The sequence below is a fragment of the Pseudomonas sp. AIG genome (assembly GCF_977020205.1).
The window spans coordinates 173,015-230,685 of record NZ_CDROCK010000003.1 but is presented as its reverse complement, the minus strand read 5'-3'; the positions used below and the strand labels follow the sequence as shown (position 1 = coordinate 230,685).

Annotated in this window: 47 protein-coding genes and 1 riboswitch (2 of these 48 running past the window's edge); of the genes, 13 read left to right on the top strand and 34 right to left on the bottom strand. The window is 59.6% G+C overall.

Annotation, left to right across the window (positions count from 1 at the left end; all coding sequences use genetic code 11):
- From hflC to ACWR1S_RS03720, 9 genes are all read right to left on the bottom strand, one after another.
- Positions 1–710, bottom strand: the 5' portion of a protein-coding gene (gene hflC / locus ACWR1S_RS03760; RefSeq protein WP_007950723.1) for a protease modulator HflC. Its footprint begins 160 nt before the window's first position; the window shows 710 of its 870 coding nt (coding positions 1–710); the start codon lies at positions 708–710; the stop codon falls past the left edge of the window.
- Complete coding sequence (gene hflK, locus ACWR1S_RS03755) at positions 710–1,885, bottom strand: FtsH protease activity modulator HflK (protein ID WP_016984785.1); 1,176 nt, start codon at positions 1,883–1,885, stop codon at positions 710–712. The genes hflC and hflK overlap by 1 nt, the downstream gene beginning before the upstream one ends.
- A gap of 96 nt (positions 1,886–1,981) precedes the next feature.
- The gene (gene hflX / locus ACWR1S_RS03750; protein ID WP_095056368.1) at positions 1,982–3,283 is read right to left on the bottom strand and encodes a ribosome rescue GTPase HflX; all 1,302 of its coding nucleotides are present in this window, start codon (positions 3,281–3,283) and stop codon (positions 1,982–1,984) included.
- A gap of 12 nt (positions 3,284–3,295) precedes the next feature.
- Positions 3,296–3,556, bottom strand: a complete 261-nt coding sequence (gene hfq, locus ACWR1S_RS03745; protein ID WP_007902656.1) for an RNA chaperone Hfq — start codon at positions 3,554–3,556, stop codon at positions 3,296–3,298.
- Positions 3,557–3,651: 95 nt separating this feature from the next.
- Positions 3,652–4,623: a tRNA (adenosine(37)-N6)-dimethylallyltransferase MiaA gene (miaA, locus tag ACWR1S_RS03740; RefSeq protein ID WP_454562468.1), complete on the bottom strand. Its 972-nt coding sequence runs from the start codon at positions 4,621–4,623 to the stop codon at positions 3,652–3,654.
- The gene (gene mutL, locus ACWR1S_RS03735; RefSeq protein ID WP_414916703.1) at positions 4,623–6,524 is read right to left on the bottom strand and encodes a DNA mismatch repair endonuclease MutL; all 1,902 of its coding nucleotides are present in this window, start codon (positions 6,522–6,524) and stop codon (positions 4,623–4,625) included. Before mutL ends, miaA begins: the two co-directional genes overlap by 1 nt.
- 8 nt (positions 6,525–6,532) lie before the next feature.
- Positions 6,533–7,906: an N-acetylmuramoyl-L-alanine amidase gene (locus tag ACWR1S_RS03730; RefSeq protein WP_371748301.1), complete on the bottom strand. Its 1,374-nt coding sequence runs from the start codon at positions 7,904–7,906 to the stop codon at positions 6,533–6,535.
- 57 nt (positions 7,907–7,963) lie between these two features.
- Positions 7,964–8,434 carry a tRNA (adenosine(37)-N6)-threonylcarbamoyltransferase complex ATPase subunit type 1 TsaE gene (gene tsaE / locus ACWR1S_RS03725; RefSeq protein WP_454562467.1) on the bottom strand — a complete coding sequence of 157 codons (471 nt, stop codon included), beginning with the start codon at positions 8,432–8,434 and terminating at the stop codon, positions 7,964–7,966.
- The gene (locus ACWR1S_RS03720) at positions 8,422–9,921 is read right to left on the bottom strand and encodes an NAD(P)H-hydrate dehydratase (protein WP_454562466.1); all 1,500 of its coding nucleotides are present in this window, start codon (positions 9,919–9,921) and stop codon (positions 8,422–8,424) included. Before ACWR1S_RS03720 ends, tsaE begins: the two co-directional genes overlap by 13 nt.
- A gap of 63 nt (positions 9,922–9,984) precedes the next feature.
- Between ACWR1S_RS03720 and queG the strand changes: the two genes are divergently transcribed.
- Complete coding sequence (gene queG / locus ACWR1S_RS03715) at positions 9,985–11,058, top strand: tRNA epoxyqueuosine(34) reductase QueG (protein ID WP_454562465.1); 1,074 nt, start codon at positions 9,985–9,987, stop codon at positions 11,056–11,058.
- A gap of 16 nt (positions 11,059–11,074) precedes the next feature.
- Here the strand turns inward: queG and ACWR1S_RS03710 are convergent, their stop codons facing one another.
- The 6 genes from ACWR1S_RS03710 to orn form a co-directional block, all read right to left on the bottom strand.
- Positions 11,075–15,850, bottom strand: a complete 4,776-nt coding sequence (locus tag ACWR1S_RS03710) for an RHS repeat domain-containing protein (RefSeq protein WP_454562464.1) — start codon at positions 15,848–15,850, stop codon at positions 11,075–11,077.
- A gap of 79 nt (positions 15,851–15,929) precedes the next feature.
- Positions 15,930–16,916, bottom strand: coding sequence for a hypothetical protein (locus ACWR1S_RS03705; RefSeq protein WP_454562463.1), 987 nt, complete (start codon positions 16,914–16,916; stop codon positions 15,930–15,932).
- A gap of 331 nt (positions 16,917–17,247) precedes the next feature.
- A complete protein-coding gene (locus ACWR1S_RS03700) occupies positions 17,248–19,677 on the bottom strand; it encodes a hypothetical protein (protein WP_454562462.1) in 2,430 nt (809 codons plus the stop codon).
- A gap of 180 nt (positions 19,678–19,857) precedes the next feature.
- Positions 19,858–20,895, bottom strand: coding sequence for a hypothetical protein (locus ACWR1S_RS03695; protein WP_454562461.1), 1,038 nt, complete (start codon positions 20,893–20,895; stop codon positions 19,858–19,860).
- A 174-nt stretch (positions 20,896–21,069) separates the two neighbouring features.
- Positions 21,070–21,681 carry a trimeric intracellular cation channel family protein gene (locus ACWR1S_RS03690; RefSeq protein WP_137217697.1) on the bottom strand — a complete coding sequence of 204 codons (612 nt, stop codon included), beginning with the start codon at positions 21,679–21,681 and terminating at the stop codon, positions 21,070–21,072.
- A gap of 92 nt (positions 21,682–21,773) precedes the next feature.
- Entirely contained in the window at positions 21,774–22,316 is a 543-nt protein-coding gene (gene orn / locus ACWR1S_RS03685; protein ID WP_454562460.1) for an oligoribonuclease, read from the bottom strand.
- Positions 22,317–22,423: 107 nt separating this feature from the next.
- On the opposite strand from orn, the gene rsgA reads away from it, so the two are divergent.
- Positions 22,424–23,455, top strand: coding sequence for a small ribosomal subunit biogenesis GTPase RsgA (rsgA, locus tag ACWR1S_RS03680; protein ID WP_038360332.1), 1,032 nt, complete (start codon positions 22,424–22,426; stop codon positions 23,453–23,455).
- A 48-nt stretch (positions 23,456–23,503) separates the two neighbouring features.
- Here the strand turns inward: rsgA and ACWR1S_RS03675 are convergent, their stop codons facing one another.
- From ACWR1S_RS03675 to motA, 3 genes are all read right to left on the bottom strand, one after another.
- Entirely contained in the window at positions 23,504–24,667 is a 1,164-nt protein-coding gene (locus ACWR1S_RS03675; RefSeq protein ID WP_454562459.1) for a sterol desaturase family protein, read from the bottom strand.
- A gap of 91 nt (positions 24,668–24,758) precedes the next feature.
- On the bottom strand, positions 24,759–25,832 hold the full coding sequence (gene motB, locus ACWR1S_RS03670) for a flagellar motor protein MotB (RefSeq protein WP_454562458.1): 1,074 nt from the start codon (positions 25,830–25,832) through the stop codon (positions 24,759–24,761).
- Positions 25,833–25,835: 3 nt separating this feature from the next.
- Entirely contained in the window at positions 25,836–26,687 is an 852-nt protein-coding gene (gene motA, locus ACWR1S_RS03665; RefSeq protein WP_007952169.1) for a flagellar motor stator protein MotA, read from the bottom strand.
- 166 nt (positions 26,688–26,853) lie between these two features.
- Between motA and ACWR1S_RS03660 the strand changes: the two genes are divergently transcribed.
- From ACWR1S_RS03660 to asd, 3 genes are read left to right on the top strand one after another with little or no spacing between them, the layout of a single operon-like run.
- Positions 26,854–28,392: an HDOD domain-containing protein gene (locus ACWR1S_RS03660; protein ID WP_454562457.1), complete on the top strand. Its 1,539-nt coding sequence runs from the start codon at positions 26,854–26,856 to the stop codon at positions 28,390–28,392.
- 42 nt (positions 28,393–28,434) lie between these two features.
- The gene (gene rhdA / locus ACWR1S_RS03655; protein ID WP_454562456.1) at positions 28,435–29,250 is read left to right on the top strand and encodes a thiosulfate sulfurtransferase; all 816 of its coding nucleotides are present in this window, start codon (positions 28,435–28,437) and stop codon (positions 29,248–29,250) included.
- 18 nt (positions 29,251–29,268) lie between these two features.
- Positions 29,269–30,129: an archaetidylserine decarboxylase gene (gene asd, locus ACWR1S_RS03650; protein ID WP_053116755.1), complete on the top strand. Its 861-nt coding sequence runs from the start codon at positions 29,269–29,271 to the stop codon at positions 30,127–30,129.
- A gap of 67 nt (positions 30,130–30,196) precedes the next feature.
- On the opposite strand, the gene ACWR1S_RS03645 is transcribed toward asd, so the two are convergent.
- Entirely contained in the window at positions 30,197–30,598 is a 402-nt protein-coding gene (locus ACWR1S_RS03645) for a lectin OAA family protein (RefSeq protein WP_454562455.1), read from the bottom strand.
- 219 nt (positions 30,599–30,817) lie between these two features.
- Between ACWR1S_RS03645 and ACWR1S_RS03640 the strand changes: the two genes are divergently transcribed.
- A complete protein-coding gene (locus ACWR1S_RS03640; protein WP_454562454.1) occupies positions 30,818–32,569 on the top strand; it encodes a molecular chaperone in 1,752 nt (583 codons plus the stop codon).
- 119 nt (positions 32,570–32,688) lie between these two features.
- Here the strand turns inward: ACWR1S_RS03640 and serB are convergent, their stop codons facing one another.
- Positions 32,689–33,903 (bottom strand): phosphoserine phosphatase SerB, encoded by a 1,215-nt coding sequence (serB, locus tag ACWR1S_RS03635; RefSeq protein ID WP_129388249.1) that lies wholly within the window; start codon positions 33,901–33,903, stop codon positions 32,689–32,691.
- 134 nt (positions 33,904–34,037) lie between these two features.
- Between serB and ACWR1S_RS03630 the strand changes: the two genes are divergently transcribed.
- On the top strand, positions 34,038–35,543 hold the full coding sequence (locus tag ACWR1S_RS03630; RefSeq protein ID WP_454562453.1) for an AhpA/YtjB family protein: 1,506 nt from the start codon (positions 34,038–34,040) through the stop codon (positions 35,541–35,543).
- 465 nt (positions 35,544–36,008) lie between these two features.
- Here ACWR1S_RS03630 and ACWR1S_RS03625 read toward each other — a convergent pair whose 3' ends face one another.
- From ACWR1S_RS03625 to ACWR1S_RS03585, 9 genes are all read right to left on the bottom strand, one after another.
- On the bottom strand, positions 36,009–36,719 hold the full coding sequence (locus tag ACWR1S_RS03625; protein ID WP_454562452.1) for a PqiC family protein: 711 nt from the start codon (positions 36,717–36,719) through the stop codon (positions 36,009–36,011).
- Between the two features lie 177 nt (positions 36,720–36,896).
- The gene (parC, locus tag ACWR1S_RS03620) at positions 36,897–39,161 is read right to left on the bottom strand and encodes a DNA topoisomerase IV subunit A (protein WP_454562451.1); all 2,265 of its coding nucleotides are present in this window, start codon (positions 39,159–39,161) and stop codon (positions 36,897–36,899) included.
- Between the two features lie 7 nt (positions 39,162–39,168).
- Positions 39,169–39,693: a retropepsin-like aspartic protease family protein gene (locus ACWR1S_RS03615; RefSeq protein ID WP_034151665.1), complete on the bottom strand. Its 525-nt coding sequence runs from the start codon at positions 39,691–39,693 to the stop codon at positions 39,169–39,171.
- Complete coding sequence (locus tag ACWR1S_RS03610) at positions 39,690–40,679, bottom strand: esterase-like activity of phytase family protein (protein WP_454562450.1); 990 nt, start codon at positions 40,677–40,679, stop codon at positions 39,690–39,692. Before ACWR1S_RS03610 ends, ACWR1S_RS03615 begins: the two co-directional genes overlap by 4 nt.
- Complete coding sequence (gene parE / locus ACWR1S_RS03605) at positions 40,679–42,586, bottom strand: DNA topoisomerase IV subunit B (protein WP_454562449.1); 1,908 nt, start codon at positions 42,584–42,586, stop codon at positions 40,679–40,681. Before parE ends, ACWR1S_RS03610 begins: the two co-directional genes overlap by 1 nt.
- 50 nt (positions 42,587–42,636) lie before the next feature.
- Positions 42,637–43,245: a YqiA/YcfP family alpha/beta fold hydrolase gene (locus ACWR1S_RS03600; protein WP_454562448.1), complete on the bottom strand. Its 609-nt coding sequence runs from the start codon at positions 43,243–43,245 to the stop codon at positions 42,637–42,639.
- 241 nt (positions 43,246–43,486) lie between these two features.
- Complete coding sequence (gene cpdA, locus ACWR1S_RS03595) at positions 43,487–44,302, bottom strand: 3',5'-cyclic-AMP phosphodiesterase (protein WP_454562447.1); 816 nt, start codon at positions 44,300–44,302, stop codon at positions 43,487–43,489.
- 99 nt (positions 44,303–44,401) lie between these two features.
- The gene (locus ACWR1S_RS03590) at positions 44,402–44,854 is read right to left on the bottom strand and encodes a DUF1249 domain-containing protein (RefSeq protein ID WP_016985685.1); all 453 of its coding nucleotides are present in this window, start codon (positions 44,852–44,854) and stop codon (positions 44,402–44,404) included.
- Entirely contained in the window at positions 44,845–45,462 is a 618-nt protein-coding gene (locus tag ACWR1S_RS03585) for an NUDIX domain-containing protein (RefSeq protein WP_454562446.1), read from the bottom strand. Before ACWR1S_RS03585 ends, ACWR1S_RS03590 begins: the two co-directional genes overlap by 10 nt.
- 228 nt (positions 45,463–45,690) lie before the next feature.
- Between ACWR1S_RS03585 and ACWR1S_RS03580 the strand changes: the two genes are divergently transcribed.
- Complete coding sequence (locus tag ACWR1S_RS03580) at positions 45,691–46,437, top strand: RsiV family protein (protein WP_454562445.1); 747 nt, start codon at positions 45,691–45,693, stop codon at positions 46,435–46,437.
- On the opposite strand, the gene cytX is transcribed toward ACWR1S_RS03580, so the two are convergent.
- Together cytX and thiC are read right to left on the bottom strand one after the other, a co-directional pair.
- Complete coding sequence (cytX, locus tag ACWR1S_RS03575) at positions 46,406–47,698, bottom strand: putative hydroxymethylpyrimidine transporter CytX (RefSeq protein ID WP_454562444.1); 1,293 nt, start codon at positions 47,696–47,698, stop codon at positions 46,406–46,408. The two genes, ACWR1S_RS03580 and cytX, sit on opposite strands and share 32 nt — an antisense overlap.
- Before the next feature lie 145 nt (positions 47,699–47,843).
- Entirely contained in the window at positions 47,844–49,733 is a 1,890-nt protein-coding gene (thiC, locus tag ACWR1S_RS03570; RefSeq protein WP_454562443.1) for a phosphomethylpyrimidine synthase ThiC, read from the bottom strand.
- 146 nt (positions 49,734–49,879) lie between these two features.
- A riboswitch (TPP riboswitch) is annotated at positions 49,880–49,985 on the bottom strand.
- Positions 49,986–50,191: 206 nt separating this feature from the next.
- Between thiC and ACWR1S_RS03565 the strand changes: the two genes are divergently transcribed.
- On the top strand, positions 50,192–51,625 hold the full coding sequence (locus tag ACWR1S_RS03565; RefSeq protein ID WP_454562442.1) for a TolC family outer membrane protein: 1,434 nt from the start codon (positions 50,192–50,194) through the stop codon (positions 51,623–51,625).
- 91 nt (positions 51,626–51,716) lie between these two features.
- Here ACWR1S_RS03565 and waaA read toward each other — a convergent pair whose 3' ends face one another.
- Both waaA and ACWR1S_RS03555 read right to left on the bottom strand, forming a co-directional pair.
- Entirely contained in the window at positions 51,717–52,991 is a 1,275-nt protein-coding gene (gene waaA, locus ACWR1S_RS03560) for a lipid IV(A) 3-deoxy-D-manno-octulosonic acid transferase (RefSeq protein WP_454562441.1), read from the bottom strand.
- An 11-nt stretch (positions 52,992–53,002) separates the two neighbouring features.
- Positions 53,003–53,905, bottom strand: coding sequence for a LysR family transcriptional regulator (locus ACWR1S_RS03555; RefSeq protein WP_454562474.1), 903 nt, complete (start codon positions 53,903–53,905; stop codon positions 53,003–53,005).
- Positions 53,906–54,009: 104 nt separating this feature from the next.
- Here ACWR1S_RS03555 and ACWR1S_RS03550 point away from each other — a divergent pair, with 104 nt between their 5' ends.
- The 4 genes from ACWR1S_RS03550 (at position 54,010) to ACWR1S_RS03535 (ending at position 57,518) form a co-directional block, all read left to right on the top strand.
- Complete coding sequence (locus ACWR1S_RS03550) at positions 54,010–54,342, top strand: DMT family transporter (protein ID WP_007915730.1); 333 nt, start codon at positions 54,010–54,012, stop codon at positions 54,340–54,342.
- A 197-nt stretch (positions 54,343–54,539) separates the two neighbouring features.
- Positions 54,540–55,715 carry an NAD(P)/FAD-dependent oxidoreductase gene (locus ACWR1S_RS03545; RefSeq protein ID WP_454562440.1) on the top strand — a complete coding sequence of 392 codons (1,176 nt, stop codon included), beginning with the start codon at positions 54,540–54,542 and terminating at the stop codon, positions 55,713–55,715.
- On the top strand, positions 55,712–56,524 hold the full coding sequence (locus tag ACWR1S_RS03540) for an aldo/keto reductase (protein ID WP_454562439.1): 813 nt from the start codon (positions 55,712–55,714) through the stop codon (positions 56,522–56,524). Before ACWR1S_RS03545 ends, ACWR1S_RS03540 begins: the two co-directional genes overlap by 4 nt.
- Before the next feature lie 31 nt (positions 56,525–56,555).
- The gene (locus ACWR1S_RS03535; RefSeq protein ID WP_454562438.1) at positions 56,556–57,518 is read left to right on the top strand and encodes a metal ABC transporter ATPase; all 963 of its coding nucleotides are present in this window, start codon (positions 56,556–56,558) and stop codon (positions 57,516–57,518) included.
- A gap of 4 nt (positions 57,519–57,522) precedes the next feature.
- Here ACWR1S_RS03535 and ACWR1S_RS03530 read toward each other — a convergent pair whose 3' ends face one another.
- A protein-coding gene (locus ACWR1S_RS03530; protein WP_454562437.1) for a hypothetical protein crosses the window boundary here: on the bottom strand, positions 57,523–57,671 show its end. Its footprint extends 652 nt past the window's final position; 149 of the gene's 801 nt are visible here — the last part of the coding sequence; its start codon lies beyond the right edge, outside the window — the gene reads right to left on this strand; the stop codon is at positions 57,523–57,525.

Genomic DNA, 57,671 nt, shown 5'->3' with positions numbered 1-57,671 from the left:
GCCTGGGCGTCGCCGTCACCGCGAATCTCTTCGGATTCACGATAGGCTTCAGCCAGCAGCACGCGGCGCTGACGATCGGCGTCGGCACGAATGCCTTCTGCCAGTTCGTTACCCTTGGCGCGGTGCTCGCGAGCTTCACGCTCACGCTCGGTGCTCATACGTTCGAACACGCTGCGGTTTACTTCTTTCGGCAGATCGATGGCCTTGACCCGGACATCGACAACTTCGATACCCAGCTCTTTTTCCGCCATCTTGTTCAGCGACGCAGTGATATCAGCCATCAGCGCATCACGCTCGCCCGACACTACTTCGTGCAGGGTGCGCTTGCCGAACTGGTCACGCAGACCGGATTCCAGACGACGGGACAGACGCTCGTCGGCGATTTGCTTGAGGCCGGACGTCGCGGTGTAGAAGCGCTCGGCATCTTTCACGCGCCACTTGGCGTAGGCATCGACCATCACGGCTTTCTTTTCCAGGGTCAGGAAGCGCTGTGTCGGTGCATCCAGCGTCATCAGACGCGCGTCGAATTTACGCACCTGGTTAACGTAAGGCACTTTCACATGCAGGCCTGGCTGAACATCGGCCTGAACCACGCGACCGAATTGCAGCAGCACCGCACGCTCGGTCTGAGCCACGATGTAGAAGCAGTTCCAGCCCACCAGTACCACAACAACGCCAACGATCAGGGCGATCAGCGATTTATTGCTCATCAGCGGGTCTCCCTTGTGCGCGACTGCGGCAGGTCAGTGACATGCGGCGTGACGTCCGTGTTGTTGCTGGCGGCAGCCGAACCGGTGACCGGTGCATTGCTGCCCGAACTGTTCTGAATCATTTTGTCCAACGGCAGGTAAAGCAAGTTGCTCTGGCCGTTCTTGTTGCCGGTCACGAGTACCTTGCTGGTATTGCTGAAGACTTCCTGCATGGTGTCCAGGTACAGACGCTGGCGGGTAACCTCAGGTGCCTTGCGGTACTCGGCGACCAGCTTGGTAAAGCGATCAGCTTCACCCTTGGCGCGCGAGACCGTTTCGTCACGGTAACCGTTGGCATCCTCAAGGATACGCTGGGCCTGTCCACGCGCTTCCGGCACGACGCCGTTGGCGTAGGTTTCAGCCTGGTTGCGCGAACGCTGCTCGTCTTCACGGGCGCGGATCACGTCGTCAAAGGCTTCCTGCACTTCACGCGGTGCCGCTGCGCTCTGTACGTTGACCTGGGTGACGGTGATACCGGTGCGATAAGTGTCGAGGAAGCGTTGCAGACGCTCCTTGATTTCGCTGGCCATCAACTCACGACCTTCGGTCAGCACCTGGTCCATGGCGGTCGAACCCACCACGTGGCGCAGAGCACTGTCGGTCGCGTGCTGCAGGCTGATTTCCGGCTGATCAACGTTCAGCACGAAATCCTGCAGATTGCTGATCTTGTACTGCACGGTCAGCGGCACTTCGACGATGTTCTCGTCTTCGGTCAGCATCTGGCCCTGCTTGGTGTACGCACGCTCACGCGTGACGTTTTCCATGTACTTTTTATCGATCGGCGGGAAGTAGATGTTCAGGCCCGGGCCGACCGTCTCGTAGTACTTGCCGAAGCGCAGCACCACGGCTTGCTCCTGCTCGTCGACCACGTAGACCGCGCTGTACAGCCAGACAGCCGCGAGCACGACGAGGCCGATGCCGAGCAGACCGCCGAAGCCGCCACCACTCCTGCCCGAACCACCGCCGTCGTCACCACCGCGTTTCTTACCACCACCGAACAACCCGTTCAGGCTTTCCTGCAGCTTTCGGAAGGCCTCGTCGAGATCCGGTGGTCCCTTGCGGTCGCCGTTATTGCGGCGCTTGCCACCCCAAGGATCCTGATTATTCGAGTTGCCACCCGGCTCATTCCAAGCCATAGCGCTCTCCATCTGATAAAGCAAAGACGCACCCACGGCGCGCCGACCAATGCTACAGAATGCCTGCCGTTGCGGCACAACCGCTTTGTCAGGCTTTTATTGCAAAGTGTGTTGCTCGATGAATTCCATCGGCTGCAATCCTTCGCGGCTTACCAGTCGATTCAGCTCGACCCGGGGCAAACGAACGGCCAGCAAACTGATGCCTTCTTCGTCGTGCTCTTCTTTCTGCACCGCACCGAGTTCGAAAAACTGCGCACGCAGTCGCGCGAATCGTTGCGGCAAGCGCAAGGTACCGATAAACAAATCACTGCCAAGTAACTCGGCAATGGCTTGCTCAAGCAATTCCAGACCACTGCCATCTCGCGCCGACAGCCAGACCCGCTGGGGCTTGCCGTTTTCGTCGCGCTGGATTTGTGGCTCAACGCCTTCAAGCAAATCGAGTTTGTTATAGACCTCGAGGATCGGCAAGTCCTGGGCACCAATCTCGCCCAGCACCACCATCACCTGCTCGATCTGCAACATGCGATCCGGTTCGGCCGCATCGATCACGTGCAACAGCAGATCGGAATTGCTCGACTCTTCGAGGGTAGACCGAAATGCCTCGACCAGCTTGTGCGGCAAGTGTCGAATGAAGCCCACCGTGTCCGCCAGAACAATCGGCCCCAGATCGTCCAGTTCCAGACGGCGCAGGGTCGGGTCCAGCGTGGCGAACAATTGGTCGGCCGCGTAGACGTCGGATTTCGTCACGTTGTTGAATAGCGTGGATTTACCGGCGTTGGTATATCCCACCAGAGACACGGTCGGAATATCCGCACGGGAACGGCCGCGTCGCGATTGCTCGCGCTGGCTGCGCACTTTCTCCAGCCGGCCCTTGATCTGGCGCAGGCGAACCCGCAGCAAACGGCGGTCGGTTTCCAGCTGGGTTTCACCCGGACCGCGCATGCCGATACCGCCACCCTGACGCTCAAGGTGAGTCCAGCCGCGAACCAGCCGCGTACTCATGTGATCAAGCTGAGCCAGTTCAACCTGGAGCTTGCCTTCATGGGTGCGGGCGCGCTGGGCAAAAATATCGAGAATCAGACCCGTACGGTCGATCACGCGACACTCGAAAACACGTTCGAGGTTACGTTCCTGACTGGGCGTGAGGATGTGATTGAAAATCACCAGATCGGCTTCTTCAGCCTTGACCAGGTCGCGCAGCTCCTCGACCTTGCCGCTGCCGATCAGAAATTTGGCGGTTGGCCGATGACGCGGTACGTTAAAAAACGCAACGGTCTCGGCGCCGGCCGAATTAGCCAATTCCTGAAACTCCTGCGGATCTTCGCGCGCCTCAGGGTCCTGTCCATCCAAGTGAACGAGGATCACTCGTTCACCACCACCGTGGCGCTCAAAGAACAAAGGAGACTCCTATCAGGCGTTACCTGGCTCAGCGTCACCTGCTTCGGATTCGGTTGCGCTAGGCAGACGAATTGGACGAACCGGCACTACTGTCGAGATAGCGTGTTTGTAAACCATTTGGCTCACGGTGTTTTTCAGCAGGATCACGAACTGGTCGAACGACTCGATCGTGCCTTGCAGTTTGATACCGTTGACCAGATAGATGGAAACCCCAACTTTCTCTTTACGTAAAGTATTCAAGTAAGGGTCTTGTAGCGAATGCCCTTTTGACATGTGCCGCACTCCTTTAAGGATTCAATAATAAAAAATAGGTAATTCAGATGGCTTTGGCCGTCACACCCCCAAGGATAGACGGCAATTGCAAGGACTCAGCTCAATATGGAGATGGTCCCAAGGTATTTCAAGGCGCGTGGCAGATTGTCGCAATCAAGACTGTCCAGCCAGTGTATATCTTCCCAGCTGCGCAGCCAGGTGAACTGGCGTTTGGCCAATTGGCGCGTGGCGATGATGCCGCGCTCCTGCATTTCGGCCAACGTCAGCTTGCCATCCAGGTAGTCCCAGACTTGGCGGTAGCCTACCGCACGTATAGACGGCAACCCCGAATGCAGGTCACTTCTTTTACGCAGGGCTACGACCTCGTCGATGAACCCCTGTTCCAACATAATTGTGAATCTTTGTTTAATGCGCTCGTGCAGTACCTGACGATTCGCCGGGGCAATGGCCAAGTTCGCGACAGTATAGGGCAATTGTTGCAGTCCCGAAGCGGCTGCTTCAGTACTTTGCGCAGATTGTTGCTGACGCAGCTCGGTCATGCTTTGACCGCTGACCCGATAAACTTCCAGCGCACGACTCAGGCGCTGCGGATCGTTCGGATGAATCCGCGCCGCAGATACCGGATCGATGATCGCCAATTGATCGTGCAAGGCTTGCCAGCCAAGGCGTGCAGCCTCTTCTTCGATCTGCGCGCGGACTTCGGGATCGGCGGCGGGCATGTCTGCCAGCCCTTCGACCAAAGCCTTGTAATAGAGCATTGTGCCGCCGACCAGCAGCGGAATTTTTCCGCGTGCGGTTATTTCTGCCATCGCTTGCAAGGCGTCACGACGAAAATCCGCAGCCGAATAGGCTTCAGCCGGATCAAGAATATCGATCAAACGGTGCGGATATTCGGCCAGCAGTTCTTTCGAAGGCTTGGCGGTGCCAATGTCCATGCCGCGATAGACCAGTGCCGAATCGACACTGATCAACTCGCACGGCAGCACCTTGGTCAGCTCGATGGCCAGATCGGTCTTGCCCGCAGCGGTCGGGCCCATCAGGAAAATCGCTGGAGGGAGCTGGCTCATCAACGACCGCGCAAGAAAAGTTTGTCGAGATCGTCCAGGCCCAGTTGGGTCCAGGTCGGTCGGCCATGGTTGCATTGACCGCTACGCTCGGTGTTTTCCATGTCGCGCAGCAGACCGTTCATTTCCGGCAGGGCCAGGCGCCGGTTGGCGCGGATCGCGCCGTGGCAGGCCATGGTGCCGAGCAATTCGTTGAGGTGTGCCTGAATCCGGTCACTGGTGCCGTACTCCATCAGATCCGAGAGCACGTCGCCGACCAAACGGTTGGCCTCAGCCTGTTTCAGTAAGGCTGGAATCTGACGAATCGCCAGGGTTTCCGGGCCCAGACGCTGCAACTCGAAGCCCAGACGCTGGAACCACGCCGCGTGTTCTTCAGCGCAATCGGCCTCGCGCTGGCTAACCGCCAGGGATTCCGGCACCAATAACGGCTGACCGCTCAGCCCCTCGCTGGCCATGGCAATTTTCAGGCGTTCGTACATGATCCGCTCGTGAGCAGCGTGCATGTCCACCAGCACCAGCCCTTGCGCGTTTTCGGAAAGAATGTAGATACCTTTCAACTGCGCCAGCGCATAACCGAGCGGCGGAATGTCTTCCTGGCCGGCCGGCAATGCGTTGGCATTAGCCTCAGGCAACGGCGCAAAAAACTCGCGATACGCAGCCTGAGCCTCGGCAGCCGGCGGCACCGCCGATTGCGGGCGCGGCGTGTATTGATACTGATAGGCGCCGCCAGCGCTGGCACCTGACGACGTATTGAACGCCGGCTGCGCCTGCGGTTGCTCCAGCAGCGCATTGGCCGCCAGACGCATTTCACCCTGTGGGCCGAATTCACCGGCATCCAGCCCGGTTGGGCGGACGATGGCAGTGGTGACTGACCCGGCAAGCTGATCTTCCGGACGCACATCACCCAACGCGCGGTGCAACGTGCCATAAAGGAAGTCATGCACCATGCGCCCGTCACGGAAGCGCACTTCGTGTTTGGTCGGGTGCACATTGACGTCTACCGCTGCCGGATCGACTTCGAAAAACAGCGCAAAGGTCGGGTGGCGACCATTGAACAACACATCGCGATACGCCTGACGTACCGCGTGCGCGACCAGTTTGTCACGCACTGCCCGACCGTTCACAAAGAAATACTGCAAATCCGCCTGGCTACGGTTGAAGGTCGGCAACCCGACCCAGCCCCACAGGTGCAAACCGTTGCGCTCGATCTCGATCGGCAGCGCCTGCTCAAGGAAACCCGAGCCGCAAATCGCCGCCACACGCCGGGCGCGGGCCGCATCATCGTGGGCCTCGTGCAGGCTGAGGATGGTCTTGCCGTTGTGGCGCAAATGAAACGCCACATCGAAGCGCGCCAGCGCCAAACGCTTGATCACTTCTTGCAGGTGATCGAATTCGGTCTTTTCGGTCTTGAGGAATTTACGTCGCGCCGGGGTGTTGAAAAAAAGGTCGCGAACTTCCACCGAGGTGCCAACCGGGTGCGCTGCCGGTTGCACCCGCGGCGCCATGTCGCGGCCTTCGGTTTCCACCTGCCAGGCCTGATCGGCATCGCGAGTACGCGAGGTCAGGGTCAGGCGCGCCACGGAGCTGATCGACGCCAGTGCTTCACCACGGAAACCCAGGCTCATCACCTGTTCAAGGTCTTCGAGGTTGCGGATCTTGCTGGTGGCGTGACGGGCCAGCGCCAGCGGCAAGTCATCGGCGGAAATCCCGCTGCCGTCGTCGCGAACCCGCAGCAGTTTGACGCCGCCCTGCTCGACATCGACATCAATACGCTTGGCGCCGGAATCGAGGCTGTTTTCCAGCAGTTCCTTGATCACCGAGGCCGGGCGTTCAACCACCTCACCGGCGGCAATCTGGTTCGCCAGCCGTGGGCTGAGCAGTTCGATGCGGGCAGCCGCGTTCAGCACTTCGTTCATTCTTTGGACGCCAGTTCGGTGCCTGGAATGGTCAAGTGCTGACCGACTTTGAGCTCATCACTTTTCAGGTTGTTGGCCGCGCGCAACGTGGCCGGCGACACCTGATAGCGCACGCCGATCATCGCCAGGGTTTCGCCCGGGCCGACGCGGTGGTCGCGCGGGCCTTGGGCGATCTTGCCGGAATCACGCAGCCAGGCGATGTAGGTGCCCGGTGGCGGGTTCTGCTGGAAGAATTGACGCACGCCGCTGCTGATCGAACGGGCCAGCGCTTGCTGGTGGCTCGAGGCCGAGAGCTTGTTCGCTTCGTTAGCGTTGGAGATGAAGCCGGTTTCGACCAGGATCGACGGGATGTCAGGCGACTTCAGCACCATGAACCCGGCCTGTTCCACACGCTGTTTGTGCAGCGGCGTGACGCGGCCGATGTTGGTCAGGACTTTCTGGCCGACGTTGAGGCTGGAGGTCAGCGAGGCAGTCATCGACAAATCGAGCAATACGCCCGCGAGCATGCGGTCCTTGTCGTCGAGGCTGACGTTGCCGGCACCACCGATCAAGTCAGAACGGTTTTCGCTGTCGGCCAGCCAACGCGCGGTCTCGGAAGTAGCGCCGCGATCAGACAGGGCAAACACCGACGCACCGAAGGCTGCGGCGGATGGCGCGGCGTCGGCGTGAATCGAGACGAACAGGTCGGCGCCCTTCTTGCGGGCGATTTCGGTACGGCCGCGCAACGGGATGAAGTAGTCGCCGGTACGGGTCAGTTCGGCGCGGAAGCCTTTCATGCCGTTGACCTGACGCTGCAGTTCACGGGCGATCTGCAGTACCACGTCTTTCTCACGCTGGCCGCGCGAGCCGGATGCACCCGGGTCTTCGCCACCGTGGCCGGCGTCGATCACGACAATGATGTCGCGTTTGCCGGCCGGGGCTGGCGGCAGCTTGATTGCCGGTTCGGTCGGGGTTACCGGCACTGCCGGCACGGTCGCGACCTGCGGCGTTGGCGCAGGCGGCGGTGCGGCGTCGGCCGGGTTATCGAACAGGTCGACCACCAAGCGGTTGCCGTACTGTGCGTTGGGCGCCAGCGAGAAGCTTTTCGGGGTGACGGCTTTCTTCAGATCGATGACCACCCGCAGGTCGGTCGGCGTGCGCTGGGCCGAACGCATTGCGGTGATCGGCGTGTTCGCAGTCTGCACATTCAGCGGCGCACCGAGGGTGGCGCCGTTGATGTCGATGACCAGTCGATCCGGAGCGGTCAGGGTAAACACGCTGTGCTGCACCGGGCCGCTCAGGTCGAAGACCAGTCGCGTGTTGTCCGGCGCCCGCCACAAGCGCACGCTGTTGACCTTCGAATCGGCCACAGCGTTGACGGTTACTGCCATCAACAACAGTCCAGCGGCAGCCACCAACGCGCGAAAGCGCATACCTAACCCCATCATTTAATTGGATTCCAATGCCAAAGCGGCACACCAGGCCTCGCCACGCGAGCCCCGGGATAAAATTTTCAGCGAACGCCCGCTGTCTTGCGGGCTAATGGTAATGGTCAGGTCAGGCTTTGGCAAAAAGCCTGCACCTTTATCGGGCCACTCGATCAGACACATTGCATCGTCTTCGAAGTAGTCGCGGATGCCGAGAAACTCCAGTTCTTCCGGATCGACCAGGCGATACAGGTCAAAGTGGAAGACGCGGATGTCACCGATCTCGTAGGGTTCGACCAATGTGAAGGTCGGACTTTTTACCGCACCGACATGGCCCAAGCCACGAATGATGCCCCGCGACAGGGTGGTTTTACCCATGCCCAGGTTGCCTTCGAGAAAAATCAGCCCGTGGCCCTGGGTCACGCGGGCGATCCGTGCGCCAAAGTCGCTCATGGCCTGTTCATCGGCCAGGTACAGGGTTACTTCAGACACGGTGCTTGCTCCTCCAACAACTGACGAATGGCTGGAATCAGATCACTGGCCGCCAGCCCACGGCCGAATTTACCTTGTTGCAGACCGGCATTGGCGTGCAGCCAGACGGCCAGGCAGGCAGCATCGAAGCCGTCCATGCCTTGCGCCAGCAGCGCACCGGTCAAACCGGCCAGCACGTCGCCGAGGCCGGCGATGGCCATGGCCGGATGGCCCTGGTGACACACCGCCAGACGGCCATCGGGATGCGCGATCAGGCTGCCGGCGCCTTTCAAAACGACAACCGCTGTATATTTTTTGCTCAATGCCAGCGCCGCCGCCGGACGATTCGCTTGCACTTCTGCGGTACTGATTCCCAGCAAACGCGCGGCTTCGCCCGGATGCGGGGTGATCACGCAATCCTTGGGCAACTCAACGAAACCGCTCGCCAGCAGGTTCAGTGCGTCGGCGTCCCACACTTGCGGACATGCTGCGTTGGCGGCCGCCGACAACAGCGCACGCCCCCAGCTGGCTTGCCCGAGTCCCGGGCCGACGACCAGCGTCGAAACCTTCTCCAGCAAACCCATCAATTGATTGGCCGACGAAGTGCCGAGCGCCATGGCTTCCGGCACTCGTGTCAACGCCGCCGGGACATGCTCAGGACGGGTCGCCAGCGAAACCATGCCCGCGCCGCTGCGCAAGGCCGTTTCGGTGCTGAGCAAAATTGCCCCGCCAAAACCGTGATCGCCACCGATCAGCAGCACATGCCCGAATCGGCCCTTGTGCGAAGACGGTGCACGCGCCGCCAACCTCGGAAGATTAGCCGCGTTGAGCCGTCGGGCGATGACTGGAATGTCACGATAGGTGTCGGCGCTGGCCTGCAAATCGTTAAATACCAATTGGCCGATGTGATCCGCCGCGTTGCCGGTGAACAGGCCAAGCTTCAGCCCGATAAAGGTCACCGTCAGCTCGGCCTGCACGGCGACACCCAGTACGTGACCGGTGTCGGCACACAATCCAGAAGGGATATCGACGGCTGTCACCGGCAGACCGCTGACATTGATTGCTTGGATCGCCGAGAGGTAAGGCTCGCGAACCTCACCGCTCAAGCCAGTACCGAGCAAGGCATCGAGAATGACCCCGCGCAATTCGCTTTCAGCCTGCCAGCCCTGCACCGCAACACCCTCGACCAACGCCTCGGCGTGGGCCTGCGCGGCATCGCCCTGCAAACGCTGAGGTTCGCCGACCGCCAACACCCGCACCTGCCACCCGGCTCGCTGCGCCATCGCTGCGACCAGATAACCGTCACCGGCATTGTTGCCATGCCCGGCGAGTACCGTCAGTTCAGTCGCCGACGGCCATTGCCGCACCAGCGCTCGCCACGTCGCATGGGCCGCACGCTGCATCAGTTCGAGGCCCGGCGTACCGGCGGCAATCAGCCGTGCATCGAGTTCGCGCACCTGTGCGGCGCCATACAGCGCGTCGGGTAATTGATCTTTCGTGTGCGGCATGCGTCTTCGGGCTCCGATGTCTGGCAGAATTATACGCACCTCAGCTCCGGTTTCTCTCGCCTCATGTCCGCCATCACCACAGACCTGCCCGCTCTCGCCCAATCGATCAAGGACTGGGGCCGCGAGCTGGGCTTTCAGCAAGTCGGCATCAGCGGTCTGGATCTGGCCGAACATGAGCAGCATCTGCAGCGCTGGCTTGCGGCCGGCTACCACGGCGAAATGGATTACATGGGCGCCCATGGCAGTAAACGCTCGCACCCGGAAGAACTGGTGCCGGGCACATTGCGCGTGGTTTCTCTGCGCATGGATTACCTCCCGGGCGACACCGAAATGGCCAAACGCCTGGCGCAACCGGAAAAAGCTTACGTGTCGCGTTATGCCTTGGGCCGCGATTACCACAAATTGATCCGTAAACGTGTTCAACAATTGGCCGACAAGATTCAATCGCAGATCGGCCCGTTCGGTTTTCGCGCCTTTGTCGACAGCGCCCCGGTACTGGAAAAGGCCATCGCCGAGCAGGCCGGGCTGGGCTGGATCGGCAAAAACACCCTGGTGCTGAACCGCAAGGCCGGCAGCTATTTCTTCCTGAGCGAATTGTTTGTCGATCTACCGTTGCCGGTAGATGAGCCGCACAGCACAGAACATTGCGGCCGCTGCACCGCGTGCCTCGACATCTGTCCGACCAACGCCTTTGTCGGCCCGTATGTGCTGGACGCGCGCCGCTGCATTTCCTACCTGACCATCGAACTGAAAAGCGCCATCCCCGAAGACTTGCGACCGCTGATCGGCAATCGCGTGTTCGGCTGTGATGACTGTCAGATTTGCTGCCCGTGGAACCGCTTCGCCAAACCTTCCGGGGAAAGCGATTTCAAACCACGGCACAACCTCGATAACGCCGAGTTGGCCGAGTTGTTTTTGTGGGACGAAGAGAATTTCTTGAGCAGCACTGAAGGTTCGCCGTTGCGGCGGGCGGGGTACGAGCGTTGGTTGCGGAATCTGGCGGTGGGGCTGGGCAACGCGCCTTCAACGATTCCGGTGCTGGAGGCGTTGAAGGCGCGACGGGATTATCCGTCAGAGTTGGTCAGGGAACATGTGGAGTGGGCACTGGAACAGCACGCCAGACGTTCAAATCCATAAAGGGCAGGCAAAGTACTCAGGCCGCGGGCATGCGCGTTGTATCAATGCTTTTAGCCGTTTTCATCATGGTGTTGGTCTGCCCGTCGGACAAATGGCCGCCCGCCTGCAAAACTTTGCAAACCCTCTGTTTACTGTCCTCTAGAAGGTAAATACGCTCCCCACGTCCTTTCGTCTTCGCAAAAAAAACATGCGTTACTTTTCTTCCAGCGCCGACTGGTCCGAACTCCTCGTACAGCATCTCGGACTCCGCGGCTGCCTGGCGGGCGGACTTATTGCTTTCCACGAGTGTGTAGAAACCATGAGCCCTCTCCTCATTAATTTCAGACACGAAATTGTCCTTTTTGGCCCTATGCAATTGCCAAGGTTCGTCCGCCACTGTCTCCACGGGCGCATTGGCTTTTTTGGCCGCAGCCTTGGCGCCTTTTCCACCCTTCTTTAACTGTTGCCCCGCTTTGCCTGCCCCTTTACCACTGAGCCCTTGGCTAAAGGCTGAAGCCACTTTCCGGCCAGCATTCACAGCAGCTTTTGCACCCGCCGCCAAACCTGCACCGAGCGAAGCCAGCCCAAGACCGAAACTGATCCAGCCCAATATCTCGCCGGCTTGAGAACCCGGTACAAGCCCATCGACCACGTCGCTGGCAATACCCGCCAGACCTGAAGTCACCGCCAGCCCCAATGCCGCCGTGGCCCATGGCGTCGCCGCGCCCATCGTCAACACGCTGGCAACAACCCCGAGAACACCGAGCCCGATGCCCAGGATCGATTGCCAGGAGATATGCCCGGTAGGGTCGACACGATTGACAGGGTCGCCCAGGCAATAACTGTAGGCATTCAACCCGCCCGCACCGAAAGGACTCATGCTGTCGGGGGCGAGGAATCGCATCAATGTCGGGCTATAGGCTCTGTAACCGTTGCCCAACAGATACAGCCCGGTCACCGGATCCAGCTGCTCGCCGTTGAACCCAGCGAGGCTGAACAAGCCACCTTCGGCAGGACGGTGCCCGTAAGGGCTGTAAGCGCAATCGGTGAGCTGTTCCTTGCCCAGCGTTGCCAGCACGCTTTGCTGCTGATCGGTGCCAAACAGCTGCGCGTCGGCGTTCAAACCGAACTGCTGTTGCCCCACCAGCGCTCCACCGTGACGCACAACACTGGATGAATTATCACCACTCACCTCATTGGCGACCCGGCCTGCGTAGTAGTAACGCTGCGCAGTCACCTTCCCGGGTTGCGACAGTTCAACCAGATCGTCGAATCCGTCGTAATGGTAGCCACGAATGACGGATCCGCCTGCGCCGGACAATTGCTCAAGACGTCCGAATGCGTCATAGGCCAGGGTTCGCGCCTGATCGTCCTTGATCATCCTGCCGTTGGCGTCGTATTCCAGCGTCACTGCCGGTGGATAGTCGACATGGGAATGCTTGACGGCGCTGAGCTGCGCAGGATCGGGATTGTCATAACTGAACGTGGTCAGATTCACGCCCAGCGGGAACTTGGTCTGCACGGTAAGCATGTTATCCAGCGCATCGAAGGTGAACGTCTGCTGGACAATTTCCTTGCCGTACGGATCACGGGGCTTTTGGGTGCCGGTACAGTCGTACTGGGTCAGACGCCCGCGCACATCGTAGGTGAACTGCTCATCGCGCAATAGTTGCGTGCCACGCCTGGAGACTTTCTGCGCCAGTTTGCCAGCAAGCGTGTAAGTCGATTCCAGCGTCTGGTCAGGCTGGCCCTGAACCTCGAAAGTACGTCGGGTTTCACGACCGATATCGTCATAGGCAAACCGGGTGATCATCTGACGCTTGATCGATGTGTCTTCGGTTTTCGTCCAATCCGGCAAACCTGTCTGGACGTTGTAGTGGAATTCGGTTTTCAGCGCCCCCTGCATGGTCGATAGCAGGCGGCCGTGCTCATCGTATTCGCATCTGCTTTCGGAGCCGAGTACATCGACATGGGTGATCGGTCGCCCCTGCAGGGACCAGGTACTGGTCGTTGCTTTCGTGATCGCGCCGAAGATCGTCGTTTCGGATTTGCGGCGCCCGGAAGGGTAATAGGTAAAACTGCGTTCCCTGCCATTTTCGGTACAGGTCAAGGGATTGCCACTGACGGGGTCATAACTCAGAGTGGTGACCAACTCTCCTGCCTTGCGCTCAGTCAGTAAACCGCCCAAATCGCGCAAATAGGTGAATTCGGTTTTTTTGCCATCAGCACTCTTGTACCACTGTGGCTGAGTGAAGCCCGCTTCATAACCCGCCTCGGACTTTCGCCCGCCCACGGTACTTTGTGTCAAACGACTCAAACCGTCATACGTTTGCTGCCCCAACACTTTTTCACCGACCTTGATGCCGGTTGGCAACCCTTCATCGCTGTGCTCGGCGTAGTCGGTCACGACCGCACTGGCGTCAGGCAAGACAGTGCGAATTATCCGGTCAAAAACGTCGTACTCATATCGAGTGGTATTGCCGACAGGATCTGTCTCGCTGGTTGTGCGCCCGTACCCGTCATAGGTGTAAACGGTTTTGCCCAGACTCTTGCTCTTCAGATTGAAGCGCTCGACGCTGAGCGGTTTACCGAAGTCATTGACGAGGGTGAGTGTCTTGCCCATCCCCTGGAGCCAATGGGTTTGCTGGCGAAGGACCGGATTCGCCTCGCTGTGTTCGATACGCCCATCGGCATGCAGCGTCTTGCTGACCTGGCCCCAGGAATCGAATTCGTAGCGGGTGCTGACCGGATAAGGCTTGCCATCACGCCAATCGGTCAGCGTCACTTTCACCGTGTGACCAACCGAATCATGCAGGGCAGAATAAAGCGTGCGCGTCTGAATGAGACCGTCCTTGTCGGGATGGTCGCAGTCCTTTTCCTGAACGGTGATCACCCGCTCCAGACCGTCATAGTTCACTCGTTGCTCACCGCCGACGGGATCGGTGGTCACCATTGTGGCCGGCTGCTGTTTACTGGCGGCCAGATAGGCCCACCTGGTCGAGGCGGCGTAGGAAGTCCCGGAAGCCACCGTTTTACGCACTGCCCGGCCGATGGCATCGTATTCATGTTCGATGCGCTCGCCATCGACACCGACCTCTGACATCTGTAATCCGGTCAGCGTCGAAAGCACTTTCTCACGGGTCTGCAGCGCATCGTCAAACCCGCGCGTGCTGGATTTGACCCGCAACCTGTCGCCCTCAAGCTCATAGGAAAATTCGATAGCGGTTTTTTTATCATTCAGAATGATGCTTTGCTCCTTCGTGGCCCCGTGCTTGAGTGGGTCCTTTGGCAAGTTCAGATAACTGCGTTCGGTTTTCGAACGTAAGACCTCAACAGCTTCCACCACTTCGAAAAAACGTTCCCCAACCGGTAACACGCAGGCCAGTTCCGCTCCTTCCAGCGCGGGATGCAGGGCATAGTCGTAGTACGTGACAGTCGAAGCCCCACCCGACGCGGCAGCGGTAACCGTTCTTTTTTTCGGGAACCTGGAGAAACCCAGCGGATCCTCTGGGCAATTGTCTCCACCACCTACCGGATAAAATTCCGTCGAAGTCGTTACCCCACTTGGCTCAATGTGCTTGAGCAAATTGCCTTCGCCATCGAACTCGGTGACGGTGGTTTCTACACGCTGCTGTTGGGTGCGCCGATCGAGGTGAGTCACCGTATGGACTTTCGGCATGCGGAACTGAGCCAGCTGCTCATTGAAAGGCTTGGTGACGGAGCAGTGATACTCGGTCGCGGTGGCGATCTGGGCGTCGCCACAGGTTGTAACCTCAGCCACCAACAGATGGAATTTGTTGTAGGTGCGTTTAATACGCGTATGGACTTTGCCGCTGAGTAACAACTGCTCGTCCGAGGTGTAGACATAGTGGCCGGGCGCCAGATAAAGGGGATCCAGGTCATTATCCTTGGCCGGGAGCAGGCCCTGTCCAAGGAAGTTATGGTCGGAGTAGGTGTAGGTCTTGCAGAGTCTGGGTTGGCCGCGCCCAGGATAGATATCGTGAGCGATAACAAACGGCAATGTCTGTTCCGCGCCATTTACGAAACTATGACCTTGGCGTTTGTAGCGAATGATTTCTACGCCACGCAATGGATTGACGACGCGGTGCAAATAGCTGGCGTCATCGATGACCTCATACTCCAGCTCCCAACCTTTACCGACCGGAAGCTCGATTGCCGTTACCCGAGCGTTCTTCAAGATCAACTTGTAGGCGGAACTGGAGGAGGTATCGGGATGCCGGGTCAATGTGACCTGACCTGCATTGCGTGTGATTTTCAACAGGCATCGTTTGGCGTCACGGACCTCGCTCAATCTGGGAAACTGGTTGAACAACTCGTGCTTCAACGCGATGCTCACACCGTTCGCCGCGATTATTTTTTCCGCTACGGCGACTTGAGTGCCCGCCAGGACTTTGAGCAGCTCACGCCGACCATCCTTGTATCGAACTTCATAGCGCCCTGCTCCAGTGACCGACACCTTTGCCGTTTGCAGTTTCATTTCCTTGAACTTCAGACCGGTAGACGTCTCGACAGCCTTGTAACGCTCACCGTTGGACAATGTCATGACTTTGCTGCGCAGGTCGTAATTTGTCAGGGTCAAAGACCAGCCAATGCCAAAACCGGAGTCCGCCTGGTTGAGCGGATTGAAGCCCATTGAAAGTGCAAGTTCAGGACCATTGAGATCCGCCGAGTGCAACGGTCCCAACGAAAAGGAGCATGTATACATGCCCGTGCGCGGATCAACGCCTCCGGAAACAAACTCACCGAAGTTGAAAGCGTTTGAATGAACAGCGGAAGATGAATGACTTTCCATTGAAAAGCGTCCTTATTTCCAGATAGATATTGGCAGGTCAAGTGGGACAGCAAAAAACCCCGCTGACCACATCATGAAATCAGACCAGCTGTTTCATTGACCGCCTGGACGCTCCCAGTATAAATACGCGATGTTCTTTATCACCGTCGATACAAAGCCTGTGTTCCGAACCAAACTCATCGATTACTGCAAACTCAAATGAACCTTCGCTTTCCCGCCCTACTTGCAGGTCGGCGGAAGTATATTGAATAAACGTCAACTGTCCGGGCACGTTATTGATCGGCACGATCATAATACCGAGAGGGCTGCGAAAGGATGCTTTCAGCCCGTAGATGGGTGCCATGTAGCCGTAAAAGTTTCTGCGCCCGTCCTGGGTACCAGGAATGTTTCCGGAGGCATAGACCTGCACGGCATCCTCGGAATCATAAGGGTCAAGTTTCACTTCACTGCTGTACCAGTCGAGCAGGTGAATCTGCCTGCCCTCCGCGTGCAGCCCGAGGTGATGACGTTGAACCCAGTCATATTGCAGCCTCTGCTGTTTCGTACCATATTCGTTGAACGTAAAGTCCTTCAGCGAATATTTTTTTGGCGGAACGGCCTCGAGCGTAACGCTGCTGTCGAAGCCGATTCCGTTACTTCGCAATAACACCCCATCCATGAGAACTTCGGCGGCCACTTCCATGATCCCGGGCCGGGTGGCCGAAACCCAAAACTGAAAAATCTGCACCGGATCAGAGTCATCACTTATCCGGTTGTGCGTGGCACGTGGAACTTCGGCAACCCGCGGTGCACCACCCGACATTTCATGAGCGTAACGATTTTCCTGCAGCGATACACTCCAGTCACCCTCCAGAGGCCGCGCGCCGTTATAGGCAATCAACCGCAGTGATTGCAAGGCGGGATGCCCATACAGCGATGCGCCGTCGCCATTGTTATCGATCCCGTGCAGCAGCACCAACACACGCACCTGCATGCGCCCGTTGGCATAAAGCAGTTTGTGCTGGCCAGACCTTGTGGCGTCGAGTTTTACCTCGATACGGGAAATACCAACTTGATCATCTAACATTTAAGAATACCTTGCTGATTAATGGATTTCGCCCTTAAGGACTCAGCAAAGTATTGAGGCTCGATTTAAATAAAAACAGCTGCGACATTCGACAAATTATGAGGTGGTCATATTTTAACACCCCCGTGAACACCCCACATAAATACTAATATTTTCAAAAAACCTAGACTTTATAATGCCGACTGTTCTTCCTAGCCCTTTGGTTCCAGCGCTCAATGAGCGCTCCCCTTCCCGCCTAAACTTGACATCATCAGAAGGGGGAGCCTTCAAGCAGTTTATTTCTTGTCTGGTTATGTTAGTCAAACAAAGGAGTCGTTACTTTCACCAACATTCAGTCACTGTCTGAACGTGTCGAAAATCCGCTCTCTGAGGACTCACTGTCGGAGTCAGACTCTGAAACCATATCCTCCGTCTGGATGTCCACCTTTCGATCCATACTGGCGCTTTCAAGATACTGGCTAATCCGTTGCCTTGATGCATCACTCAGCGGATTATTCACTAAGCCAACGAACAGATCCTGTGTATCCGGAATCTCGAACACGTCATATCCCACGTCAGAAATATTATTATCATGCAATGCCACGACAGCCAGTTTCCTGAGCGTATCCATGCCTGAAGGAACGCTGGAAAGATTTGCGTTGTTCAGCATCAATCCGGTTAAACCTGCCATGTAGCCTACATGCGGAGCAACTGTCAGAGGGTTGTTTGCCAGATTCAACCGGGTAAGCGTTTCTATTCTGGACAATCCTTCAACTGTGACCTCGGATAGTTTCAGCGAGCACCCGTCCAGCGTGAGTTCGCTTAACTGGCGCATTTGAAATATTCCTGACGGGAACTCCTCCACTTTTATGCCAAAGACCCCCAGATATTGAATATTGGGAAAGCTGTCAAGAAACGCACCTAGCCGTGCGCCCGGCTGATTGGCGGTCAATATCAACTCTGTTACATGCTCAAATCGGGTGGACAACCTTGGTAACTCACCCGAAAAATCGACATAGTGAGAAAAATGATCGGCTCCCTCGCCCCATTTCGAAACCGACTTGCGCTGCCATATATCTTGCAACTTCGCGCTGAACTGCTCGCGAGCCTGGCGTTGTTCGGCGGGTGTCGACGCGCTCTCCGGTCCCGACAACTGCGAATGAGCTGAGAGCCCGTCAGCACTCCATAAGGCCAATTCATCACACAGCGTCGCAAATTCTTTTTCCAGGCGATTCAAGATGCCGGACGGATCACTTTTCAAACGTTCATTGATAACCCTCATCACCTCCTCATCCGAAAGGTCCGGATAAAGGTCACGTACACGGTCTACGACGGACTTTGTCAATTCCGGGCCACTGTCGCCACCACCCCGCAACTGCCCTGCTTGCCTGTATTGCGCGCGGGCAGGATCGACAGTAGCCGGCAGCGGTGCGAACCCCACCAATGCGCTAACGGTTTGGCGTGGCGGCAATGGCTGTGCACGGATCAACTGTTGCAGCGCCGCACCGCCGCCGTCTGTCACACCGAGCAATTGTCGATGCCCGGGCAGTAACAAGCACCAGACTGTCGAATACAGATTCATCGATTCCTGAGGTGATGAGACCTCGCTGCTTTGGATGACATAGCCATCATCCTGACGAATCAGTACGTGGCGAACCGGCGATCGAACATCGCCTACAGCGCTCAGAACATTCCCGGCTACGGTCCTCTGGCGAATCTCGATAGGCATCTGCCGCGGCCAATTCGCAAGATTACCCATCATGTGCAGCGCTAATCGATCACTGTCCGGATTGGAAAGCGCCTCTAGATAAATACCTTCACACGCCCTGGCAAGACGAATTTCTCGCAGCGCCAGCACTGCCTCTTTCGCCACTCGCGGTGGCATACCCGGTTGGTTATGCATATGCAAACGCTCGGTAGCGCTGGTATTGCGCCATATTGCTTGCGCGGCCGTTTTCGGCAGATTCGGAAACACCCGGCGCATCCGCAGAGTGTTTTGATCACAGTCGGTTTCGAACGCGTCTTCAAGGTCTTTGAACCGCGTGAAGCGCTCATGCGGTAGCCAGCGCTCCTCTGCCTGAATCTTCTGATCAAGCTCAAATCGCCTGATGGTGTCCTCCAGCAAAAAAGGTACAGGACGATCATTGACGAGCACATTGTGCAGAAGTAACTCATCAACTCCGCTCACCGCCAGCATGCGTGCAACCGTGGCGTCGGCGAATTGCGCCACGGAGCGACCCATCCGACGAAAAATCTGTGCAGTTTGTACTGACATTGAATCAGGGAAGGTGACGACATCGCTGTTCAGAGGGTGCCAGAACCGGCCTTGGTCATTCTTTCCCAGCAAAGGGCCGGAGGGTTTGAGCTCTCGGGAATGTGTAGCCCTGAACAGGCCGCTTTCAGGATCGGTGACCACCTGAACAAATTGACCATCGGCAACAGCGACATATTCGCGCCGCTTGAATATCCACACACCCCGAGAGTCGGCTTTCATTGGACTTGCCGGCGCCGGGGTCTGGAAACCTGCGAGCGCCTCTCCGGCAGCGGCCTGGGTGACTTCATCGACAATGGAGTTCATCGGATTGATGCTGATCGCCTGCTCCGGATTAACCGAATCCACAAGCGCAGGGGCTGGCCTGATCGTTGGAGGCCGGGTCTCGGCAAAGTGCGGTTGCGGTGACTGGGTGATTTTGTTGTTCAGTGCCCGTCCCGAGCCGTCAGCGTCGAGATCCGGCTTTTTCAAAGGGCCGGTCACAGGTTTGCGGGGTGGTTTGCCAACCATTGATACTCATCCTTGAGTGGTGGGGTGCTGGCTCCGCAGCACTACGGAGCCAGCAGCCGTTTGTCTGTTAAGTAAACTGCAATCAATCAACATCATTGAAGTCACAGTTTACAGACCCACACCACCTGAAACGGCATATATATTTACCGCTTCCAACAACTTATTCTTGCAGCGCTGAACTTATCCACGCTCCAAGGAAAAGTCGCGCATTTCAAAGTTGGTACGAATGGCCAGCTTATGCTCGGTGCCATATTGATCGATCGCCTGGAAATGAAACATTTCGCCATCCTTGCTCTCCGGCTCAATCGTCGAGTACTCGGACAGAGACTGCACTGCGGTCAACTCACCATCTCTGTCATTGACCTTTACAGAATAACCTTTCTTCTTCGTTGACAAGTACAACCAGCCATTGATACCGAAACTGAGGACATCGGAGAGCGCTTGACCGTCGTATGGCAACCACACTTCCTGCGTTGTTTGTTCGGGAAGAACAAACATACCTTGAAGGTGATTGGTTTTATGCTTTCGCAGCTTATTGCCTTTGGCAAACAGGCGACTGCCGCGACCACCTTCCGAAACCCAGTCCACCAGTTTGATTTGCTGTCCGCCTTGCGGATACAGCCCAAGATAATAGTTTCGGATTCGATTCCCTGGCTCTTCATTCCCACGCCGGACCGACTGCCATCTGAAACTGTCAATGGAGTAAGCGATGGGTTCCTTTGCACTCAAGGTCACACTGCTGTCGTGGACACTGGAAAGGGTTGTGCCATTGCTGCGAATGACTTGGTGGTTCACTGTCAGACGAGCGGCAATCCGGGTGTCTCCCGCACCGGACGACGATACCCAGAAGGTGCGCACTTGTGGATGAACGGAATCGTCGTCATCGGCATCGAGCACGGTATTGACGGCGGAGTGCGACTCCAGCGTGAACCGGCCTTGCTCGCTGCTGGCGTGCCAGCCATTGCTCAGGGTCTGGCCGCTGATGTAGTGAATCAACTTGATACTGTCCATCACTTCGGACGGCACATGAACCGCATTGCCGTTGGCGTCGGCTCCGGCGACCAGGACCTGAACCTTGACTTGCATACGGCCATTACCGAACAGTTCTTTGCTTCGTGTACTTTCAGCAGCGTCAAATTTCACGTTGAACACGGTAAGGCTTTCAAAAACGCCAACAGGCCCCGGGTGAACGTGTGTTTCTTCCGTGATATCACTCATGACGCACTTCCTTTTGTCGTTATGTTACTTCAGAGAGTCGACATCCAACTTGATGCCGTCAAAATAAATAACATGCAGGGCAAAGAAAGCAAAAAGCAAAAATGTAAGAAACATGCACGCACGCCTGCAGACGTGGAGCCACGACACTAATTCATGCCAAGCCACACCTGAATATCAATGCTCGTCGTTATAAACAAACTTGGGCATTTCCCAATGAAAACGAATCGCCAGCAGACGCAACAGAAATCCGCCAAACAGAGTGATCAAAATGGCTTGCTCACCGGGTACATTCAGATAAAGACACAGCATGTAGCACCACGCCGCAGCAAACGAGACACTCGCATAAAGTTCGCGCCGAAAGATCAACGGAATATCGTTGCAGAAGATATCGCGCAGAATACCGCCGAATACCCCGGTGATCACGCCGCTGACCGACGCCACCAGCATGCCGTGGCCCATTTCCAGCGCGGTCATGCAACCGATCAGGGTGAATGCCACCAGACCGACGGCGTCGAGCACCAGGAACAGCGAACGCAGGTGGCGCATCCAGCGCGCGGTGAACACGGTGAACATTGCCGCAACCGAAGTCAGCACCAGGTATTCCGGGTGCTTGACCCACGTCAGCGGGTAGTGCCCGAGCAGTACATCACGGACCGAACCGCCACCCAACGCCGTGACGCAGGCAATCAGCACCACGCCAAACCAGTCCATGCCGCGACGGCCGGCAGACAACGCGCCTGTCATGGCTTCAGCGGTGATGGCAATCAGATAGAGCATCAGCAACATGGTGGCGATCCAGGCAGGAAGGCGCGCAGTCTAGCCATTTCAGTGCGGCACCAAAAGGGGGCAATTGCAATGCACGCCCCCATCGCCAGGCATTAGAACTTGATGAAATGCTTACGGTAGTGCTGCAGCTCGGCGATCGACTCCCGGATGTCATCCAGCGCCAGGTGCGTGCTGCCCTTCTTGAAGCTGTCGCGCACGTCCGGCGCCCAGCGCGCGGCCAGCTCCTTGAGCGTGGAGACGTCGAGGTTGCGGTAGTGGAAGTAGCTTTCCAGCGACTTCATATGCGTATAAAGGAAGCGACGATCCTGGCAAATGCTGTTGCCGCAGATCGGCGATTTGCCCTTCGGCACCCACTTTTCCAGGAAGGCGATGGTTTCCGCTTCTGCCTCGACCATGCTGATGCGGCTGTCGCGCACGCGCTGGGTCAGGCCGGAATTGCCGTGTGTGCGGGTGTTCCACTCGTCCATACGCGCAAGCACTTCGTCGCTGTGGTGGATGGCGATCACCGGACCTTCGGCCAACGTGTTCAGATCACTGTCGGTGACGATGGTGGCCATCTCGATGATGACGTCGTTTTCCGGATCCAGACCGGTCATTTCCAGGTCGATCCAGATCAGGTTCTGCGGGTTTTGCATATTTCGGCTCCTAGGCAATGCTGCGCAGTTTAGCCTAGGCCGGTGGCCGGGCGTGCTAAACTCGCGGCCGTTTTACCTAATCGCTGCATTCTTCAGACGGAACACCCATGGCCAAACGCCAACTCAATCGTCGTCAAAACTGGCGCATCGAAAAGATTCAGGGCGAACGCGCTGCACGCGCCGCCAAACGCGAGTCCTCGGCTGTCGAAGCCCTTGAGGGCGGCGACCTGGGCCCGGAACAAACCGGCCTGGTGATCGCCCACTTCGGTGTACAGGTCGAGGTCGAAGCTGTTGACGGTGATCAGGCCGGCCAGGTCTTCCGTTGCCACTTACGCGCCAACCTGCCCGCGCTGGTCACCGGCGACACCGTCGTCTGGCGTGCCGGCAACCAGGGCATCGGTGTGATTGTCGCGCAACTGCCGCGCACCACCGAACTGTGCCGCCCGGACAGCCGTGGTCAGCTCAAACCGGTCGCGGCCAACGTCGACATGATCGTCATCGTTTTTGCCCCCCTGCCCGAGCCGCATGCCAACCTGATCGACCGCTACCTTGTAGCCGCCGAACACGCCGGCATCCGTCCGTTGCTGCTGCTGAACAAGTTCGACCTGATCGACGAGCAAAACGCCCCGGCGCTCAATGCGCTGCTGGCGGTGTATCGCACGCTGGGTTACCCGGTGCTGGAAGTCTCGGCGCACCACGGCAATGGCATGGAGCAACTGCAACAGCAGCTCGACGGGCGCATCAGCGTGTTCGTCGGCCAGTCCGGTGTCGGCAAGTCGTCGCTGGTCAACAGCTTGCTGCCTGAAGTCGAAACCCGCGTCGGGCCGTTGTCCGAGCTGTCCGGCCAGGGCACGCACACGACGACCACCGCGCGCCTGTTCCACTTCCCCGGCGGCGGCGAACTGATCGACTCCCCGGGTATCCGTGAATTCGGCCTCGGCCACGTCAGCCGTGCCGATGTCGAAGCCGGCTTCATCGAGTTCGATGACTTGCTCGGCACTTGCCGCTTCCGCGACTGCAAGCATGATCGCGAACCGGGCTGTGCGTTGCTCAAGGCACTCGAAGACGGGCGCATCCAGCAGCAGCGGATGAACAGCTATCGCTCGATCATCGCCAGTTTGCCGGAGAACGGCTACTGAGTAGCCAGACACAAAAAAGCCGCGATCATCTCGCGGCTTTTTTTTGCCTCAAACGCTGGCGGGCGGTTTTGGCACAACCATTTTCGGCTCAGGTTTCTGAAACGCATACAGGTGCTGACGCACAATTCCGCCCGGCAGCTCCTTGCCAAACACGCCATAACGCACCGGCCATTCCTTCGGCGGCAGCTTGAACGTACCGAACAGCATGTCCACCAGCGGCGTGTGGATCGCGTAGTTCTTGTAGATGTAATCCTTGTGCCGGGCGTGGTGCCAATGGTGGTAGCGCGGCAGCACGATCAGGTAGTTCAGCCAGCCGCCGTTGATCCGCACGTTGGCGTGGGCCAGTACTGCCTGGACGCCGACCAGAATCACATAGGCATTCAACGCTTGCGGCGCGAAGCCCAATAACATCAACGGCACCAGCACACCGGTGCGGGTCAGCAGGATTTCGATGAAGTGCACGCGGGAACCCGCGAGCCAGTCCATGTGCGTGCTGGAGTGATGCACCGCGTGGATACGCCACAGAAATGGCACCACGTGATAGAGCCGGTGCAGCCAGTACTGGCCGAGATCGGCCACCAGCACCGCGAGGAGGAACTGCACCAGCAACGGCAGGCTTTGCACGCTGGTCTGCAAGCTCGGCGACATCGCCCAACCGGCAATGTAACTCGAAGAGGCGGTGATGAAGATCAGGATGAATTGCACCAGCATGTGGCTGACGAAGAAGTAGGTCAGGTCGGTGCGCCAGTGCGGGCGCAGGATGTTTTGCTCGGGGTCCTTGGAGTAGAGCTTCTCCAGAGGAATGAACACGATGGCCGACACCAGCAGTGCCAGCACAAACCAGTCCAGGCCGAGCGAGTAAGGTGTCTGTCCGATCGAGCTGACCTGGACATTGGTGCCACCGAGGAACACTGCCAACCCCGATGCAACCAGACCGGTAATTCCCAGGCGTTTACGTTTGTTGAGCAGGATATTCAGGGTGCCGAGGCTGAATGACAGCACCAGACCGAGCAACAGCGTGGTGCGCGCGAACTGCTCGTCATAGACCTTGCGCAGCTCGGCCGTGGTCAGCCACTCGGGAAACAGAAAGCAGAACACTGCCAGCAGGCTCAACAGGCCGAGGGTGGCGGAAATATAGCCACTGACCCGCCCCTCGCCAAATTTGAAGGGTGCGTTGCCATGCCGTTGAAAATAGGCTTTGAGTCTTTCCATTAACTGATCTTCCGTGATTGCGAAAACTGCGACTGGTCATTGCGACGCAGGCAGATACAAAAAAGCCACGGTGACCGTGGCTTTTTCTGCGTCACTGCTTCGGCGCGGGCGCCGGGGCAGTGGCTGGGGGAGCAGGCGCTGGCGCCGCACTCCCCGGCTCGGCCGGTTTCGGCGCAGCGTCGTCGAACAGGTTCAGGCGCTCGCGCAGTTCGTGCGCCGGTACCGGTTGCTGGTCCGCCGGCAGTGCATTCGGGTCAACCGGCGTCGCCGGAGCGGCGCCGTTCTGACCTTGATCCGCCGGTTTCGCCGGATCGGCACCTTGCGAACCTTCGATGGCCGCCTGGGCTTTTTTGGTCAACACCACAATGTCGATGCGGCGGTTGACCGGGTTGAACGGGTTTTCCTTGTCGAACAGCGCCGACGAGGCATAACCGACGACCCGCGCCACTTGCGCATCCGGATAGCTACCGGCAACCAGGGCACGACGGGCAGCGTTGGCACGGTTGGCCGACAACTCCCAGTTACCGTAATCACCGGTACCGATATAAGGCTTGGCATCGGTGTGGCCGCTGATGCTGATCTTGTTCGGCACCGCTTTGATGGTGTCGGCCATGGCCAGCAGGATGTCTTCGAAATACGGCTTCAGGCGTGCAGAACCGGAGTCGAACATCGGCCGGTTCTCGGCGTCCATGATCTGGATACGCAAGCCGTTCGGGGTGATCTCGAAGAGGATCTGGTCCTTGAACTTCTGCAGTTGCGGGTTCTCGTCGACCTTGTTCTGCAGTTCTTGCAGGAGCAGTTCCAGACGCTCCTTCTCGACCTGCTCGGCCATGCCTTCAACCTGCTCGGTGTCGACCGTGACCTTGTCGGGCTGCGGCTGAGACTTCACTTCCGGGTTGAGGGTGTTTTCCGGCGCAAGGGTCGGCGTACCGCCCAGGTCGATGATGTACGGCGTACCGCTTTCGGAGAAGCCGACCGGGTCTTTGAAGTAACCGGCGATAGCGATCTTCTGCTCCGGCGTTGCCGTGGACAACAGCCACAACACCAGGAAGAACGCCATCATCGCCGTGGCGAAGTCGGCGAAGGCGATTTTCCACGCCCCGCCGTGATGCCCGCCGGCTATGCGCTTGACGCGCTTGATGATAATCGGCTGATTATTTTCCATGACTTAGCGACCGCGAACCGCTTGTTCCAGCTCGGCGAAGCTTGGACGGTGGGCCGGGTACAGCACCTTGCGACCGAACTCGACCGCCAGCGAAGGCGGCATGCCGGAAGCCGAAGCCACCAGCGAGGCCTTGATGGCTTCGTAGACGTTCAGCTCTTCCTTGGCGTCATGAGCCAGGGAATGCGCCAATGGGCCGAAGAAACCGTACGCCGCGAGAATACCGAAGAAGGTACCGACCAGTGCCGCACCCACGTGCAGACCGATGGACTTCTGATCGCCTTCACCCAGCGAGGCCATGGTCACCACGATACCGAGTACCGCCGCGACGATACCGAAACCGGGCATGGCATCAGCGATGCCGTTCACCGCATGAGATGGATGCTCAAGGTCTTCTTTCAGGCTGTACAGTTCCATGTCGAACAAGCCTTCCAGCTCGTGCGGCGCCATGTTGCCGGACGACATGATGCGCAGGTAATCGCAGATGAACGCGGTCATGCGCTCGTCTTTGAGCACGGCCGGGTACTTGGCGAAGATCGGGCTCGCGGCGGCATCTTCAATGTCGCCTTCGATGGCCATCATGCCTTCACGGCGGCTCTTGTTGAGGATCTCGTAGATCAGCCCGAGCACTTCCAGATAGAACGTGTGGCTGAAGCGCGAACTGAACATGCTCAGGGATTTCTTGAGCACGTGCATCGTCATATAGCCAGGGTTGGCCTGCAGGAATGCACCGAGTGCCGCACCACCGATGATCATCACCTCGAAAGGCTGGATCAGGGCGGCAATCTTGCCGTGGGAGAGCACGTATCCGCCGAGCACGCTCGCGAATACGACGATGATGCCGATAATTTTAGCCATAGGTAGAAAGTACTTACTTAAGTCGGGTTCAAGGTCATATTCGGAAGTTAAAAAATCTCTTCTTCTACTTATCGGCAAAACTGCGCCAGACTATAGCCAGTTCAGGCGAAAAGCCAATTTAGCCCATGCCGGGCACGTCTACAGTCAGTGAAGATCCCGTCCAGACATGGCTAATGAAACGAACGTCCCACACGCAAAACCGACCACGCTCGACGGCTGGGTCAAGCTGCTCGACAGCGTCCGGCTGCCCGTGCCGCAAGAGGCTCACGACAAAGTCTGTCGGGCGATCCGCGACAATCGCAGCTCGCTGCGAGACATCGCCGACCTGATGCAGGACAGCCCGGCGCTGGCCTTGAGCATCATCCGTGAGGCGAATCGTCACACCCACGGCACCATGGCCACGCCAGCGGAAAACCTTGAGGTGGCAATCAATCGCCTCGGCCTCGCCCGCACCGAAGAATTGCTCGCGCGGCTGCCCGCCGAACCGCAGATGCAAATCCCCAAGGCCCTGCGCCAGTTGCAAATGATCAGTCAGCACGCGACGCAACAGGCCAACGGTTTTTTCGCCAGTCGCCTGGCGCGGCTGTGGCAGGACATTCATTGGGGGAGTCTGTTGTTTCTGTCGCCGCTGTGGCCACTGGCGCTGACCTATCCACAGTTGCTCGAAGAGTGGGAATTGCGAGTTATCCACAAAGGCGAATCGGCGCGAGTGGTCGAAAAGCAATTGTTCGGCGTGCGCCTGCTGAAAATCGCTGAAGCGATGGTGCAAACCTGGCATCTGCCGATCTGGGTGCAACAGGGCTATAAACTGCTACTCAGTGAACAGCGCGAGCTGGTCAAAGTGCTGCGCATCGCCCGTGACAGCGAACACCCGCTGCGCCAGCAAAACCGCCTCGACGATGATCCGACCCTGCGCCGCTGGCTCAACCAGCCGGCCAACACCGTGCTGCTGGCCAACGGGCTGGCGTTGTCGGCGCAACAGGCCTGGGACAGTCCGCACAGCGAACGCTGGCAGTACCTGACCAGCCTTTATCTGCAAATCTCGATGGACGAGGTGCAGCAACAACTGCACCAGCAAGCCGCCAACAGTGCCCGCCATCACGCGATGCCGGATCTGTGGCACCCAGCCGTTTCGCTGCTGTGGCCGTGGGGCACCCGTCGTTTGCCGGCCGGCCTGTTGCCTGCCGCCGCGCCCACCGCTGAAGACCTCGGCCAGTGGCGCAAGCAGTGCGCCGAACTGCTCGCCGAACCGAGCCGCTTCACCAACGCGATGAGCCTGACCGTCGCCGCTCGCGATGCGCTGGTCGCCAGCGGCATGCGTCGAGTGATGATCCTGATGGCCGATCGCACGCAGTCCAATCTGCGCGTGAATCAAACTGCCGGCCTGCCAAAAGAAGCGGCGGCGCTGAATTTTGTCGTCAGCCAGAGCAGCGTTCTGCAACGGCTGCTGGCACAACAGGCGCAGGTGCGCATTACCCCGGACAACAACGCGCAGTTCTCCGCGCTGCTGCCAGCCAGCCTGCGCACGCTGTTTCGTGGCGAACACCTGTTTCTGCGTTCACTGGTCAACAATGGCCGGGTGATCATGATTGTGGTTGCCGATCAGGGCGGCGGGCCGTTCGCCGACATCACCGTGCAAGCCTTTGGCAAAACCGCGCAGTGCATCGAAAAAGCCCTGCACAGCTTTAGCAGCCGTGGTCGATGAGGCTGCGCTACAATCCTCCCCTTTGTGCTCTGGAGACCTCACATGTCTGACTTCTCTGGCTTGCCGCTCGTCATCGAGCCGAGCGACCTGCTGCCTCGGCTTGAGTCTAAAGAGCTGATTCTGGTGGATCTGACCAGCGCTGCCCGCTACACCGAGGGTCATCTCCCCGGCGCACGCTTTGTCGACCCGAAACGCACCCAGCTCGGCCAGCCGCCAGCGCCGGGCCTGCTGCCGGCGAAAGCCGATCTGGAAGCGTTGTTCGGTGAACTGGGCCATCGCAAAGACGCGGTCTACGTTGTTTACGATGATGAGGGCGGCGGCTGGGCCGGGCGTTTCATCTGGCTGCTCGACGTGATTGGTCACGACAAGTACCACTATATTGACGGTGGTCTGCCAGCATGGCTGGCAGATGGCATGCCAATGTCGATCCAAGTGCCAGCAGCCGTCGGTGGCCCACTGCCGTTGACTTTGCACGACGAGCCGACTGCCACACGCGAATACCTGCAAAGCCGTCTCGGTGCTGCCGATCTGGCAATCTGGGATGCGCGCGGGCCGCTGGAGTATTCCGGCGAGAAAGTCCTGGCTGCCAAGGCCGGGCACATCCCCGGCGCGGTCAATTTCGAATGGACCGCCGGCATGGACAAGGCCCGTCAGCTGCGTATTCGCACAGACATGCCGCAGATCCTCGACGACCTCGGGATCACCAAGGACAAAGAAATCATTACCCACTGCCAGACCCATCACCGGTCGGGCTTCACTTATCTGGTGGCCAAGTCCCTCGGTTATCCGCGGGTCAAGGGCTACGCCGGTTCCTGGGGCGAATGGGGCAACCACCCTGACACGCCAGTCGAGATTTAAGGTTTTTAAGGACAACTAATGAAAGAGCGTCTGTTTATCCTCAGCCAGTACCTGCTGCCACATCACCTGCTGTCGCGCCTGGCTGGCTGCGTTGCCGAGTGTCGCGTGCGCTGGTTCAAGAATGCCTTCACCCAATGGTTCGCCAAGCGCTACCAGGTCGATATGTCGCAAGCGCTGGTCGAAGACCTGACCGCTTACGAGCACTTCAACGCGTTCTTCACCCGTGCTCTGAAAGACGGCGCGCGTCCACTGGACGAAACCCCGGGCGCGATCCTCAGCCCGGCCGACGGCGCAGTCAGCCAACTCGGCCCGATCGAACACGGTCGCGTATTCCAGGCCAAGGGTCACAGCTTCAGCGTGCTGGAGCTGCTCGGCGGTGATGCGGCCAACGCGGCGCCGTTCATGGGCGGCGACTTCGCCACCATCTACCTGTCGCCGAAGGACTACCACCGCGTGCACATGCCGCTGGCCGGCACCCTGCGCGAAATGGTCTACATCCCGGGCCGTATTTTCTCCGTGAATCAGACCACCGCTGAAAACGTGCCGGAACTGTTCGCCCGCAACGAGCGTGTGGCGTGCATCTTCGACACTGAGCGCGGGCCAATGGCGGTGGTGCTGGTGGGCGCAATGATCGTCGCTTCGATCGAAACCGTGTGGGCCGGTCTGGTCACGCCGCCGAAGCGCGAGCTGAAAACCTTCCGCTACGACGAAGCCGCCCGTGCGCCGATCCATCTGGAAAAAGGCGCTGAACTGGGTCGCTTCAAGCTGGGTTCGACCGCGATCGTGCTGTTCGGGCCGGATCAGGTGAAATGGGCTGAAGAACTGGTGGCGGGTTCGCCAGTACAGATGGGCCAAGGCCTGGCACTGCCAAACGCCTGAATGCTGTGTGCCACTGATCCGCCCGTTCGCACGTCTGCGAAAGGGCGGATACGACTCGGTGGTGCCGTTACTCTATCTGCCCACGGAAGCCGATCGGGCCTTCGTTGACATAGGTATTGGTGCCACTGAGGTTTTTTCCTCCATCACTGGACGTGACGCTCAGCTCGACAACGTTCTGATTGTCCCGGCCGCCAATCACCCACTTGCCGCCCGGATGCCAGGGAGCATCGTTGCCACCCCACTGATTCTCGACGTTGTACTGGTTCTGACCGGTGCGTTGCGCCTTGAAGCCAATGGGACCTTCCCCGGCGTAGGTCATGGTGCCGGTGAACGTTTTGCCGTCATCGCGCGACTTGATGTCGATTGCCACGACGTTCTGGTTGTCCCGCCCACCCAGCACCCAGTCTCCGCCCGGATGCCAAGGTGCCGAACTACCGCCCCACTGATTTGCCACTACGTATTTAGACATGAACCTCATCTCCTTGAAGTTACAAGAGACCTGCACGACGTTTGCGGCAGGCCGTACGACCGTGCGTATCCGATCGCACGACTGAGAGCCTAGTAGCGGCTGCGGCATGGCAACGAGCCAGCAGACAAACGGTAAAAAACCTCACAGAACCCGGCGAAACAGGCCACAGCTGCTAGAGTTTCGGGCATTGCCCAATTCGCCGCCGGAGCTTGTCACGGCATGAGTGAGCCTCGATTCCAGCCACACCTGCACGCCCCGAATCCCACACAACCGCGTCTGTCGTTTTGTGAAGCTACGCCGCGTGATCTCAAGCGCTGGATCGCCGGCCTGCCGAAAGCCAGCATCGGCGAAACCGCCCGCCTGCTTTATCAAGCCATGGGCGAAGTCAACCTGTTGCTCACGCCCAGCGACAACCGCCTCAATCTGCTTGAGCTGCTGCGCCCCGAAGTGTATTTCGTCTGCCAGCACTTGGAGCGCCACTTCTTGCATCAGGCGATCATGCTCGACGAGCGTTCGCGCAAAATCAGCAATCTGTGCCAAGCGCTGCAAAGTCATCTGGCCATCGGCTACAAACAGATCGTGCTGCGGATTGCGCCGAAGTTCAGCAAGGACCGCGCGGGATTGGTCAGCACGGCCCTGCAACGGGCCGCCCATGCTCTCAAAGGTCAGCTGCTGCGTGCCACGCAGCTGTATAGCTCGCCGCCGGAGCATCTATGGCTCGAACTGCATCAGCTGTATCGCAGCGCCGCTGAATTACAACTGCAACACCGCCGTGTGCACGACGATCTGGCCAGCCTGACCACCGAATTGAGCCTGGAACAGACTTATATCGCCGCCCTGCTGCTGGGCAGCGCTCGCTGCAATCAACTGCGGCAGAACCAGATCGCCCGCCTCGCGGAAGTGCTCGAGCCATGGAGCGCCCTGCTCAAGCTGCATCCCGCTCGCCCGGACGATGGTCTGCTTGCGGTCAGCGCACAAATCGACGCCGGGCCGCGTTACCGCAACATGTTTCGCAGGGAGCAACAGGCCGGATTGCTTGGCTTCGATCCACAACCGTTGGTGAATGCCATCGAAGCGCATTTGCTGCACCAGGACACGTCGACACCCTTGTCGGTCCCGACCGGACTCAGCTTCGACACTTTGCAACACTTGCATGCCGCATGGGGCCAGGCCGCCGAACGCAGTTTTCAGCGCACCGTGGGCCAGGGCAATCTGACCGTGTGCGTCGGCATGAGCGCCCTGCACTTCTACCTCGGCGGCGAGCGCAGTTTCAGCGACATGCTGAAACATCCCGGCGCCCGCGCAGCGAATTTCAGCAACGCCGTGGCCAAGGGTGAAAAGGACAGCTGGAGCCAGGCTTTCGACGCAGCACCGCAAAACAATGAGCAGTTTTTGCCTTACGAAGAAATCCAGTACGACCACCTCGTCGAAGACGAAAGCAGCGCCGATGCTTCGCCGCACTATCCGACCTATGCCTTGCCGGTGATCAATCACAGCCCCGGCGGTTATTGCCTGGCGTGGCCAAACGAAGTGCCCGCCGAATTGCAGGCCGGCGAAATGCTCGGGGTTCAGGACAGTGTCAGTCTGGGCTGGAGCATTGCGGTGATTCGCTGGATACGTCAGGTGTGCGGCGGCGGCACGCAAATGGGCATTGAACTGGTGGCACCGCACGCTCAGCCGTGCGGCCTGCAACTGGTGCGTTCGCGGGACGATCACAGCCAGTATTTGCGCGGGTTGCTACTGCCGGAGATCAGTGCGATCGATGTGCCGGCAACCTTGCTGGCGCCGCGCTTGCCGTTTCAAGAAGGCAATAAAGTGCTGATCAACACTCAGGGCGAAGAACACCGCGCCGGGCTGGATCGGCGAGTGGCAAGTACGCACAGCTTCAATCAGTTTGCTTACCGCTCGCTGGAGGCCGCGCAAAATGGCGCGAGCGAGGAGGACTTTGATTCGTTGTGGAAATCGCTTTAAGTGCCCGCCGATGGATCGGCGGCGCTACCTTCGCGAGCAGGCTCGCTCCCACATTGGAATGCATTTCAACTGTGGGAGCGAGCCTGCTCGCGAAGAGGCCAAGTCAGGCGATAAAGATCTCAGAGCTGCCCGTCACGATCGCGGAAGCCCAGCAGATACAACACGCCATCCAGACCCAACGTCGAGATCGCCTGCTTCGCCGATTGCTTGACCAGCGGCTTGGCGCGGAACGCCACGCCCAACCCGGCAATCGCCAGCATCGGCAGGTCATTCGCGCCGTCGCCGACCGCGATGGTCTGCTCCAGACGCAAACCTTCCTTGTGTGCCAGCTCTTTCAACAGATCAGCCTTGCGCTGCGCATCGACAATCGGCTCGATCGCCACGCCGGTGCACTTGCCGTCGACCACTTCCAGTTCGTTGGCGAACACATAGTCGATGCCGAGTTTGGCCTGCAATTGCTTGGCGAAATAGGTGAAGCCGCCGGAGAGGATCGCGGTCTTGTAGCCCAGACGCTTGAGCTCGGCGAACAGCGTTTCGGCGCCCTCGGTCAGGCGCAGTGAAGCACCGATCGAATCCAGCACACTGACATCCAGACCTTTGAGCAAGGCCAGACGCTCTTTGAAACTGGCACGGAAATCCAGTTCACCGGCCATGGCCCGTTCAGTGATCTCGGAAACCTGATCACCCACGCCGGCAGCCTTGGCCAGTTCGTCGATAACTTCGGCCTCGATCAGCGTCGAGTCCATGTCGAACACCGCCAGACGACGGTTACGACGGAACAGCGAATCTTCCTGGAAGGCGATGTCAACGTTCAGTTCCTGAGCGACGCTGAGGAATTCGGCACGCAGCGCCTGCGGATCGGCCGCTTCGCCACGCACGGAGAACTCGATGCAGCCCTTGCCTTTGTCGGCCGGTGTATCCAGCGGCATGCGACCCGACAGACGGTCGATGTGATCGATGTTCAAGCCGTATTTGGCAGTAATCGAACTGACCGCCTGCAATTGGCCGGCGGTCACTTTGCGGGTCAGCAGGGTAACGATGTGGCGCTTCTTGCCCTGATTGCCCACCCACTGCTGGTAATCCTCTTCGGACACCGGGGTGAACCGCACCTGCTGGTCGAGCTCGTAGCCCTTGAACAGGATGTCCTTGAGCACGGACTTGCCTTGCTCGGAATCGGGAATTTCAACCAGGATGCCGAACGACAGGGTGTCGTGGATCACCGCCTGACCGATGTCGAGAATGTTCACACCACCTTGTGCCAGAACGCCGGTAATGGCCGCAGTCAGACCCGGACGGTCGACTCCCGTGATGTTAATCAGGACGATTTCGCGCAACGCGCACCCCCGCAACTGGAAAAAAACCGCATTCTACCCACTTTCAGTGACCATCGGGCACCGCGAGCGCTTTGCCGGTCTAGGGCCTGTCGCTATACTGCGCGTCAACTTCACGGACAAAAGAGCCGAGCTCAGTGAACCGGCCCACGCCAGTTAAAACCGATAACTTCTTCCTGCTGATCTTCCGTGCACTGCGCCACCGCCGTGTACCGATTGCATTGCGCATTGCCAGCCATAACGTGATCCTGGTCGCTCTGGCCCTGGTGATCTATGCCGGCGTGATGGGTTTGCAATTCAAGCAGGCCATGCACCAGCAGGCCGATGCGCTGGGCGAAAGCCTGACCACGCAGACCGCGACCTCTGCCACTGAGCTGTTAGTGTCCAACGACATTCTCAGCCTCAACGTGCTGCTCAACAACCTGACCAAGAACAAACTGGTGGCCCACGCGGCGATCTACAGCGTGGATAACCGCATCCTCGCCGAGTCGGGTCAGCGGCCCAAGCACAGCCTGCTGGGCGAAGCCGAAGGCATGTACGAGAGCAAGATCACTTTCCAGGACGTGACTGCCGGGCAACTGCGCATCAGCCTCGACATGGATCAGTTCCAGCAGCCGATGACCATCAGCCTGCAAAGCATGGGCATTCTCAGCGGGATCCTGTTGGCGCTGTCACTGGCCCTGAGCCTGCGCATGGGTCGCTACCTGTCAACGCCGCTGCTGCAATTGCGCGTCTGGTTACGCCGCATCGACGAGCACACGCCGGGCATCGATCGTCAGGATGAAATCGGCGATCTGGCACGTCAGCTGCACGCCAACTACGCACCGGAGCCTGCACCAGAACCGGAGCCTGAGTTCGAGGACGAAGAAGACGAGCCGGAATTCGAGGTGCGCAACTTGCGTGATCCGAGTTTCGACGAAACCCGTCCGATGGCCGCACAGAAGCCTGCACCGCGGCATCTGGTCAGTACCGTCGAAGACGATGATGACGATGACGCATTCGCCGACCTGCGCGACGAGTCGCTCAATGTCGTGCCGCAACCCGTCGTTCGCCAGCCGTCTCCAAGCGTGCCGCAGCACACCGCCGTGCTGGCCGTGCAACTGGGTTCACAGGAGCAACTGCGCCGCTTGCCACGGACACGTCTGGAAGAGTTGCAGGAGCGTTATCGTGACTGCCTCGATCAGGCTGCTTCGTTGTATCAGGGCGAAATCGAAACCCTGAACGACGGCAGCACACTGATGCTGTTCCACACCGAAGACAGCGGCGATGACTACCTGACCAACGCGATCTGCTGCGGCGAGTTGCTGCGAGCGCTGGGTCATCAGTTGCAGATTGAGGTCGCGGACAGCGGCATTACTCTGCAATTGCAATTGGGCCTGACATTGGGCGATGAGTTGTTCGGTCTGAGCCAGATTGATCTGTTGCTGACCGACTCGGCGCAGGATGCCCTGGCCTTGTCGCAGCACAGCCGCAACCTGCTGCTGGTTGAGCGCAAGATCAGTGACGATGCGCTGATCCGTCAGCGTGCACGGATCCGTCCGATCGCCAGCCCTGAGGGTGCTTGCTGTGTGGAGCGGTTGATGGAGCCTTATCCGTCGATGCTTGAGCGGCAACTGGCGCGGATGCATGAGCGCCGGGCTTAAGCCTTAAGCCAGAAACACAAAAGCCCGCAAACGAGTGATTGTCTGCGGGCTTTTTTGTGGATGACTGAAAAGCCCCTCACCCTAGCCCTCTCCCAGAGGGAGAGGGAACCGATTGGGGGATATTCTGGAGCTACACCGACTTGAGCGCCCTGCTGTGAATCCAGAATCGCCAAGCTCTTTCAGGTCGACGCATGACGCAGGCACCTCGGTCGCTCCTGCGCTACCGAATCCATAATCGCCAGGATCTTTCAGGTCGATGTATAGCGCCAGACCCCTCGGTCAGTCCCTGCTCTACCGAATCCATAATCGCCAATCTCTTTCAGGTCGATGTATAACTCCAGACACCACGGTCGGCTCCCTCTCCCTCTGGGAGAGGGCTGGGGTGAGGGGCTTTTGATCTTCCCCACAAACCCCAGACACAACAAAGCCCGCACAAGGCGGGCTCTGTTCTGACTCGGTCCAGACTTAGAAGCGGAACACTTCCATGTCAGTCCGAATCGGCGATGCCATTGGAATCTTCGGCTGCTTCTCGGCTTCCGCCGCCGGCGCTGCTGGCTTCGGTGCCGACTTACGCGGTGCCTCGGCCACCGGAGGCTGATTGGCCAACGGCTTGAGCGCTACCGACAACTGCTCGGCCAGACGCTGCAGCAAAATGCCCTGGGCCTGAACCTGCGAAGCCGTACTGCCGGCATGCAGCTCCTGCAGATGAACGATGCGGTTATCGCGCACCTGACCACGACGGTCGATCAGACGCCACTGCGCATCAAGAATCGCCGGTTGTTTCTCACCGGAATCCAGACGCGTAATAGTCAATAACACCTGCACATCCGGGGTGAACCCGCTGGTGGCCGGTGCCAGCACCACACGCTGGCTGTCCAGATGGCCCGCGACCTGGCGCATCAACAACTGATCGATATCCGACGAAAGGCTACCCGCCCAACGACCGTCGGTCGCCGCTTGCAGACTGCCATCCGGTTGACGTTGCAGCAAAGTCTCACGTTGCAGGTAATCGGCTACGACTACCGGGCCCAACAAAACGGCCATGCCCGCGCTTTGCGCAGGCTGAACCGGACTTCCGCTGTCCAGTTGATACAGCGACACCGGCTGGTGAACGCTGCAACCCGCCAGGCCCAAAACGCCGGCGAGCAGGAAAATAAGGGGGCGCAGAGCAGTCATCATCCCGTCCAGGTGGCCGCCACAAGGCTGACCACAGTGAAAATACTCAATAAATATGAAGAACGCTCGGCCACGCCGGCGCTTGGAAAGGCCATATCATCCGTGAATATGCGTTCCGACTCCAGCGCCAAAGCGTCGATCTACGCGTTAAATCGTAGATCGAGCGCTCTAGGACGCTTAATTGAGGTTTTCGACGAGCAGCGCATCGACCCGCTGGAAGCCCCTCGGCAGCTTATTGCCACGACGTCCACGCTCACCTTTGTAGTGTTCGAGGTCATCGGCCTTCAGCGACAGGGTCCGTTTTCCGGCCTGCAGCACCAACGTGGCGCCTTCCGGAAGCACGGCGATGTCCGTGACATATTCTTCGCGACTGGCCACACGTTCACCGGAAATACCGATGATCTTGTTGCCTTTGCCCTTCCCTAATTGTGGCAGATCGCTGATTTTGAAGATCAGCAGGCGACCTTCGGTCGTCACCGAGGCCAGCCAGTTCTGCTCACGATCGGCCACCGGACGCGGCGCGATCACTTTGGCGTTGTTCGGCAGGCTCAACAGGGCTTTACCGGCCTTGTTCTTGGCTTGCAGGTCTTCGCCTTTGACCACGAAACCGTAACCGGCGTCGGAGGCAATCACATACAACGCATCATCTTCCGGCATCAGCACGCATTCGAAGGTCGCGCCCGGTGGCGGTGTCAGACGGCCGGTCAACGGTTCGCCCTGACCACGGGCCGACGGCAAGGTATGCGCGGCAACCGAATAGCTGCGGCCAGTGGAGTCAATCACCACAGCAGACTGGTTGGAACGCCCCGCCGCCGAAGTCTTGAAGCCGTCGCCCGCCTTGTACGATAGGCCGGTGGCGTCGATCTCGTGGCCTTTGGCGGAACGGATCCAGCCTTTTTCCGAGAGTACGACGGTGACTTTCTCGTTCGGCAGCAGATCGTGTTCGGTCAACGCTTTGGCTTCGGTACGCTCGACGATTGGCGAACGGCGGTCGTCGCCATAGGTTTCGGCGTCTTTGATCAGCTCGGTGCGCACCAGCTTCTTCAACTTGGCTTCGCTGCCCAGCAGGGCTTGCAGCTTGGCTTGTTCCTTGAGCAGTTCGTCCTGCTCGTCGCGCAGCTTCATCTCTTCCAGGCGCGCCAACTGACGCAGACGGGTATCGAGGATGTAGTCGGCCTGAATCTCGCTGAGGGCGAAACGCTCGATCAGCTTGGCTTTCGGGTGTTCCTCGGTACGGATGATGTGGATCACTTCATCGAGGTTGAGGTAGGCAATCAACAAACCGTCCAACAGGTGCAGACGTCGCTCGACCTTGTCGAGGCGGAATTGCAGGCGGCGACGCACGGTCTGCACGCGAAATTCCAGCCATTCGACCAGCAGCGCGCGCAGGTTTTTCAGCTGCGGTTTGCCGTCCAGACCGATGATGTTGACGTTGACTCGGTAGGTCGACTCCAGCTCGGTGCTGGCGAACAGGTGCTGCATCAGCGCTTCGTGATCGACGCGGCTGTTGACCGGAATGATCACGATGCGGCACGGGTTTTCGTGGTCGGATTCATCGCGCAGGTCAGCAATCTGCGGGGCTTTCGACGGTTTCGCCTGCATCAACGCGGCGATCTGCTCCAACACTTTTGCACCGGAAACCTGGTGCGGCAGCGCGGTGACGATGATGTCGCCGTCCTCGACGTGGTACACGGCGCGCATGCGCACCGAACCCTTGCCGGTTTCGTACATTTTCAACAGGTCGGCGCGCGGCGTGATGATTTCCGCTTCGGTCGGATAGTCCGGGCCTTGAATGTGTTCACAGAGCTGCTCGACCGTGGCTTTCGGCTCATCAAGCAGACGCACGCACGCGGTGGCGACTTCACGCAGGTTGTGCGGCGGCACGTCGGTGGCCATGCCCACGGCGATGCCGGTGGTGCCGTTGAGCAGGATGTTCGGCAGGCGTGCCGGCAGCACCAGCGGCTCTTGTAAGGTGCCGTCGAAGTTCGGGCCCCAGTCGGCAGTGCCCTGGCCCAGTTCGCTGAGCAGCACTTCGGAATACCGCGACAGGCGTGCTTCGGTGTAACGCATGGCGGCGAAGGACTTCGGATCGTCCGGCGCACCCCAGTTGCCCTGGCCGTCCACCAGCGTGTAGCGATAGCTGAACGGCTGGGCCATCAGCACCATCGCTTCGTAGCACGCCGAGTCGCCGTGCGGGTGGAACTTGCCGAGCACGTCACCGACGGTACGCGCCGATTTCTTGTGCTTGGAATCGGCGTCCAGCCCCAACTCGCTCATCGCATAAATGATGCGACGCTGTACCGGTTTCAGGCCGTCGCCGATATGCGGCAGGGCACGGTCCATGATCACGTACATGGAGTAATTGAGGTAGGCACTTTCGGTGAAGTCGGCCAACGAGCGGCGTTCTACACCGTCCAGGCTGAGATCAAGGGGGTTGCTCATGCAGGCCTCATCGGTTCGTTGTCTGGCGCAGCAGCATGGTGCCACCGCGCTGAGTAAATTCAAGTTTGTTCAGGGCGCTCATACCGAGCAACACCTGATCACCATGCAGCCCCGGCGCCACCAGTGCGCGAACATCCCGCAGCACGATGTCGCCCAGTTGCAGGCGGTCGATTTTGGTCCGGTAACCCTGGCTCAGGCCGTTGGCCGTGCTCAGGGTCACACCGAAACCTTCTTCCAGCTTCAAACGCTTGGCCAGATCCGCCGGGATCGCCACATCGGTCGCACCGGTGTCGAGCATGAACTCCACCGGCTCACCGTTGATCTGACCGCTGGCGACAAAATGCCCTTGGGCGTTGCCGGCCAGCTTCACTTCGATAAAACCTTCGCCCTGTTCGGACGTGACCACCACATTCGGATTTTGCTGGCGCTGTTCCCACTGCCCAAAGAACCGCGTCGCGAGAAACAGCGCCGCGCACCACGCCAGAATCATCAGCACCCGACCGGCGCGCTTGCCCGGCGGTTGCTGGCTCATGGCTTGGCGCTCCAGCCACCGTCAGGTGCGGCAAAGCGCCAGACGATCGGGCGTTTTTCGCCGTCGGCGCGGACGCCATCGTTGTTGTCCAGACCGATCCACGCTCCTTGCGCATCCACCACCAGCGCTTCCGCCAAGCCGTAGGCTTGTGAATAAAGGCGCTGTGGCTGCAAGGCATCTTCGGCGTACGACCAGCATTGTTCGACTTTGGCGGTCAGCGCATCGCGGCGGCAGATCTGAAACGCGTTGCGCTCAAGGGTAAACAGCTTGCCGTTGAACAGCGACAGGTCGGCGAAATCGCGGGTCACGGCGCGCGCCTTGGGAAACTGCGGCGGCTGCATCTCGACGCCAGCCTCGCTGAGCAGTACGCAGGCGCCGTCACAATCCCAGACCGTTTGCTGACGCTTGATCTTCAGCAGGCCACGGCGTTCACGCTCGGCGGCCAGCCATAACTGATCGCCCGCCGGGTTGATCGCCAGCCCTTCGAACAACGCGTTGAAGTGCAGCAACATGCCACTGGCGCGGGCTTCTTTCACCAGCATCGGCGAGATTTTCAGCCACGACGCCGGGCCTTGTGGCGGCACTTGCAATACGGCCGCATGGGCCTCGCTGACGATGTAGCGGTTGCCGGCGCTGTCGCAGGTGATGCCTTCGAAATCCAGATCACCGCCACGGATGAACGACGCCGCCCAGGTGCGCGAACTCAATCCCCACGGCAAGCCGCTGTCCGGCACCGGCGGCACGTCGATGTGCACGGTTTCCGCTTGCCACACCTGATCAGCGGTTTTAAGCCGGTAGATCTGCTCGTCATCACGGTCGGACACCGTCCATAACTCGTTGCCGCACAGCGCCAGCCCCGACAGGTTGCCACCGCGCATGCCATCGACCGGGTGTTCGGAAAGCAGGCGCAACTCCTGTAACGGCTCGGCCGACACAGTCATCGCACTCAGCAGCAAGGCACCCGCGAAGGCCCAGCCAAACCGCATCAGGCCAGCACCTCGGCGAGGTTGCCTTTGGATTCGAGCCAGGTCTTGCGGTCACCGGCGCGTTTCTTCGCCAGCAGCATGTCCATCATTTCCGCGGTTTCGGCGAAGTCTTCGCCCAGCGTCAGTTGCACCAGACGCCGAGTGTTCGGGTCCATGGTGGTTTCACGCAGCTGCGGCGGGTTCATTTCACCCAGACCTTTGAATCGGGTGACCTGGGGTTTGCCGCGTTTCTTCTCGGCGACCAGACGATCGAGAATGCCGTCACGCTCGGCTTCGTCGAGGGCGTAGTAGATCTCTTTGCCGAGGTCGATGCGGTACAGCGGCGGCATCGCCACATAGACGTGACCGGCATCCACCAGCGGGCGGAAATGCTGGACGAACAACGCGCACAGCAAGGTTGCGATGTGCAGTCCGTCGGAGTCGGCGTCGGCAAGGATGCAGATCTTGCCGTAACGCAGTTGGCTCATGTCCGCCGCGCCCGGATCGACACCGATGGCCACGGCGATGTTGTGCACTTCCTGACTGGCCAGCACTTCGCTGCCGTCGACTTCCCAGGTGTTGAGGATCTTGCCGCGCAACGGCAGGATTGCCTGGAATTCCTTGTCCCGCGCTTGCTTGGCGGAACCGCCGGCGGAATCACCTTCCACCAGGAACAGCTCGGAACGCATCGGGTCCTGCCCGGCGCAGTCCGCCAGCTTACCCGGCAACGCAGGGCCCTGAGTGACGCGTTTGCGCTCGACCTTTTTGCTGGCCTTGAGGCGACGACCGGCGTTGTTGATCGCCAGTTCAGCCAGCGCCAGACCGGTTTCCGGGTTGGCGTTGAGCCACAGGCTGAAGGCGTCCTTGACCACACCGGAGACAAACGCCGCCGCTTCACGCGATGACAGACGCTCTTTGGTCTGGCCGGAGAATTGCGGCTCCTGCATTTTCATCGACAGGACGAACGCGATGCGCTCCCAGACATCTTCCGGCGCCAGCTTCACACCGCGCGGCAGCAGGCTGCGGAATTCGCAAAACTCGCGCATGGCATCGAGCAGGCCCTGACGCAAACCGTTGACGTGGGTACCGCCCTGCGCCGTCGGGATCAGGTTGACGTAGCTTTCCTGCACCGCGTCGCCACCTTCCGGCAGCCACAGCAGCGCCCAGTCGACCGCTTCTTTGTTACCGGCGAAAGCGCCGCAGAACGGCTCGTCCGGCAGGCGTTCGAACTCGCTGACCGCATCGACCAGATAGGAGCGCAGGCCGTCTTCGTAATGCCACTCGACTTTCTCGCCGGTGCCTTTGTCTTCGAAGCTGACCAGCAGCCCCGGGCACAAAACGGCCTTGGCCTTGAGCACGTGCTTGAGGCGACTGATGGAGAATTTTGGTGAGTCGAAGTATTTCGGATCCGGCGCGAAGTACACGCTGGTGCCGGTATTGCGCTTGCCGACGGCGCCGACGACTTCCAGCTCGGTGGCTTTGTAGCCGTCGGCGAAGGTCATCTGGTATTCGTTGCCGTCACGCTTGACGCGCACACGGACTTCGGTCGACAAGGCGTTGACCACGGAAATACCCACGCCGTGCAGACCGCCGGAGAACTGGTAGTTCTTGTTGGAAAACTTGCCACCGGCATGCAGCTTGGTGAGGATCAGTTCGACGCCCGACACGCCCTCTTCCGGGTGGATGTCGACCGGCATGCCACGGCCGTCGTCGCTGACTTCCAGCGAGTGGTCGGCGTGGAGGATGACCTGCACGGATTTGGCGTGGCCGGCCAGGGCTTCGTCGACACTGTTGTCGATGACTTCCTGGGCGAGGTGGTTCGGCCGACTGGTGTCGGTGTACATGCCGGGGCGTTTGCGCACCGGGTCGAGGCCCGAGAGGACTTCGATGGCGTCGGCGTTATAAGAGCTAGCGCTGGGAGTGGCCATAAGGTCTCGTCGTCAGTGTTCGGTGAAAAAAGAATTCATGGGACCATCGCTCACAGTGCGGTGAAATCGATGGCCTGATACAAATCGGCGCCAATGCCGGCAAAACTCAGCAACGCCGGCAATTGCCCGGCAAAACCCTGAAAACTGTGGTCGCCGCCGGCCTGAATGCGCAAGGCACAGGCCCGGTAATACTGCTGGGCGAGGCGATAGTCCAGTGTTTCATCGCCGGTCTGCAACCACACCTGATAACGCGGGGCATCCTGAGGCGCCGGCACTTCCAGTTCGGCCAGCGCCGTGACGTGGTCGTGGGTCAATTCCCAGGTTTCATCGGTATACAGGTTTTTCTGTGTGCCCAGATAGCCGTCGAACATCCGGTGCGGGCTGACCGCCGGGTTGACCAGCAGGGCTTTCAGGCCATGGCGCTCGGCCAGGTGAGTCGCATAGTAGCCGCCGAGGGAGCTTCCCACCAGCAGCGGCCGGCCCAGTTCGGCAATCGCTTGCTCCAACTGACCGATGGCTTCGCGCGGATGGTGATGCAGGGCCGGAACACGCAATTGATCGCTCAAACCCAGTTGCTCCATCACCGTCACCAGTTGACAGGCCTTTTTCGAGGCAGGGGCGCTGTTGAAACCGTGGATATAGAGGATCGAACCGGACATTTGAGCTCCCTGGGTGTCGGCGAAAGATAGCGGAGTTTACAGGGAGAAAGCCCCTCACCCTAGCCCTCTCCCGGAGGGAGAGGGGACTGAATGGGGGATATTTGCAAACTACATCGACCTGAACGCTTTGCTGTGAATCCATAATCGACAACGCTGCTTCAGGTCGATGGATAGCGAAAGACACCTCGGTCGGCCCCCTCTCCCTCTGGGAGAGGGCTGGGGTGAGGGGCTTTTGATTCGATCAGTAGCCTTCGGATCCGTAATCGACGGTGAAGGCGAATCCGGTGACGCGTTCGACACCGGTTTCCAAGCGGCCATCCGGCAACAACCGCAACCAGCGATACCCCGGCGCCTGCTCGCCCACCTTGAAGTCTTCACTGCCCGGCTCAAACTGAATGCACGTCGACGGCGAAGCCATCAAGCGCACGCCATTGCGCTGGCGATCAATCTCCTGATGCACATGCCCCCACAACACCGCCCGGGCCTGTGGAAACCGATCCAGCACTTCGAAAAACGCCTCAGGATTGCGCAAACCAATCGGCTCCATCCACGCGCAACCGATCGACACCGGATGATGGTGAAAGCACACCAGATGATGACGCTCCGGCGCTTCGCTCAGCGAACGGGCCAGCAGCTGCAATTGATCGTCCTGCAAGAAACCCGGCACCGAGCCGGGTACAGCCGAATCTAAAAGAGTCACCCGCCAATTGCCGATATCGACTACCGATTCCAGCAATGCACTTTGCACAGCGGCCTGGGCCATGATCAGCGGCTCGTCGTGATTGCCAGGAATCCACCGCGCCGGCGCAGCGATCTGCGCACTCATCTGGCGAAACTGCTGATACGACTCCAGCGTGCCGTCCTGCGAAATATCGCCAGTGGCCAGAATCAGATCGATCTGCGGCTGTTGCCCCAGCACCAACTCGATGACCTTTTGCAGGCTTTCGCGAGTGTTCATGCCCAGCAGCGAGCCGTCCGCTTCAGCGAACAGATGGCTGTCGGACAACTGCACCAGCAGCGCCGTATCGGCGGGGGTCAACGTGGATACGCTCGGCAAGGCGCTCTCCCAAGGCAAAAGCACGGAATCGATCAAGTGCCGCAATTATGCTGGGGGATCAGGCAAAGAGGAAACCGGCGAACCGGACGCAGTTCACAACTAGCGTACGACTTCGTACTCATGCCCCAGCGCCAGACAGTGACTCAACCATTCCCCCAGGAACAGATTGAGCTGAGCCTTTTCATCCGGCTGATGCATCGCCGCATTCGGGTAAGGATAGATGCCGCGAAAGCGTCGTGCATGTTCGGCGCTGACCACTTCGGCCATGCGCGCATCGTGATAAACCTGCACTTCCAGTTGCGGCACCGGCAGCCATGGCAGGCTGTGTTCCTGACGCACTTGCAAAGTGGTGGTGTACGGACAGGTTTGCAGCACTTCGAGGGCCAGCACGCCGAGCATCTGCTCGCCCTGAGTCACGGCGATGCGCCGCGCTTCGGGCTCGTTGCGCATGTCCGGCAGCAGTCGCATCAGGCGCGCGTAGTTGGCCTCGCAGGCGGCTTGCAGCCCCACGAGGTCGACTCGATAGCGATCGCGCAACTTGTTTACAACCATAACCCCCTCACTTCGGCGCGGTTCAGCGCCAGCCACTGCAAAGCGATGATGCTCGCCGCATTGGCAATGCGTCCGTCACGGACGGCCTGCAAGGCATCTTCAAAGGCCCAGACCGTGACGCGGATATCTTCTGCCTCTTCTTCCAGGCCATGCAGGCCGCCAACGCCTTCGGTGCTGCAACGCCCCAGATACAAATGCACGAACTCGTTGCTGCCGCCCGGCGACGGGAAATATTGGGTCATCGGCCACAGGGCCTTGATGTCCAGCCCAGCTTCCTCCTGCGCCTCGCGGTGAGCAACTTCTTCCGGTTGTTCATCCTTGTCGATCAGACCAGCGACCAGTTCGACCAGCCACGGGTTGTCGGTCTTGCCCATGGCGCCAACGCGAAACTGCTCGATCAGCACCACTTCGTCGCGCTGCGGATCGTAGGGCAGCATGCACACGGCATCGTGACGGACAAAGACTTCACGGTTGATCTCGCGGCTCATGCCACCGGCGAACAATTCATGGCGCAGGTGCAAACGGTCGAGTTTATAAAAACCCTCGTAGCAGCGTTCGCGCCGCACGACGTCGACGGTGGTCGGAATGGCGTTGGCAAAATCAGTCATGAGCATCCTCTTTACTGCAGATCCATTACGAGGTTGCTTTGTGTCACTGGCAACCTCGACTTCGCGCCATCCTAACGCGCCCGAACGGTTTGATGCAGCCCCTTTACCGTCAGCGGGATGGACGGTGGAGGCGAAACCCACTCTAATTAGCTTAGTGGCGAACTGACTGCTTCTGCGAGAGTCGAAGCGGATATCTTTTTGCCTTCCCCTGCTTTCGAAAGGACGCCCATGTCGCTTTTCAAAATTGCCTCCGTGGCCGCCATCGCCCTGACTCTGGGCGCGTGCGCCAGCCTGTTCCAGCCCAATTACCGCACGCCGCTGGAAACCACCCGCGATGCATCGGAAACCCTGAAACCCGGTTGTTCCAACCCTGATTGCCCGCTGGTGAACATCGACACCCTGCGCTTCCCGGCCGAACCTGCGCTGGACGGCATTATCGAAAAACGCCTGCTGCAAATGACCCGCACCGAGAAGAACGCCCCGGTGGCGCCAACCCTGGCGGCCTATCGCGAGCAGTTTCTGGCCAGTGCCGGTCCGCGCAACAGCAGCTACCTGCAGGCGAAAGTACGCGAGCAGCATGACGGCTTGGTGATCATCGAGGTGTCGAGCTACCTCGACACTGGCGGTGCGCATGGCACCCCGGGTCGCGGTTTCATCAACTATTCGCGCCAGCAGCACAAAGTACTGAACCTGTCCGACATGCTCGTGCCGGGTCAGGAAGAGGCGTTCTGGAAGGCAGCGCAGGTGGCGCACAACAGTTGGTTGATCAGCACCAAGCTCGATCAGGAAGCGGACTTTGTGAAGAGCTGGCCGTTCGTGAAAACCCCGAACGTGGCGCTGACCTATGGCGGCGTGATCCTCAAGTACGACGTGAGCACCATTGCGCCTTACGCGCTGGGCCACGTCGAACTGAAGATTCCTTACCCGCGCCTGAACGGCATTCTCAAGCCTGAGCTGTTTCCCGGCCGTAACTGAAGGCCCGACCGAGCACTAGCTGCAACAGCCCTGCCAGCACCAGCGCCGGCAGGGTTGCGCCGACATCCGGATACAGATTCGCCAGCAAATGGTAGGTGCTCACGCCACCCAGCCACGCCAACAACGCCGGCCAGCGCAACGCGGCTGACGCGACCTGAGCACTGCGCTTGCGCAGGATGAAGTGATCCACCAGCACCACGCCGAACAGCGGCGCAAACACCGAACCGATCAACAGCAGGAAGTTCTGGTACTGCGCCAACGGCGCCAGCAGTGCGATCAGCGTGCAGATCACGCCGATGGCCAAGGCCAGATGCTCGACTTTCAGGCGCAACAGAATCCCGCTGGACACCGCCGCCGAGTGAATATCGGCGAAGGCGTTTTCCGACTCATCGAGCAGAATCAGCAGCAAAGGAATGCCCAGTCCGGCGCCGGCGAGTGCCAGCAGCAACGCGTTGACTTCACCGCTCGGCGCGAAGGCCAGGGTGTAGGCGACGCCGAGGCTCATCAGCCAGAAGTTACCGATAAAGAAACCGACCGCCGTGCCACCGAAAACGTTCTTCGCACGCTTGCCGAATCGTGAGTAATCGGCGATCAGCGGCAGCCACGACAACGGCATCGCAATAGCGATGTCGAAGCCCACGGCGAACGGCATCGAACCGTCACCGGCGCGCGACCAGAGATCGGCCAGATCGGCTTTGGCGAACAGGTTCCAGGTCAGCCAGAGGCACGCCGCCAGCAGCAGCCAGATGCCCCACTTGCGCAGGATCTGTCGCACGAAGGTCAACGGCCCGCTGACCGCAAGCAGAGTCGCCAGGGCGCCGAAAAACAGCGTCCACAACATCGGGTTCGACCACAGCGAACCTTCGCTGAACGCACGGGTGCCGAGCAGGCTCGCGGCGTCGCGCATGACGATGATTTCGAAAGAGCCCCAACCGATCAGTTGCAGCAGGTTGAGCAGCGCCGGCAGGCTCGCGCCTTTGCTGCCGAGGCTGAGTTTGAGGGCAGCCATCGACGACAGGCCGGTGTCGCTGCCGATCACGCCGACGGCGGCCAGCAACAGTACGCCGACCAGCGTGCCAAGGAAAATCGCTAGCAGCGAACCGGACAGGCCGAGGCCTGGCGCGAGTAATGCGCCTGTCTGCAAAACCATCAGGCCGATACCGAGGGAGAACCACAGGGAAAACAGATCGCGACCGCCGAACACACGCTTGTCGGCGGGTACGACGAGATCGGGGGAATAGGTGCTGGGTTGAATGCTCAAGGGTGTTATCTCAGAGGGACATTTGTTGTTGTGTGATCGTTCCCACGCTCTGCGTGGGAATGCCTCTAGGGACGCTCCGCGTCCAGTGACGCGGAGCGTCACGGGCTGCATTCCCACGCGGAGCGTGGGAACGATCAGTACGGGGTCAAACTTTTTTGTACAGCTGACTGCCTTCCTTCTTGAACCGCTCGGCCTGTTCTGCCAGGCCCTTGGCGACGTCCACGTCGACCGCGTCGATCCGCTGGTTGGCCGCGTATTCGCGGACTTCCTGAGTGATCTTCATCGAGCAGAATTTCGGCCCGCACATCGAACAGAAGTGCGCGACCTTCGCCGAATCCTTCGGCAGGGTTTCATCGTGATACGAACGCGCGGTGTCCGGATCAAGTCCCAGGTTGAACTGGTCTTCCCAACGGAATTCGAAACGCGCCTTGCTCAAGGCGTTGTCGCGAATCTGCGCGCCCGGATGCCCTTTGGCCAAGTCCGCCGCATGCGCCGCGATCTTGTAGGTGATGATCCCGGTCTTCACGTCATCCTTGTTCGGCAGGCCCAAGTGCTCCTTCGGCGTCACGTAGCAGAGCATCGCGCAACCGAACCAGCCGATCATCGCCGCACCGATACCCGAGGTGATGTGGTCGTAGCCCGGCGCGATGTCGGTGGTCAGTGGGCCGAGGGTGTAGAACGGCGCCTCGTCGCAGCACTCCAACTGCTTGTCCATGTTCTCTTTGATCAACTGCATCGGCACATGGCCCGGGCCTTCGATCATGGTTTGCACGTCGTGCTTCCAGGCGATCTTGGTCAGTTCGCCCAAGGTTTCCAGTTCGCCGAATTGCGCGGCATCGTTGGCGTCGGCAATCGACCCCGGACGCAAGCCATCACCCAGCGAGAAGCTGACGTCATAGGCTTTCATGATTTCGCAGATTTCTTCGAAATGCGTATAGGCGAAGTTTTCCTTGTGATGCGCCAGGCACCACTTGGCCATGATCGAACCACCACGGGACACGATACCGGTCACGCGTTTGGCGGTCAGCGGCACGTAGCGCAGCAATACGCCGGCGTGAATGGTGAAGTAGTCGACGCCCTGCTCGGCCTGCTCGATCAGCGTGTCGCGGAACAGCTCCCAGGTCAGGTCTTCGGCCGCGCCGCCGACTTTTTCCAGCGCCTGGTAGATCGGCACCGTGCCGATCGGCACCGGCGAATTGCGGATGATCCACTCGCGGGTTTCGTGAATGTGTTTGCCGGTGGACAAGTCCATGATGTTGTCCGCGCCCCAGCGAATACCCCAGGTCAGTTTCGCCACTTCTTCTTCGATGGACGAACCCAAAGCACTGTTGCCGATATTGCCGTTGATCTTCACCAGGAAGTTACGGCCGATGATCATCGGTTCCAGTTCGGTGTGGTTGATGTTGGCCGGAATGATTGCGCGGCCACGGGCGATCTCTTCACGGACAAATTCAGGGGTGATGATTTTCGGCACGCTGGCGCCGAAGCTGTGACCCGGGTGTTGCTGGTCCAGCAGGCCGGCGGCGCGGGCCACCTCAAGCTTCATGTTTTCGCGGATGGCAACGAATTCCATCTCGGGCGTGATGATGCCCTGACGCGCGTAGTGCATCTGCGTGACATTGCCACCGGCCTTGGCGCGGCGCGGGTTGTTGACGTGGGCAAAGCGCAGTTTGGTCAGTTCCGGATCGGCGAGGCGCTCGCGGCCGAAGTTGGAGCTCAGGCCAGCCAGACGCTCGGTGTCGCCACGGTCGTCGATCCACGCCGAACGCACATCAGCGAGGCCTTTGCGCACGTCGATCACCACGTTCGGATCGGTGTACGGGCCCGAGGTGTCGTAGACGGTCACCGGCGCGTTGATTTCGCCGCCGAAGTCGGTCGGCGTCACATCGAGGGTGATTTCGCGCATCGGCACGAGGATGTCCGGGCGGGAGCCCTGAACGTAGACTTTTTGCGAACGGGTGAACGGCTTGACCGATTGCTCGTCGACCTTGGCCGAGTCACTCAGGTTGATCGCGTTTTTTGATTTTGTAGTCATCACGGGCTCTCCAGACAGCATCCAGGCAGTGGATTGTCGGAGCAGAACCTGAAAGGCACGGACGCACCAGGACCGGTGCTGTGCATCGTCGTCGAGCGTTCGATTGTCGAACAATATCCCGGACGAAGCACAAGAGGACTCGCCGGGTGACGAGAAATCTTGTTCCCTACGCAGGCGCTAACCTGATCAGGTTCAACGGGATCCGAAATTATTCGATCTCAGCCTCATAGCAAGGCACCCCGACAAGAACCCGGCCAGTCTAGACACAACCGGCAAAGAACGCCAACACCGCGGCAATCACCATGATGAATGGCATAAATACAGGGGCTTGGCCGATTGTTGTGAGGCAAATGCGCAACTACACTCGCTTTGCCCCGCCACGCCTTGACGCTGTGGGGCCTGCGCCTTACCTTTGGCGCCCGGATTACTTCCATAATATTAATGCTAGGGATCGCCTCATGCTGCGCAAACTCTCACTGGCTGTTGCCGTGTCTTGTGCGTCCAACGCAATGGCCTGGGCAGCAGAAGCGCCCTTGTCGACCAAAACCGATCTGGTCAGCGTCTATCAGGAGGCGGTCGACAACAACGCCGATCTGGCCGCCGCCCGCGCGCAGTACGGCGCACAGAAAGAAGTGGTGCCACAGGCCCGCGCCGGGCTGTTGCCGAATCTGTCCGGCGGTGCCGAGACCGCCAACGTGCGCACCTCGATCGACCAGCCTTCGGCCGTGGCCAACCGCAGCGCCCATTCGTATCAGGCGACCCTCGCCCAACCGTTGTTCCGCGCCGATCGCTGGTTCCAGTACCAAGCAGCCAAGGACGTCAACGAGCAAGCTGCGCTGCAACTCTCGGCGACCGAACAGAACCTGATCCTGCAATCGGCGGAAGATTACTTCAACGTCCTGCGCAGCCAGGACAACCTGGCCTCGACCAAGGCTGAAGAAGCGGCGTTCAAGCGCCAGCTCGATCAGTCCAACGAGCGCTTCGATGTCGGCCTGTCGGACAAGACCGACGTGCTGCAATCGCAAGCCAGTTATGACACCGCGCGGGCTAACCGGATTGTCGCCCAGCGTCAGGTTGATGATGCGTTCGAAGCGCTGATCACCCTGACCAACCGTCAGTACAACTCGATTCAGGGCATCGTTCATACATTGCCGATCCTGCCGCCAGCGCCGAACGACGCCAAGGCCTGGGTCGACACAGCGGCGAAACAGAACCTCAATCTGCTGGCCAGTAACTTCGCCGTCAGCTCGGCCGAAGAAACGTTGAAACAGCGTAAATCCGGCCACTTGCCGACCCTTGACGCCGTAGCGAAATACGAAAAGGGTGACAACGATGCGCTCGGATTTGCCAACCCGAACTCGTTCGGCACGCCTTATCACGGCAACGTCGAACAGAGTACGGTCGGCCTGCAACTGAACATCCCGATCTACAGCGGCGGGCTGACCAGCTCGCAAGTGCGCCAGTCGTACGAGCAACTGAATCAGAGCGAACAACAGCGCGAATCGCTGCGTCGGCAGATCGTCGAAAGCACCCGCAACCTTCATCGCGCGGTGAACACCGACGTCGAGCAGGTGCAGGCGCGTCGTCAGTCGATCATTTCCAACCAGAGCGCAGTGGAAGCCACGGAAATCGGTTATCAGGTCGGTACGCGCAACATCGTTGACGTGCTCGATGCGCAGCGTCAGCTGTACACCTCGGTGCGCAATTACAACAACACGCGTTATGACTACATTCTCGACAACCTGCGCTTGAAGCAGGCGGCGGGGACGTTGAATCCGGGGGATCTGGAAGATCTGCGGCGTTATCTGAAAGCCGACTACAACCCGGACAAGGATTTCCTCCCGCCGGATCTGGCCAAGGCTGCCGAAGCACAGCTCAAGGCCCGGCCTTAAGCCTTAAAAACAAAAGATCGCAGCGTGCCGCAGCGCCTACAGGAAAATACATTCCAATGCAGGAGCTGCGGCACGCTGCGATCTTTTTGCTTTACTTGATCAATCTGCCCAAACCATCCAGCAAACGCTGCAACGCGCCCTGGTTGCGGCGCATTACCGCCAGCCCCGCCTCCGCCATGCGCTGCGCATCGCGCGGCAACTCGAACAAGCGCTGCACTTCCACCGCCAGCCCTTCGGCATCATCCACTTCAGCCAACGCCCCGGCTTCACGCAATTGCGCGGCGATGTCGAGGAAGTTGAACAGGTGCGGGCCGCTGATCACTGGTTTGGCCAAGGCTGCCGGCTCCAGCAGATTGTGTCCGCCGTTGGCCACCAGGCTGCCGCCGACAAACGCGCTGTCCGCCAAGGCATAAAGAAACAGCAACTCGCCCATCGTGTCGCCGAGCAGCACCGACGTCTGCGCATCGACATTGGCCCCAGTCGAACGCCGAACCGTGGCGAAGCCTTCGCGCTGGCACAGTTCGAACACCGAGTTGAAACGTTCCGGGTGACGCGGCACCAGAATCAGCAACGCATCCGGGTGATTGGCCAGCAAGCGCCGATGGGCATTGAGCACCACTTCATCTTCGCCTTCGTGGGTACTGGCGGCGATCCACACTGGACGTTCCAGCGCCTGCCATTGGCCGCGCAGATCAGCGGCGCGTTGCAGCAGTTGTGGGTCGATGGTCAGGTCGAACTTGATCGAGCCAGTGACTTCGACCGTTTCCGGGCGCGCGCCGAGATTACGGAAGCGCTGGGCTTCAGCTTCGGTCTGCACGGCGAAAAAACTCATCTCGGCGAGCATTGGTGTGGTCAGCTTGCTGAAGCGCCCATAACCGCGTGCCGAGCGCTCGGACAAGCGCCCGTTGGCCAGCGCCACCGGAATCCCGCGCTTGGCGCACTGATGAATATGGTTAGGCCACAGTTCGGTTTCCATGATTACCGCGAGCTTCGGCTGCACGCGATCAAGAAACCGCGCCGCCGCACACGACAAGTCATACGGCAGATAGCAGTGCTGGATGCGCGGTTCGTTGGCGAACAGCGCCTGAATTCGCTCCGAACCGGTCGGGGTCATGCAGGTCACGGTGATCGGCAACTGTGGATAACGTTGCAACAAAGCGCGGATCATCGGCGCGGCGGCGATGCTTTCGCCCACCGACACCGCATGCACCCAGATGCCGCCGGGTTGCAGTGTCGGCATGCTGTAGGAGAAACGTTCGCCAATCCGCTTGGCGTACGCCGGCGCCTTGCGTGCGCGCAGCCACAGCCGAATCGCCACCAATGGCAGCCCCAGGTAAAACAGCACGGTGTAGAGAGTTCTATTCATGGCGGCGGAGTTTATCGACTTTTGTCGCCGATCGCCCGCAAGTGCACGGCAAAACGTTCGGCCAGCCAGCGCGCGGCCGGGCCGAGGGGTTCGTCGCGGCGCCAGACCAGCTCGACCACCAGCGCTGGCGGGGTCCATTCACTGTCGAGTTCGACCATCAAACCCTGATACGCCGAGTACTGCACCACATGCCGGGGCAACCAGGCCCAGCCGAGGTCGCGCACCAGCCATTCGGACATCACGTAGAAACTGTCAGCGCGCCACACCTGCGGGCTGGCCGGCTCGTTGCCGGGATAGACACTGGTTTGCGTCGACATCAGCAATTGCCGATGTTGTGCCAGTTGCTGGCAGGTCACGTAGGACTGCGCCGCCAGCGGATGATTGACGCCGCAGACCGTGACCATTTCCACACTGCCCAGCACGCGGCGTTCCAGTGCTTCGGGGATTTCATCGTGATAGAACAACAGGCCGAGATCGGCACGGCGCTCCACCAGTTTGCGCGAGACTTCACCTTGCGCGGCGCTGGTCAATTGCACTTCCAGGCTGGGGAATTGCTCGGCCAGTTCACCGAAACTTTCCACCAGCGCCTGATACGGCATCGCCTCATCCTGGGCCACGCGCAGCTGCGCTTCCTGGCCGCGCATCATCGCCATCGCCCGGCCATTCAGACGCTCGCATTGGCGCAGGACTTCACGTGCCTCTTCCAACAGCGCTTCGCCCGCCTCGGTGAGCGTTGGCTGACGGCCGCTGCTACGCTCGAACAGGCTGACGCCCAAGTCATCTTCGAGCATGGCAATCGCGCTGCTGATCGCCGACTGCGCTTTACGCTGCTGGCGCGCCACGGCGGAAAACGAGCGATGTTCGGCGACGTCGACAAACACCCGAAGTTGATCCAGATTCCACTGCATGCTGATTCACCGACCCATCTCTTTAACAGATAGGTAATGACTTTACCCCATCTGGCGAATCACTAGAATGCCGCCTCAGCAAGCAACGTTTCACATTGAGGATTTGAACCATGAACGCCTACGCCTACCTGGCCATTGCCATCTGCGCCGAAGTGATCGCCACCGTGTCGATGAAAGCGGTCAAAGGCATCAGCACACCACTGCCATTGGTGCTGGTCATCGTCGGCTACGCGATCGCGTTCTGGATGTTGACCCTGGTGGTGCGCACCGTTCCGGTTGGCGTCGCCTATGCGGTTTGGGCGGGTATGGGGATTGTGATGGTCAGCGTGGCGGCGCTGTTCATCTACGGGCAGAAGCTGGATATCCCGGCGATGCTGGGGATGGCATTGATCGTGCTGGGCGTCGTCGTAATCCAGCTGTTCTCCAAGACCGCCGGCCATTAACGACAAACACATCCCCTGTAGGAGTGAGCCTGCTCGCGATAGCTATGTATCAGACAACATAACTGTTGAATGAAAGACCGCTATCGCGAGCAGGCTCACTCCTACAGGTTTTGTATTCCACGTGTTGATCATCGACAAATCCCGCGCTTTCCCGAGTCTGTATACTGCGCCCTCGTCTTGAACACTGAGGTCGCTGCATGCCATCCGTTATTTCCACCGACGTTCTGATTGTCGGCGCTGGTGTCGCCGGCCTCTGGCTGAATGCGCGTCTGCGCCGTCAGGGTTTTTCGACCGTGCTGGTGGAAAGCGCCAGCCTCGGCGGCGGGCAGAGTGTGAAGTCCCAGGGCATCATCCACGGCGGCGCCAAATACGCGTTGCACGGTGCATTGACCGGTGCCTCGGAAGCCATCGCCGACATGCCGCGGCGCTGGCGTGAAGCGCTGGCCGGCAATGGCGAGCTGGATCTGTCCGGCGTGCGCCTGCTCTCCGAAGCTCACTATCTATGGTCGCCCGGCACCCTCGCCGGCAACCTCACCAGTTTTTTCGCCAGTAAAGCCGTGCGCGGCCGGGTCGATCAGGTCAAGGGTGAGCAGCTGCCGCCCGCCCTGCAAGACAAGCGCTTCAAGGGCAAGGTCTACCGACTCGCCGAACTCGTTGTGGATGTGCCGAGCCTGATTCAGCGTCTGGCCGAGCTGGCCGGCGATGGCCTGCTCGCCGGGCAAACCATCGAGCCACTGCTGGAAGCCGGCGTGCTGGTCGGCCTGAAAGTCGATGGCCGCGAAATTCGCGCCCAGCGCATCGTCCTCAGCGCCGGCGCGGGTACGGCGCAACTGCTCGAAGACCTCGGCCTGAGCCAGCCGGCCATGCAACGTCGGCCGCTGCACATGATCATCGCCAAAGGCCCGGGCCTGAAACCGCTGTACGCCCACTGCCTGGGCGGCGGCACCAAACCGCGCATCACCGTGACCACGCACCCGGCCGCTGACGGTCAGTGGGTCTGGTACATGGGCGGCGACATCGCCGAAAGCGAAGGCGTAAACCGCGAGCCGGCCGAGCAGATCGCCACCGCGCAGAAAGAGATCGCGCAGTTGTTGCCGTGGATCGACCTCAGCACCACGCAATGGGCGACCCTGCGGGTTGACCGTGCCGAGCCGCTGCAAACCGGCTTCACGCGCCCGGACAACGCCTTCCTTGCCGAACAGGGCCGCTTGCTGGTCGGCTGGCCGACCAAACTGGCGCTGGCACCGGACTTCGCTGACCGGGTCATCGCCTCTCTCGAGCGCGACGGCATCCAGCCGCAAATCGCCGAGCCTTTGCCGGCCCTGCCAAAACCACCGATGGGCGTACCCGCCTGGGAGCAACTGCTGCCATGACCATTGCCAGCCTGCATGACTTCCACCGTCCGCTGGGCAGCACCGGCCTGATGGTTTCGCCACTGGGTCTGGGGACGGTCAAACTCGGCCGCGATCAAGGCGTGAAATACCCCAACGGTTTTCAGATTCCCGGCGACGACGAAGCACGCATGCTGCTGCGTCAGGCGCGGGAATTGGGCATCAACCTGATCGACACCGCCCCGGCTTATGGCCGCAGCGAAGAGCGCCTCGGCCCGTTGCTGCATGGCCAGCGTCAGGACTGGGTGATCGTCAGCAAGGTCGGCGAAGAATTTGCCGATGGTCTGTCGCGCCATGACTTCAGCGCAGCACACACACGGATGTCGGTGGAACGCAGCCTGCAACGTCTTGAAACCGATTTTATCGACCTGGTGCTGGTGCACTCCGACGGCAACGACATGGCGATCCTTGAACACGAAGAGGTTTACGCGACACTCGCGGCGCTCAAGGCCGAAGGCAAGATTCGCGGCTTCGGCTTCTCCGGCAAAACTGTCGAAGGTGGCCTCAAAGCACTGGAGCAAGGCGACTGCGCGATGGTCACCTACAATCTGAACGAACAAAACGAGAAAGCTGTCATTGACTATGCTGCTGCCCACGGCAAAGCCATTCTGGTGAAAAAAGCCTTGGCCAGCGGTCATGTTTGCCTGAGCCCGGGCGTCGATCCGGTGCGCGCCAGCTTCGAATTGCTGTTCGCGCAACCTGGCGTGGCCAGTGCTATTGTCGGGACGATCAATCCGCTGCACCTCGCCCACAACGTTGCGACCGTTGCCCAGGTCCTACGTGGTCACTGACGCCGCCTCGCGGCCTTAAGCAGGAGCCGATATGCCGCGCACGCTCATCAGAAAGAACCCGAGCAACTTCAAGACCCTGCCGCTGTTCGTCGAAGCTACCCCGGAAGGCCTGACTTACCAGAGCGTCGGCATGCCGCTGAACTTCACGCAGACCTTGCAGCGGCGCAAACCGGTGAGCGTGGCCGATACCGAGCGCTTCTCGCTGGAATTGGCCAACCTTGGTGTCTCAGTACGCCTGACCCTGCATTGGCAGAATCGCGACTATTGGGTGCTGGTGCGCCAGCGCCGACAGGATCGCGGCGACGTCGTGCTCAAGTTGATTTCCGGTTACGTGCCGGCCCACGAATTGAATATTCCGCTGCACACGGCCATTCAGGAAATTGCCGAAGAGTGTTTGCTCGAGACGCCAGAAGGCTGGCTCGGCGGACGCTTCAACGACACCTGGCTGCCTGCGCCCTACTCGGCGGCGTTGCACTACCGCGAGGCTCTGCCGTTTCGCCTGACCCCGTTGTCCGGCTCGGCGCGGCCTATACGCAGCGCCAATCTGCAGTTGCTCGAACGGCCAAGGGCTTATGTGCATCTCCCCACCGCATCACTGCAATTGATCTACGACTTGCGCCTGGACGTGCCCAAGGAAGCCAAATCCCTGAGCCTGTTCCACGTCGACGAGCGGCTGGAAGGTGATCAACTGGTTGCCCGACTTGATCGTAAACGCCCCGACCTGTACTTGATGCCACTCAAGGACGGCGCGCCACTGGCCGAGTTGTACACGCTCAAGCGCGACAAACTCATACCGGCCAGCACCCGAGGTCTGTATCTGGCCGAGAGCTTTGCCACCCAAACCGGCTGGGTCGTGCGCGAGGAGCGGATACGCTGGAAGGACTGGTTGGTGCAACAAGGCCTGCAACCGGCGAAAGCCCCGCGTCAGGGGTTCAAGCAGCTGAGTATCAAGGCGCTGCGATTAGTCGGGCTGGGTAAAAAAACCGCCAAATAGCGGTTTAGCGCCGGCGATCCCACCAGGTGCGCAACCCGGCGAAGAAATGGAAGTAGCGGTTTTCGCGCTTGCCCATGCCGCGCTTGGGCGAAAACGATTCTTCGGCAAAGGCACCGGTAATGCGCACCCGTGATGCCTGGGTCGGCAGCGTGC

Excerpts from the sequence above, each read along its gene's own strand:
- hflK (WP_016984785.1), bottom strand. The coding sequence starts at position 1,885 with ATGGCTTGGAATGAGCCGGGTGGCAACTCGAATAATCAGGATCCTTGG.
- hfq (WP_007902656.1), bottom strand. The coding sequence starts at position 3,556 with ATGTCAAAAGGGCATTCGCTACAAGACCCTTACTTGAATACTTTACGT.
- miaA (WP_454562468.1), bottom strand. The coding sequence starts at position 4,623 with ATGAGCCAGCTCCCTCCAGCGATTTTCCTGATGGGCCCGACCGCTGCG.
- ACWR1S_RS03730 (WP_371748301.1), bottom strand. The coding sequence starts at position 7,906 with ATGGCAGTAACCGTCAACGCTGTGGCCGATTCGAAGGTCAACAGCGTG.
- ACWR1S_RS03720 (WP_454562466.1), bottom strand. The coding sequence starts at position 9,921 with ATGCCGCACACGAAAGATCAATTACCCGACGCGCTGTATGGCGCCGCA.
- queG (WP_454562465.1), top strand. The coding sequence starts at position 9,985 with ATGTCCGCCATCACCACAGACCTGCCCGCTCTCGCCCAATCGATCAAG.
- ACWR1S_RS03710 (WP_454562464.1), bottom strand. The coding sequence starts at position 15,850 with ATGGAAAGTCATTCATCTTCCGCTGTTCATTCAAACGCTTTCAACTTC.
- ACWR1S_RS03705 (WP_454562463.1), bottom strand. The coding sequence starts at position 16,916 with ATGTTAGATGATCAAGTTGGTATTTCCCGTATCGAGGTAAAACTCGAC.
- ACWR1S_RS03700 (WP_454562462.1), bottom strand. The coding sequence starts at position 19,677 with ATGGTTGGCAAACCACCCCGCAAACCTGTGACCGGCCCTTTGAAAAAG.
- ACWR1S_RS03695 (WP_454562461.1), bottom strand. The coding sequence starts at position 20,895 with ATGAGTGATATCACGGAAGAAACACACGTTCACCCGGGGCCTGTTGGC.
- ACWR1S_RS03690 (WP_137217697.1), bottom strand. The coding sequence starts at position 21,681 with ATGTTGCTGATGCTCTATCTGATTGCCATCACCGCTGAAGCCATGACA.
- orn (WP_454562460.1), bottom strand. The coding sequence starts at position 22,316 with ATGCAAAACCCGCAGAACCTGATCTGGATCGACCTGGAAATGACCGGT.
- rsgA (WP_038360332.1), top strand. The coding sequence starts at position 22,424 with ATGGCCAAACGCCAACTCAATCGTCGTCAAAACTGGCGCATCGAAAAG.
- ACWR1S_RS03675 (WP_454562459.1), bottom strand. The coding sequence starts at position 24,667 with ATGGAAAGACTCAAAGCCTATTTTCAACGGCATGGCAACGCACCCTTC.
- motB (WP_454562458.1), bottom strand. The coding sequence starts at position 25,832 with ATGGAAAATAATCAGCCGATTATCATCAAGCGCGTCAAGCGCATAGCC.
- motA (WP_007952169.1), bottom strand. The coding sequence starts at position 26,687 with ATGGCTAAAATTATCGGCATCATCGTCGTATTCGCGAGCGTGCTCGGC.
- ACWR1S_RS03660 (WP_454562457.1), top strand. The coding sequence starts at position 26,854 with ATGGCTAATGAAACGAACGTCCCACACGCAAAACCGACCACGCTCGAC.
- rhdA (WP_454562456.1), top strand. The coding sequence starts at position 28,435 with ATGTCTGACTTCTCTGGCTTGCCGCTCGTCATCGAGCCGAGCGACCTG.
- asd (WP_053116755.1), top strand. The coding sequence starts at position 29,269 with ATGAAAGAGCGTCTGTTTATCCTCAGCCAGTACCTGCTGCCACATCAC.
- ACWR1S_RS03645 (WP_454562455.1), bottom strand. The coding sequence starts at position 30,598 with ATGTCTAAATACGTAGTGGCAAATCAGTGGGGCGGTAGTTCGGCACCT.
- ACWR1S_RS03640 (WP_454562454.1), top strand. The coding sequence starts at position 30,818 with ATGAGTGAGCCTCGATTCCAGCCACACCTGCACGCCCCGAATCCCACA.
- ACWR1S_RS03625 (WP_454562452.1), bottom strand. The coding sequence starts at position 36,719 with ATGACTGCTCTGCGCCCCCTTATTTTCCTGCTCGCCGGCGTTTTGGGC.
- parC (WP_454562451.1), bottom strand. The coding sequence starts at position 39,161 with ATGAGCAACCCCCTTGATCTCAGCCTGGACGGTGTAGAACGCCGCTCG.
- ACWR1S_RS03615 (WP_034151665.1), bottom strand. The coding sequence starts at position 39,693 with ATGAGCCAGCAACCGCCGGGCAAGCGCGCCGGTCGGGTGCTGATGATT.
- ACWR1S_RS03610 (WP_454562450.1), bottom strand. The coding sequence starts at position 40,679 with ATGCGGTTTGGCTGGGCCTTCGCGGGTGCCTTGCTGCTGAGTGCGATG.
- parE (WP_454562449.1), bottom strand. The coding sequence starts at position 42,586 with ATGGCCACTCCCAGCGCTAGCTCTTATAACGCCGACGCCATCGAAGTC.
- ACWR1S_RS03600 (WP_454562448.1), bottom strand. The coding sequence starts at position 43,245 with ATGTCCGGTTCGATCCTCTATATCCACGGTTTCAACAGCGCCCCTGCC.
- ACWR1S_RS03590 (WP_016985685.1), bottom strand. The coding sequence starts at position 44,854 with ATGGTTGTAAACAAGTTGCGCGATCGCTATCGAGTCGACCTCGTGGGG.
- ACWR1S_RS03585 (WP_454562446.1), bottom strand. The coding sequence starts at position 45,462 with ATGACTGATTTTGCCAACGCCATTCCGACCACCGTCGACGTCGTGCGG.
- ACWR1S_RS03580 (WP_454562445.1), top strand. The coding sequence starts at position 45,691 with ATGTCGCTTTTCAAAATTGCCTCCGTGGCCGCCATCGCCCTGACTCTG.
- thiC (WP_454562443.1), bottom strand. The coding sequence starts at position 49,733 with ATGACTACAAAATCAAAAAACGCGATCAACCTGAGTGACTCGGCCAAG.
- ACWR1S_RS03565 (WP_454562442.1), top strand. The coding sequence starts at position 50,192 with ATGCTGCGCAAACTCTCACTGGCTGTTGCCGTGTCTTGTGCGTCCAAC.
- waaA (WP_454562441.1), bottom strand. The coding sequence starts at position 52,991 with ATGAATAGAACTCTCTACACCGTGCTGTTTTACCTGGGGCTGCCATTG.
- ACWR1S_RS03550 (WP_007915730.1), top strand. The coding sequence starts at position 54,010 with ATGAACGCCTACGCCTACCTGGCCATTGCCATCTGCGCCGAAGTGATC.
- ACWR1S_RS03545 (WP_454562440.1), top strand. The coding sequence starts at position 54,540 with ATGCCATCCGTTATTTCCACCGACGTTCTGATTGTCGGCGCTGGTGTC.
- ACWR1S_RS03540 (WP_454562439.1), top strand. The coding sequence starts at position 55,712 with ATGACCATTGCCAGCCTGCATGACTTCCACCGTCCGCTGGGCAGCACC.
- ACWR1S_RS03535 (WP_454562438.1), top strand. The coding sequence starts at position 56,556 with ATGCCGCGCACGCTCATCAGAAAGAACCCGAGCAACTTCAAGACCCTG.